General features: G+C 64.2%; 46 protein-coding genes (1 of these 46 cut by a window edge). 12 read left to right on the forward strand and 34 right to left on the reverse strand.

Going from position 1 to position 57671, the window contains the following annotated elements; translation table 11 throughout:
• Positions 1-254 carry the 3' end of a phosphate ABC transporter ATP-binding protein PstB gene (gene pstB, locus J8C05_RS02920; RefSeq protein WP_211422709.1) on the forward strand. Its footprint begins 556 nt before the window's first position, so only the last 254 of its 810 coding nucleotides appear in the window; its start codon lies beyond the left edge, outside the window; its stop codon occupies positions 252-254.
• 152 nt (positions 255-406) lie between these two features.
• On the forward strand, positions 407-3151 hold the full coding sequence (locus tag J8C05_RS02925; protein WP_211422710.1) for a M16 family metallopeptidase: 2745 nt from the start codon (positions 407-409) through the stop codon (positions 3149-3151).
• A gap of 24 nt (positions 3152-3175) precedes the next feature.
• On the opposite strand, the gene J8C05_RS02930 is transcribed toward J8C05_RS02925, so the two are convergent.
• From J8C05_RS02930 to J8C05_RS02945, 4 genes are all read right to left on the reverse strand, one after another.
• Positions 3176-4033 (reverse strand): SirB1 family protein, encoded by an 858-nt coding sequence (locus J8C05_RS02930; protein WP_211422711.1) that lies wholly within the window; start codon positions 4031-4033, stop codon positions 3176-3178.
• Positions 4030-6456: a hypothetical protein gene (locus J8C05_RS02935; protein WP_211422712.1), complete on the reverse strand. Its 2427-nt coding sequence runs from the start codon at positions 6454-6456 to the stop codon at positions 4030-4032. Before J8C05_RS02935 ends, J8C05_RS02930 begins: the two co-directional genes overlap by 4 nt.
• 108 nt (positions 6457-6564) lie before the next feature.
• Positions 6565-7212, reverse strand: a complete 648-nt coding sequence (locus tag J8C05_RS02940; protein WP_211422713.1) for a bifunctional 4-hydroxy-2-oxoglutarate aldolase/2-dehydro-3-deoxy-phosphogluconate aldolase — start codon at positions 7210-7212, stop codon at positions 6565-6567.
• A 2-nt stretch (positions 7213-7214) separates the two neighbouring features.
• Positions 7215-7835, reverse strand: a complete 621-nt coding sequence (locus J8C05_RS02945; RefSeq protein WP_211422714.1) for a cyclase family protein — start codon at positions 7833-7835, stop codon at positions 7215-7217.
• Positions 7836-8278: 443 nt separating this feature from the next.
• Here J8C05_RS02945 and J8C05_RS02950 point away from each other — a divergent pair, with 443 nt between their 5' ends.
• Both J8C05_RS02950 and J8C05_RS02955 read left to right on the forward strand, forming a co-directional pair.
• A complete protein-coding gene (locus J8C05_RS02950) occupies positions 8279-8800 on the forward strand; it encodes a peptidylprolyl isomerase (protein ID WP_211422715.1) in 522 nt (173 codons plus the stop codon).
• Positions 8801-8808: 8 nt separating this feature from the next.
• On the forward strand, positions 8809-9861 hold the full coding sequence (locus J8C05_RS02955) for a PP2C family protein-serine/threonine phosphatase (protein ID WP_211422716.1): 1053 nt from the start codon (positions 8809-8811) through the stop codon (positions 9859-9861).
• Here the strand turns inward: J8C05_RS02955 and J8C05_RS02960 are convergent.
• The 13 genes from J8C05_RS02960 to J8C05_RS03020 all read right to left on the reverse strand — a co-directional run bounded on the left by J8C05_RS02960 (position 9850) and on the right by J8C05_RS03020 (position 27795).
• A complete protein-coding gene (locus tag J8C05_RS02960; protein ID WP_211422717.1) occupies positions 9850-12489 on the reverse strand; it encodes a HEAT repeat domain-containing protein in 2640 nt (879 codons plus the stop codon). The two genes, J8C05_RS02955 and J8C05_RS02960, sit on opposite strands and share 12 nt — an antisense overlap.
• Before the next feature lie 29 nt (positions 12490-12518).
• Positions 12519-13496 (reverse strand): glycosyltransferase family 2 protein, encoded by a 978-nt coding sequence (locus J8C05_RS02965; RefSeq protein WP_211422718.1) that lies wholly within the window; start codon positions 13494-13496, stop codon positions 12519-12521.
• Positions 13493-14587: a glycosyltransferase family 4 protein gene (locus tag J8C05_RS02970; RefSeq protein ID WP_211422719.1), complete on the reverse strand. Its 1095-nt coding sequence runs from the start codon at positions 14585-14587 to the stop codon at positions 13493-13495. The genes J8C05_RS02965 and J8C05_RS02970 overlap by 4 nt, the downstream gene beginning before the upstream one ends.
• Before the next feature lie 40 nt (positions 14588-14627).
• Complete coding sequence (locus J8C05_RS02975; RefSeq protein WP_211422720.1) at positions 14628-17225, reverse strand: serine/threonine-protein kinase; 2598 nt, start codon at positions 17223-17225, stop codon at positions 14628-14630.
• Positions 17226-17481: 256 nt separating this feature from the next.
• Entirely contained in the window at positions 17482-18888 is a 1407-nt protein-coding gene (gene purF, locus J8C05_RS02980) for an amidophosphoribosyltransferase (RefSeq protein WP_211422721.1), read from the reverse strand.
• Positions 18889-18968: 80 nt separating this feature from the next.
• The gene (locus J8C05_RS02985; protein ID WP_157850588.1) at positions 18969-19139 is read right to left on the reverse strand and encodes a hypothetical protein; all 171 of its coding nucleotides are present in this window, start codon (positions 19137-19139) and stop codon (positions 18969-18971) included.
• Between the two features lie 29 nt (positions 19140-19168).
• The gene (locus tag J8C05_RS02990; protein WP_211422722.1) at positions 19169-19630 is read right to left on the reverse strand and encodes a DUF6677 family protein; all 462 of its coding nucleotides are present in this window, start codon (positions 19628-19630) and stop codon (positions 19169-19171) included.
• 17 nt (positions 19631-19647) lie between these two features.
• Positions 19648-20616 (reverse strand): DHH family phosphoesterase, encoded by a 969-nt coding sequence (locus J8C05_RS02995; protein ID WP_211422723.1) that lies wholly within the window; start codon positions 20614-20616, stop codon positions 19648-19650.
• Between the two features lie 66 nt (positions 20617-20682).
• On the reverse strand, positions 20683-21105 hold the full coding sequence (rbfA, locus tag J8C05_RS03000; protein ID WP_211422724.1) for a 30S ribosome-binding factor RbfA: 423 nt from the start codon (positions 21103-21105) through the stop codon (positions 20683-20685).
• Positions 21106-21127: 22 nt separating this feature from the next.
• Entirely contained in the window at positions 21128-23995 is a 2868-nt protein-coding gene (infB, locus tag J8C05_RS03005; RefSeq protein ID WP_211422725.1) for a translation initiation factor IF-2, read from the reverse strand.
• A 56-nt stretch (positions 23996-24051) separates the two neighbouring features.
• Positions 24052-25566: a transcription termination factor NusA gene (gene nusA, locus J8C05_RS03010; RefSeq protein WP_211422726.1), complete on the reverse strand. Its 1515-nt coding sequence runs from the start codon at positions 25564-25566 to the stop codon at positions 24052-24054.
• A gap of 27 nt (positions 25567-25593) precedes the next feature.
• Positions 25594-26127, reverse strand: coding sequence for a ribosome maturation factor RimP (locus J8C05_RS03015; protein WP_211422727.1), 534 nt, complete (start codon positions 26125-26127; stop codon positions 25594-25596).
• Positions 26128-26328: 201 nt separating this feature from the next.
• Positions 26329-27795: a M16 family metallopeptidase gene (locus J8C05_RS03020; RefSeq protein WP_211422728.1), complete on the reverse strand. Its 1467-nt coding sequence runs from the start codon at positions 27793-27795 to the stop codon at positions 26329-26331.
• An 80-nt stretch (positions 27796-27875) separates the two neighbouring features.
• Here J8C05_RS03020 and J8C05_RS03025 point away from each other — a divergent pair, with 80 nt between their 5' ends.
• The 4 genes from J8C05_RS03025 (at position 27876) to J8C05_RS03040 (ending at position 33144) form a co-directional block, all read left to right on the forward strand.
• Positions 27876-28928: a glycosyltransferase family 9 protein gene (locus tag J8C05_RS03025; protein WP_211422729.1), complete on the forward strand. Its 1053-nt coding sequence runs from the start codon at positions 27876-27878 to the stop codon at positions 28926-28928.
• A gap of 227 nt (positions 28929-29155) precedes the next feature.
• Entirely contained in the window at positions 29156-31408 is a 2253-nt protein-coding gene (locus J8C05_RS03030; RefSeq protein ID WP_211422730.1) for a SpoIID/LytB domain-containing protein, read from the forward strand.
• A gap of 31 nt (positions 31409-31439) precedes the next feature.
• Positions 31440-32171, forward strand: coding sequence for a 5-oxoproline transporter, DUF969 family subunit (locus J8C05_RS03035; RefSeq protein WP_211422731.1), 732 nt, complete (start codon positions 31440-31442; stop codon positions 32169-32171).
• On the forward strand, positions 32164-33144 hold the full coding sequence (locus J8C05_RS03040) for a 5-oxoproline transporter, DUF979 family subunit (RefSeq protein WP_211422732.1): 981 nt from the start codon (positions 32164-32166) through the stop codon (positions 33142-33144). The genes J8C05_RS03035 and J8C05_RS03040 overlap by 8 nt, the downstream gene beginning before the upstream one ends.
• Here J8C05_RS03040 and J8C05_RS03045 read toward each other — a convergent pair.
• From J8C05_RS03045 to gcvT, 5 genes are all read right to left on the reverse strand, one after another.
• Positions 33110-34090: a 5-oxoprolinase subunit C family protein gene (locus J8C05_RS03045; RefSeq protein WP_211422733.1), complete on the reverse strand. Its 981-nt coding sequence runs from the start codon at positions 34088-34090 to the stop codon at positions 33110-33112. The two genes, J8C05_RS03040 and J8C05_RS03045, sit on opposite strands and share 35 nt — an antisense overlap.
• A gap of 68 nt (positions 34091-34158) precedes the next feature.
• Complete coding sequence (gene hisC / locus J8C05_RS03050) at positions 34159-35244, reverse strand: histidinol-phosphate transaminase (RefSeq protein ID WP_211422734.1); 1086 nt, start codon at positions 35242-35244, stop codon at positions 34159-34161.
• A gap of 7 nt (positions 35245-35251) precedes the next feature.
• Entirely contained in the window at positions 35252-36595 is a 1344-nt protein-coding gene (gene gcvPA, locus J8C05_RS03055) for an aminomethyl-transferring glycine dehydrogenase subunit GcvPA (RefSeq protein WP_211422735.1), read from the reverse strand.
• A 90-nt stretch (positions 36596-36685) separates the two neighbouring features.
• Positions 36686-37072, reverse strand: coding sequence for a glycine cleavage system protein GcvH (gene gcvH, locus J8C05_RS03060; protein ID WP_058866590.1), 387 nt, complete (start codon positions 37070-37072; stop codon positions 36686-36688).
• 33 nt (positions 37073-37105) lie between these two features.
• Positions 37106-38200, reverse strand: coding sequence for a glycine cleavage system aminomethyltransferase GcvT (gcvT, locus tag J8C05_RS03065; protein ID WP_211422736.1), 1095 nt, complete (start codon positions 38198-38200; stop codon positions 37106-37108).
• A 320-nt stretch (positions 38201-38520) separates the two neighbouring features.
• On the opposite strand from gcvT, the gene J8C05_RS03070 reads away from it, so the two are divergent.
• The gene (locus J8C05_RS03070) at positions 38521-38754 is read left to right on the forward strand and encodes a hypothetical protein (RefSeq protein ID WP_211422737.1); all 234 of its coding nucleotides are present in this window, start codon (positions 38521-38523) and stop codon (positions 38752-38754) included.
• A gap of 37 nt (positions 38755-38791) precedes the next feature.
• Positions 38792-40360, forward strand: coding sequence for a glycosyltransferase family 39 protein (locus J8C05_RS03075; protein ID WP_211422738.1), 1569 nt, complete (start codon positions 38792-38794; stop codon positions 40358-40360).
• 31 nt (positions 40361-40391) lie between these two features.
• On the opposite strand, the gene ftsZ is transcribed toward J8C05_RS03075, so the two are convergent.
• From ftsZ to J8C05_RS03135, 12 genes are all read right to left on the reverse strand, one after another.
• Entirely contained in the window at positions 40392-41498 is a 1107-nt protein-coding gene (gene ftsZ / locus J8C05_RS03080; RefSeq protein ID WP_459543834.1) for a cell division protein FtsZ, read from the reverse strand.
• A 120-nt stretch (positions 41499-41618) separates the two neighbouring features.
• The gene (gene ftsA, locus J8C05_RS03085) at positions 41619-42869 is read right to left on the reverse strand and encodes a cell division protein FtsA (RefSeq protein ID WP_211422739.1); all 1251 of its coding nucleotides are present in this window, start codon (positions 42867-42869) and stop codon (positions 41619-41621) included.
• Between the two features lie 8 nt (positions 42870-42877).
• The gene (locus J8C05_RS03090) at positions 42878-43888 is read right to left on the reverse strand and encodes a cell division protein FtsQ/DivIB (protein WP_211422740.1); all 1011 of its coding nucleotides are present in this window, start codon (positions 43886-43888) and stop codon (positions 42878-42880) included.
• 42 nt (positions 43889-43930) lie between these two features.
• On the reverse strand, positions 43931-44827 hold the full coding sequence (murB, locus tag J8C05_RS03095) for a UDP-N-acetylmuramate dehydrogenase (RefSeq protein ID WP_211422741.1): 897 nt from the start codon (positions 44825-44827) through the stop codon (positions 43931-43933).
• Complete coding sequence (gene murC / locus J8C05_RS03100) at positions 44811-46178, reverse strand: UDP-N-acetylmuramate--L-alanine ligase (RefSeq protein ID WP_211422742.1); 1368 nt, start codon at positions 46176-46178, stop codon at positions 44811-44813. Before murC ends, murB begins: the two co-directional genes overlap by 17 nt.
• Positions 46179-46184: 6 nt before the next feature.
• Positions 46185-47261: an undecaprenyldiphospho-muramoylpentapeptide beta-N-acetylglucosaminyltransferase gene (murG, locus tag J8C05_RS03105; RefSeq protein ID WP_211422743.1), complete on the reverse strand. Its 1077-nt coding sequence runs from the start codon at positions 47259-47261 to the stop codon at positions 46185-46187.
• Positions 47262-47363: 102 nt separating this feature from the next.
• On the reverse strand, positions 47364-48470 hold the full coding sequence (gene ftsW, locus J8C05_RS03110; RefSeq protein ID WP_211422744.1) for a putative lipid II flippase FtsW: 1107 nt from the start codon (positions 48468-48470) through the stop codon (positions 47364-47366).
• Positions 48471-48481: 11 nt separating this feature from the next.
• Entirely contained in the window at positions 48482-49909 is a 1428-nt protein-coding gene (gene murD / locus J8C05_RS03115; protein ID WP_211422745.1) for a UDP-N-acetylmuramoyl-L-alanine--D-glutamate ligase, read from the reverse strand.
• A gap of 2 nt (positions 49910-49911) precedes the next feature.
• Entirely contained in the window at positions 49912-51024 is a 1113-nt protein-coding gene (mraY, locus tag J8C05_RS03120) for a phospho-N-acetylmuramoyl-pentapeptide-transferase (protein WP_058866580.1), read from the reverse strand.
• Between the two features lie 9 nt (positions 51025-51033).
• The gene (locus J8C05_RS03125) at positions 51034-52455 is read right to left on the reverse strand and encodes a UDP-N-acetylmuramoyl-tripeptide--D-alanyl-D-alanine ligase (protein WP_211422746.1); all 1422 of its coding nucleotides are present in this window, start codon (positions 52453-52455) and stop codon (positions 51034-51036) included.
• Between the two features lie 45 nt (positions 52456-52500).
• Complete coding sequence (locus J8C05_RS03130) at positions 52501-54003, reverse strand: UDP-N-acetylmuramoyl-L-alanyl-D-glutamate--2,6-diaminopimelate ligase (RefSeq protein ID WP_211422747.1); 1503 nt, start codon at positions 54001-54003, stop codon at positions 52501-52503.
• Positions 54004-54078: 75 nt separating this feature from the next.
• A complete protein-coding gene (locus J8C05_RS03135; RefSeq protein WP_211422748.1) occupies positions 54079-55626 on the reverse strand; it encodes a PAS domain-containing protein in 1548 nt (515 codons plus the stop codon).
• 353 nt (positions 55627-55979) lie between these two features.
• On the opposite strand from J8C05_RS03135, the gene J8C05_RS03140 reads away from it, so the two are divergent.
• Positions 55980-56453, forward strand: a complete 474-nt coding sequence (locus J8C05_RS03140; protein WP_211422749.1) for a GreA/GreB family elongation factor — start codon at positions 55980-55982, stop codon at positions 56451-56453.
• A gap of 185 nt (positions 56454-56638) precedes the next feature.
• Positions 56639-57631: a lytic transglycosylase domain-containing protein gene (locus J8C05_RS03145; protein WP_211422750.1), complete on the forward strand. Its 993-nt coding sequence runs from the start codon at positions 56639-56641 to the stop codon at positions 57629-57631.
• Positions 57632-57671 lie beyond the last annotated feature (40 nt).

Raw genomic sequence — 57671 nt, forward strand, 5'->3', positions numbered from 1 at the left:
TGTTGCTGTTCGATGAACCGACTTCCGCCCTGGACCCGCTGGCCACGGCCAGCATCGAGGAACTGCTGCGCAACCTCAAGGTGCACGTCACCACGCTTATCGTCACCCACAACCTGCAGCAGGCGGCGCGGGTGGCCGAGTTCACCGCCTTTATGTATCTGGGTGAACTGGTCGAGTTCGGACCCACCGAAGTGCTTTTCAACGCACCATCCCAAAAACAAACCGAGGATTACCTCGCCGGACGGTTCGGCTAGGCAACGGCTTTTTTCACTGTGCCGTCAGATGCCATTATCTCTGCTCCGATGTATCAGGCCGGCAGCAACTTGCCGCCCGGGCACGGAACGGACTACGGTCACAGACCCGACACCAGTCCGGGGACACGCCGGACGGGTTTGGAAGGTTGCCTATGTCGTACGTACGTTGTGTCTGGCTGTTGTTGCTCCTCGTCGGTTGGGCAATGGGTGAGCCGGTGGCCGGTCAGACCCGCCGCCGAACGTCTCCGCCGGTGACATCGCCAGCCCCGGCGCCGGCCAAGCCGTCCCCCATTCGCGGACTCGTGGAGCAGACCCAGCGCGGTGTGCTGACGCTGATTCGGTTCAGCAACGGGTTGCGTCTGGTCTGTGGTGAACGGTACAGCACGGAACTGGTGGCCGTTGCGGCGCGGCTTGGTTTTGGTGACGCTGACGAACCGGAGACTGCATCCGGTGTGGCGTGGGTTGTCGCGCATGGGCTGCTGGCAGAAGCCGATGCAGCCGAACTGGCCGCCATTGGCGCTACGGTTGAAACCGTCGTCGAGGCACACGGGGCCACCCTGACCATCACCGCGCCAGCAAAGCATCTGGCAACTGCGGCCGGCGTGCTGCTGCGCGCGCTGGCACGTCTGGAGTTTTCCGAAGGGCAGCTTCAGAAAGGGCAGGTACAGGCCGCGCGCCATCATCTGGAAAGTCGCCTGCATAGCGGCCATCTGTCCCGGTCGGCCTGGCTGGCGCTGGCTGCCGGACGCCAATCGGGTGTCCCCGACACAGAAGCCCACTTCAAAGCCATCAGCCTGGAAACGGCCCGCGCGTTTCACACGGCGCACATGTCGCCCCGCCGGACGGTGCTGGCCGTGACCGGGAACCTCAATCTGGCCGAGACGTTGCGCGTCGTCGCTGAGGTCAATGCCGGCTGGAAGCCGGAAGCGGCGGCAGCCGCCACGCCCCGGACATTGACCGGCCGGCAGTACCGCGCCGACCGCGGCCCGCAAAACCACACCTGGGTTCACCTGGGCTACGTCCTGCCGACTCTGCGGGATGAGGAGCGCGCAGCGTTGGACATCATCCGCGCGGCTCTGGCGCTTGGCGTGCGTTCCCGGCTCCAGGATGCCTTGATTGAAAACCGCCAGATTGCTTCTGAAATCCAGACGCACCTCGAAGCCATGCCGCAGGGCGCAACCTTCTGCGTGGGTCTCAACGTGCAGCCGGAGCGCCTTGACCGGGCCGAGGCGCTGACGCTTGAAGCCATCGAGCGGTTGCGCCGGGAGCGCCTCTCAAACGGCGAACTTCAGCGGGCGCGGGCGCAGCTTGAACTCGAACGCGCCCTGGACGGCGACCGCCTTGGCGACTGGGCGCAGCAGCTCGCCCGGGTTGAATCCACTTCCGGGTTGGTGGCCTGGCTGGATGACCTCGACCGCATCGGTGAACTTGACGCCGAGCAGGTGCGTGCCGTCGCCGCCAGGCATCTTGTCGCCTCCCGGCTGGTCGTCCACGAGTACGAAGCCGTCACCGCACCGCTGCGTACGTTTACGCCGGAAAAGTTTTTCGAGACCGTCGGGCTGCTCGTGCCGGGAACGCTGGCGGCGGACATCCCGGCCGGTGAGACAACCGATGCCCCGGAAACAGTGGTCGTGCCCAGCAAGGCTCCGCCAAAGGCGAAGGAAAGCGGGTTGCCTGTCATCCTGCCCGCCGAACCGGTACGTGAATATGTGACCCTGCGCGGCCCGCGTGTGCTCGTGCGTCCTGATCCATCCAACCCGCTGGTGTCCATCGGGCTGTATTTTCAGGGCGGGCGCTTCATTGAAGATGAGCGGACTGCCGGGATAACCGAACTTATGCTGCGCGTCATGCGGCGCTACACGGCAAAACAGATGCCGGACGGCATCCTGGATGAACTGGAGCGCCTTGGCGGCCGCTTGCACATCGTCAACGAGCGCGATTTCTTTGGTTTTGAGCTGTGTGTGCTGGCGCGTCATGCCGAAGCCGCCCTGCGCCGGCTGGTGGCACTTGTGGAGCGGCCGGCTTTTGAGGCGGCTGGCGTCAAGACCGAGCGGGAACGGCTGCTGGCTGAGCAGAAAGCGGCTCGTCCTCTGGAGTTGGCCGTCTGGCTGGCCAGAAAGAGTCTGCTGCCGTCGCACCCCTATGGTTTCCCGGCGCTGGGCGTCAACGGCACGGTACGCAACCTTGACGAAAGCGCCGTGCAGCGGTGGTATGCCACAACCGTACAGCGCCAGTTGCCGATTCTGGTCATCGTCGGCGGCACGCAAGGCTCAGCACTGGTGACGCGCGACATCACCGAGGGCTTTATGCGCCGCGAAACCGACACGTCCCTCAAGGCGCGTGTCGCGCAACCGGCGGCGTCTCCCATCGTCCAGGAAGTCACCACCGGAACGCGCGACATCGTAGCCTGCGCACTGGGGACACCGGGCGGACGCGAGGCTGACCACCGGTGGAATGTGTTGGCGGCCTGGCTGAACGACCGCCTGAAGTCCGACGCTTCGGACCGGGAAGTGTTCCGGGTGCAGTTCAGCCCGGCGTTGCAGCTTGGTGAACTGCTGGTCATTGGGGAAGGTGAGCCGGAAGATGCGCCCGGAGTGAAGGAGCGCATGGCGCGCGCCATGCGTGATCTTGTCAAACAGCCGCCATCGGCTGATGCCTGGCGGCGTACGGCGCAGGAAATGGCAACCCGTACAGCGGAGACGACGGATACCGTCCGGGGAAGAACCCGGGCCTATGCAACGGCCGTCTATCTGGGAAGCGCCGCTTCCGAGGTGGACACGGCTGCCGCCGGCATTCGCCAACTGCCCCTGCCGGAGGCTGAAACCTGGCTGGGCCTCACCATTGAGGCCGCCGGGCGTGGCCTCGTGCGTGGAGCGCGGCTGGCGCGCCCAAAGTAAACCGGACCGCCATCGGCTTTGCGCCTAGTTCCACCGGGCCAATTCCCGTTTGGCTTCGTTGATATGTGCTTCAAGGATGCGGTGCTGGGTTTCGGAGCTGGTGTTTTGTTTCTGCTCTTCAAGCCAAATCACGGCCTCACTCCAGCGTTCGAGCTGGAGGTACAGCAGCCCGATGTCGCGCCGGATGTAGGGGTCCTCCGGGCAGACGATGAACTGCATGCGGCGCGCACGTAAGGCCGTTGTCCAGTCCTTGGCTTCAAGGCTGATGCGGTAGATGTTGTTGAGCATCCGCAGGAACATGTCGGCCGGTTGGGCCACTTTCAGGTGTTCGGCGCACAGTTCCACCTCTGGCCCGTGCACTTGGTGAAGCAACTGCTGCAAGCCGTCATTGTCCAGCCACCGGCACTGGTGGAAGGGATCGAGATAGCCGACGCCATCGGGGCCGCTGTAGCGCACGAGAAAGTGCCCCGGAAAGTTGATGCCTTCGCACCGCAGACCAAACCGGGCAGCCAGTTCGATGAAAACGACGGAAAGGGTAATGGGAATCCCCACCCGGCGGGTCAGCACGTCTTCGAGGAAGCTGTTGCGCCGGTCATCGTAGTTTTCCGTGTTGCCACGAAAACCAAGCGCCACAAAGCCTTCGGCCACGGCTTCGATGGTAAGCGGTTCGGGCTGTCCGGTCTCCTCGGCCCACTCCCACAGCGCATCGGCCAGAGCATCGAGTTGTCCCGGAATGGCCGCGATGTCCCGCTCCGGGGCTGCCACCCACATCACACTGGCCGCAGCCCAGGCGAGTGCCGGCTGGTAGTTATTCGCGTGCCACACTATGGAGAGTTCTTCCAGCCGCTGCCTGAAGCGGCGTTCAGTAACCAGAGACATCATAGCTTGGAAGTATCTGGGGCAGATTCAGCAGGGGCAAACGAATCGCAGCCCGGACTTTCGGCATTGGCATCCCCGGCGGATACCGGCAGGCAGCGCAGCGTGCCCGTTTCATCGAGGTAAAACGTCTGGTCGCCGGTGCGGTCTGGTCCCGTTCGGACGGCTGGAAAGGCTGTCAGCGAGAAACCGGCTGGCTTGCCGTCTCCGGCCGGGCGCAGCACAATCGGGCCCAGCACATACCCACGGTAGGGCAGGCGGGTCATGAGTTCGACTTCTTCGCCAAAGTTGCGGCTGCCGTCGGCGCGTTTGGCCAGTGTCGGAAGGCTGTCGGAGTAGTTGCCCTTACCGGCACCACGCGCATATTCCATCTGGGCTTCGTAGATGGCCCGCAGCACCTCACGTACGCCCTGTTCGTTGGCCCGGCGCTCATCGGCCGCCGAACTTGCCCCCCACCCGGCGCCGGCAATGCCGACGAGATAGGGCAGGGACACATCCACCACATTGGTGATCACCCGCCCTTCACGTCCGATGTGGGTAAAGACGGGAAATGGCGTCAGTCCTTCAAGAAACACCTGGTAGCGTTTGGGGGTTTCGTTGCGCAGTTCGGTCAGGGCCTGGGCCAACAGCCCTTGGGAGACATACGCACTGCCCATGGCGTCGGCCGGACGCGCCCCGAAGCCGACGTTGAAATCTTCCCAGCGGCCCAGGGTTTGCCCGCGCCGGTAGCTGTCAATGACCCATTTCACGTCGCTGGTGCGGCCGGCAACGAGCACGTTGGCAACCACCGACACGGCAAAGGCGTTTTCTTCATCCTCATTGCTGCCCTCGAACAGCCAGATGGTTTCGCCTTCGTAAGTCTTCACACGGGGGTCAAAAATGGGCCGCGGTAGCGTTCCTTCGGGCGGTTTGGCAATGGCCTGCCAGGCCTTTCGGTCGGCAGCCTTGCGTGCTGCCGCCGAGAAAATTTTGGCAAACGCCTCCCGCAGCGCCTGGGGATTGTTGCTGACGGCAAAGGTGGCCACCCGGAAGTTGTCTGTGAACGGCAGGGTAGTGCCGGTATTGACAACCTCTCTGACTTGCAGACCGCCTACGGCCAAGGTGATTTCGCCAGTCAGGGCAGCAGCGATTTCCTGGCGGAAGTTGACGCCAAACTTGCGTTCGGCCACCTGGATGTCGGTTTCGTACCTGGCGTTGAACGTCCCGGCCATCTGGCGCAGGGTGTCATAGACGCGCGTCGGGTTGACGCTCAGGGTGGCAAAAATCTGGGTGTCGTCCGGGAGGAAATCAGCCGCGCGTCCGCTCACGCGAGGGCCATCGGCAAAGGCCGGGAAAAGACCCTCGCTGGCGCGGTCGAGTCCAACGACGATGCGCTGCGTGACCCGTCCATCTTTCACACTGTAGGCAAAGCCGGTGCCATCCACCGCACCGATGCCGGACTGTGTGACGAGTTGGCTGATTTTGGCTGCAAATTCCGCCTCCGCACGGGCCTGCTCACGGGAAACCCGGTTGCCCGACGGAGAGGGCTTCAACAGTTCAGCAAACAGGTCGCGGACATACGTGCCGATGGTGGACGTGTTGATATAGACCATCCCGTTCCGGTTGTCCGTCAGTTGTTTCTGAACGTCCTCGAAGCCTCTGGCTTTACCGAGGGGGTTGAAGGTGGGCTGGGCCATCTGGGTGAGCCAGCGCGTCATCACCGGGCGGAAACCGACGGCAACGACCTGACCGCTGTGCGCCATGACCAGCGATTCGGTGGCTTTGGCCGCGGGAAAGGTAGTGGTACGGAAGCGTCCGGCACGTCCCGGAAGTGGCTTGACCCGCCTGGTATTCGTCACAAGCGTCGGCAACCACTGCTCCCCAAGCTGCACGAAGCGCGCGGCGGCAGCATTGTCGGGCGCAATGAGCACCACGACGAATTCGACTTCGGGTGTGGGGAACAAGCCGCCAACCGTGGATTTTTTCGGGTTTGGGGAAAGTATCAGTCCAAATCCGATGCGCGTTGCCGCGAGCGTGGCTTTGTCGGGAAAGCCAAAGGCTTCCAGGGCTTCGTCATAGCGTGTCAGGTCAATCGGCAGGGGGGAGTCGGACGCCGCCAGGAATTGCTTGAGGCTCTCCACGGCGAGGACTTCGTCTATGGCATTTGGCAGGCGCTCAAACTCGGCGTAGAGCAGCGCGTTGGCGGGAAAATACTCCGCCAGCGGGCGTGGCGTCGTGGTTTCAGTTGTGGCGGTGGGACCGGCGGGTGGCGTTGTTGTTGCCGGCGCTTTCCGTGCCGGCTGCCGCCGGGTGCGTTGGGCTTCCGCCAGATTCCAGTTTGAAAGGATGAGTGTCAGAAGAAGTCCTCCAGCGAGCAGAGAACGCCAGAGAGTGCGGGCTTGCCGGAAGCGATGCGTCCACGGAAAAACGTGGCACAGTGAAAAGTTCATAAAAGACAGCTCCTCAAAAAGGGCGACACCGGGCCGGATGTGATGAATAACACATTGCCTTGATACTGTGTGGCGTGGTGCGTGGCAAGGCCGGGCGCGAAGACAGGCTCAGTGGTGGGAAGATGTGGACAGCGCCGCAAGCTGCCGGGCGCGCTGGGTGAGGGTTTCGAGGTCGGGTTGGTTGCCGGTGGAAGGTGAAAACAGGCCACTCCCGACCGTGACCACCGACGCTCCAGCCTGGAGGTATTCCGCCACACCGGTCAGGTCAATGCCTCCGGCGGCCAGCAGGTGCAGATTGGGGATGGTCCGGCGCAGTTGCCCCACATAGACGGCCCCACCGAAGGAAGCCACGGGAAACACGCGCACGAGTTGCAGCCCCCGCTCGGCCAACCGGGCCACTTCGCGCGGAGTGGCACCGCCGGGAATGACCAGCACGTGATGTTTCCGGCAAAAATCCATCACCGGCGGGTTGTCGTAGGGCAGGGTCGCAAACTGGACATTCGCCTTGATGGCGCGGTCGGCCGCCTCGATGGTCGGGACATCCCCGATACCCACCGTGACTTCATCGGCGAACTGATGCCGGATGTCGCCGATGACCCGCATCGCGCCGGGAGTGTGGTAGGGAACCTCGATGATACGGATGCCACCGGCGATGACGGCACGCGCCGATTGCACCGCCATTTCGGCCGTCGCCGCCCGCAGGCTGACCACGATGCGATGGGTGAAAAACTGCTGAAGCAGGTCATGGGCGGTCATAATCAGCCCCGCAGGATGACACGCGCCGGTGCGCCGTCGCTGTCCATGAGCTTCAAGGGAAGACAGATAAGCTCATAATCCCCGGCATCCACAGCGCGTAAGTCCAGTCCTTCCAGAATGACCACCCCGTTGGAAAGCAGCTCGATGTGGGTGGCAAAGGTCGTGCTGCCGTATTCCTCGACGGAAAGGTAGTCAATGCCGACCAGCTTGATGCCATCGGCCACCAGCTTGGCGGCGGCCTCCGGCGTGATGAACACGTAGTCCGGGTTGAAGGTTTCCTGCTGCCAGAGCTGGGAGTTGCGGGTTTTGAACAGCACCCGGATGTGCTCACCCAGGTCCAGGCGCGAAAGCGTGTCAACGTCTATTTTCCGCGCCGTGACTTCCACCACCCGCACCCGCCCGACCATGATGTTGAGCGGAATTTCGTGCAGTTTGCGTCCGGTTTCGATGAAGTGAAAGGGAGCATCCACATGGGTGCCGGTGTGCGTGCCCATGCCACAGTAACAGACGTTGGCCGGATCGCCTTTGGACATCTGCGCCCGGGGTTCAAGCACCACGGGCGGGTCGCCGGGATAGACTGGCATCCGCGGGTGAACCGGAACGGTCACGTCGTAAATCTGCATAGTCCTGGTTCCTTCCTTGACAGCAGCCGATGCTAATGGCGTTGCCCAAGGGCTGTCAAACGGCGCGGTTCCACGACCAATCCGGGAAAAAGCCACTCCACTCCGTGAAATACCATTGCAACAGCCGGTTTGCATGCCTGGGGCAGCCTGTCCGGGAGGTGATCCGGCCGGGTTTGGCGGAGGGACGGTGTTCCGGCACGTCCGGCCGCTGGTGCCCATTGCGTCGCGCCGGGTCTCTCGTCACAATCGTGCAACGCAAGGATGTTTTGAGTCAGGGCAGCGGTTGCGGACATACTCGTTGGGAAACCGGGCGGGTGTTCCAGCCCGCCCCACGCTTGTGGCCACGCTACAGGGGCCGGGTTCGGCTTCCCCGGTTGGCTCCGCGGCATGGGATTGCGCCGGCTGTTACCTCTGGCTCGTCGTTCCACTTTACGGAGGTGATTATGCGTTCAGTTCGACTGGGCTGCCTGGTGTTTGGTGTGGCCCTTGGTGTGGCCTGTGGCGGCAATCCGCCCGAGCCGCCGAAAACCGAAGACAAGGTGGCCACACCCGCCAAACCGGTCCCCAAACCCTGTGATCCCAAAGACCTTATTCCCGTCAAGCCCGAAACCGTCCCGGAATCGCTGGAAGTCCAGCACATTCTGATCGCCTACAAGGGGAGCGGCGCTGCCAAAAACCCGCAGATCAAAGTCACCCGGTCGAAAGAGGAAGCCCGCAGGCTCTGGGAAAAAGTCTTCGAGGAGGCGCGCAACTGTGCCGACTTCAACAAGCTGGTCATCCAGTACAGCGATGATCCCTTCAAGATGAACGACAGCAAATACAACGCTTTTCCCGGCTTCTACGAAATCACGCCGAAGGGCGTTTTCGATGAGAACTTCAAGAAGTGCGCCCAGGGGTTGAGTCCGGGCAACATTGACAAGGTCGAAAGCTACTACGGGTTTCACATCATCCGGCGGAAGGCGTAAGCGGCGCTATGGCCCATGAAACGACGGCCTCGGCCGCGACTTCGACAGTTCGCTTTGCCTGCATCTGTGACCGGGGGCTGCAACGCACGTCCAACCAGGACCGGGCGCTGGCCGAAGTCAGCGCCCGGCTTTTCGTCGTGTGTGATGGCGTCGGCGGGAATACCGGCGGCGAAATTGCGAGCCAGACCGCCATCGAGACCGTCCGTGACACCTTCATTGCGCCTGACGAGCGCCCGCCCCTCGTGCGCCTGGAACGCGCCATTCACTACGCCAACCGGGACATCTTCGAGATGGCACGCCATGACCTCGATCTGGCCGGGATGGCCACGACGCTGGTGGCGCTGCACCTCGATGGCGAAACCGCATGTGTGGCGCATGCCGGCGACAGCCGGCTGTATTACTTTGCCGACGGCACGTTGACCCAGGTGACGGTTGATCATACGCCACTCCACGATGCCGTCCGCCGGGGGGAGTTGTCCCCGGCGGAAGCCGAGCAGCTTCCCAAGGCAAATGAGGTGAGTCGGGCGCTGGGCGTTCTGCCCGAAGTCGAGGTCGAGACCCAGACCTTCCCGCTGGCTGTCGGGTCACGTTTCCTGCTCTGTACGGACGGTGTAACCCGCCACATCACGAACGATGAACTGGAACGGCTCATGACTGTCTTCGTGGACAATCCCGACGGGCTGTGTGACGAAATCCACCGGTACTGCTACGAGCGTGGGGCCGAAGACAACTTTACGGCGCTCGTGGTCTGCGTTGACCCACCACTGCCGGCGCCGCCCCAGATCGCCGTTTCTCCGCCATCGCTTCAGGAACGCCTCGTGCGAACCCGGGAAATGAGCATTGTCCCCAGCTTCCCGGCCGACCGGACAACCGGCGAGCATCACCCGCTGCGCGAACTCGTCGAGGCCCGCCGCGCCCGTTCCCGGCGCGAGTGGATGCTGTACACGCTGGGCGTGCTCGTGCTCATGACGCTTTCTTTTGTCGCCGGCTGGTGGTTGGGGACGCAGCAGGTCAGTCCCGAAACCGCCCCGGCGACGGCTCCGGCGCGCCTACCCCGCTGACCGGCTGCGGACGGGTGCCCACTGGCGGGCGGCCGGAAGCCATGGCTGTCCGGCGTCGCTGCTGCGGATGATGCCGGAGGCGTCAACGTAAAAGGCCCGCCGTCCCGTCAGCCCCGCAAGACGCGGCGTTGCCAGAACAAAGAAATCGGCCGGCCCGAACCCCGTTGCCTCGGTCACATACAGGGCAAAAACGTAATCCTGGTCAACGAAAGGGGCTTCCAGACCGCGTTCCTGCTGCTGAAGCTCGGCCAGGGAGGCAAAACGCCCGCCGGAAGCCATCCGAAACGCCAGTTGGGCGGCGACGAGTCGCTCCAGATAGTCCATCACCTGGGCTTCATTGCGGGTCACACGGTCATCCGCGCTGAGGCTTCCAGCCGGAAGGGTGCGTCCCGGCGACACCCAGACGGGAGCCGTTCGCGCTTCCGGCAACCGGCGCAGGGGCAGCCGCCGGGCCGCAGTGGCCGTTGGCGCGGCCTTGCCCGCCGCCGTTGCGCGTGGGGCCGGGCGGGGCGTCGCCGTTTCCGGTGAACCGGCCAATCCCGGGGCCGGGCCGGGCGGGGCGCTTTCCCTGACTGTGGTGGAAGCTATCGGGCGGGAAGGTGGGGGGGCCGAAGCCGTTGCCACCGGCTGGGGCGCTGGTGGCGGCGCGGAAGGCACTTCATTGGCGGCTACCGTCGGCAGCGGTGCTGCCGATGCCGGCCGCGGGGAGTCCGGTGGTGGCGGTGGCAGCGGCAAGGGGCTGGTCAGGGAAGGGTCCAGTTCGGGCCCCGGCGGTGGCGCAACGTCGGCAATTGCCGAAAGCGTTCGGGACGGACCGGGCAGAATCACCCGTGGCAGCCGCAGCCGGTCGAGCGCCGCAACGGCCGCCTGTCGGACTTCCAGGGCAACGTCCTCCCGGGCCAGTCCGCGCAGGGTTTCGGCCAACGCCGGAGGTGTTCCCCGTGGCTCCGTGAGCCGCGAAAGCCACTCCACGCGCACGGCCGGGTCGGGTTCGGCGGCCAGCCGTTGGGCAGTTGCCTCAGCAAAACGCGCTGGATCGGTACGCGCCAGCGCTGCCAGCGCCGCACGCCGTACTTCCGGGTCACTGTCAGCCAGAGCTTCCAAGAACGTACCGGTAGCGGCTGGTGGAACGGTCACAACCATCAGCCCCAGCAGGGCCCCACGCCGCCGCAGGGCGTCGGGCGACGCAACCAGTCCTTGAAGCCGGAGTGGGCTTTCCGGCAGGGCGTTGAAAAATCCGACAATGGCTGTGCGCCGGCTCAGTACGTCGTCAAAGGCCATCCTTCCGACGGCTTCGACGACACCCACAAAGGCTTCTTCCGAGCCAAGCCGGGCGAGGGCAAAGGCAGCCGTGCTCCACAGGGTGGCATCGTCGGACTGAAACGCCGTCAGCAGCGCCGGCAGGGCCTGGCTGCCGCCAATGCGGGGCAGAGCCACAACGGCGCTGGCCCGGACGGCCGGGTTGGCATCCCCCAGCGCCGTCTGGACGGCTGGAAGCGTACGGGCGTCGCCGATTTTGGCCAGCGATTCAACGGCGCGGCGGCGCAGAAGGGCATCGTCCGCCGCCAGCGTTTGCACCAGAGCCTCGGTGGCACGGTCATCCTTGAAGTTGCCGAGCGCCTGTACCGCCAGCGTGCGCACAAGCGCATCGCCGTCACGCAGGCTGTCCACAATGGCGTCAAGCGTACGTGAGACAGCCAGCGCGCCAAGAGCGTCCACCGCCCGGGCGCGCACCCGCGCGTCTTCGTCCCGCAGGGCATCCACGAGACCGTCGGCCGCCGTCTCGTCGCCAATTTTTCCCAAGGCGAAGGCTGCGTTCTGGCGCACGGCGGCTTCCCGGTCGCGCAGGGCTTCGAGCAGGGGCAGGACGGCCTGCCGGTCGCGGAAGCGCCCCAGTGCCTCGGCGGCGCTGGCGCGGACGGTGCGCTCCTTGTCCAGCAGCAGTTCGCTGACGGCCGGAATGGCACGCGGATCACCCAGCATGCCGAGCGCCATGGCGGCGCGGCTGCGCACATACAGGTTGCTATCGCCAAGCATACGCAGCAGCGGTTCGACGGCCTCACGGCGGCCCAGCGCCCCCAGCGCTTCGGCGGCGCTCGTCCGTACTTCCGGCTCCCCGTCGGTCAGGCACTTGAGCAGTTCCGGCAGGGCCTGGGCATCACCCAGTTTGCCCAGCGCCTGTGCGGCGGCACTGCGTACGAGGGGTTCGGCGTCCTGCAGCCGCCGGCGCAACGGGGGAAGCGCCTCCGGCCGGCCCAGCCGGGCCAGGGCAAGGGCGGCTGCTGCACGCACATCCGGGCTGACGTCATCGAGTGCCGCCACCAGCGCCGGCAGCCCCAGTTCGCTTTTGAGATTGCCCAGGGCTTCCGCTGCCGCGCTGCGCACGAGAAAGTCACGGTCCCCCCGCAGGGCTTCCACCAGTGGTGTCACCTGGCGCTCATCGCCGGAGCGTCCGAGTTCTTCAACGGCCCGGCGGCGGGCTTCGCGGTCCTGGAGATCGGTAAACGTCCGGCGTCCATCCTGCGCCGTCACCGGGCGAGTGGATGCCCAACGTTCACCCATCACCATCCCTGCCATGAGCAGAACGGCGGCTACCCACCACCGCCGGCCAGACTCGATGTGCGACATGGTTTTGGTCTCCTTGTCTGTGCAGTACGTCAGTCAGAGGTTTCGTCCAGTGTCAGTTTGCCGTAGCGCCGTGCAATGGCGCGCGCCCGCCGGGCCTGACGCCACCGTTCAACTGGCGTCGGGAGCAGCAGACGCGCCAGCATTTTCCCCCGCGCCTGCCAGTCGGGAGCACCTGACCAGCTTGCCCACGCCAGCGCGGCGGCCCGCCGGCGCGCGCCGGCCCGGGCAAAAGCTTCAGCGTACGTCCAGGTGAGTTCGGCTGTAGCACGGCGGCGTTCAGTTTCGGACAGCTCCAGCCAGTCGGCCGTGCGGGCCTGAGCCACACGGGTTTCAGCCAGCATAAACTCCACGTTCCGGCTCGTGTTGTGACCGTGGCGACGCCAGGCGGCCCGGATGTCCGTATCCAGGGCAAAGCCTCCGACCCGGCACAGCCGGAGGTAGAGTTCATAATCTTCCAGGCGGGCCTGTTCGTTCCAGCCGAATTGGGTCAGGGCGCTGGTCCGGTACAGCACCGTGGCGCTGACCGGAGCGCCGCCCCGCAGAAGCATGGCGCGGGCGTCGCCATCCATATAGCGCGCCCACCAGCGCGTGTCGTCCACGATGTCGTTATCGGCATTGACAATCAGGGCATGGCCGTAGGCCAGAACGGCCGTCGGGCGCGTTTCCAACATCGTCACGCGCGTGGCGAGAAAATCGGGCAGCCAGAGATCATCCGAGCCAAGGTAGGCAAAATACGGCGCATCGCAGTGGGCAAGGGCTTCGTTGAGGGTGGCGCACAGTCCCCGGTTGGTTTCGTGGACGATGAGTTCACATGGAAACGGGCAATCGGCCAGCGTTCGGGCGATGATGTGCGGTGAGTCATCCGGCGAGGCGTCATCAATGACCAGCAGTTTGGTCGGGGGCTGGGTCTGCCGGACAATTGAGCGCAGGGCTTGGGCCACGAAACGGGCGTGGCGATAGGAAGGAACGGCCACGAAGACCGGAGCAGCGGCCACCACACACCTCATGCAGCCAGCACCGCGTCGTAAAAATCGCGCAACCGGGCAAGATACGCCTCAAAACTATAGTGCCGGTGGGCATGGGCTTGTCCACGTGCGGCCAGCGTCCGGCGGTAGTCCGCATCGTCCAGTACGTGGTTCAGTACCCGCGCGCAATCGGCGGCGTCCCCGGCGCGAAAAAGGGCGGCGGCGGTGCCATCGGCGGTAACTTCCCGGAGCGCCGGAATGTCCGAGGCGACACACGGCAGCCCGGCGAGCATGGCTTCAACCAGCGCCAGCCCGAAGGTATCGCTGCACGATGACAGAATGAACACATCGAGTTGAGGCAGGGCCTCGGCGGCCGGACGACTGCCGCAAAAGTCCACCCGGTCAAGGATGCCGGCGCGCGCACACAATGCCCGTGCCGCCGCCTCGCGGCGCGCATCCTGCGCCGCGCCCACCAGAAGACACCGGGCCGTCGGATGACGGGCGAACACCTCCGGCAGCGCCCGGCACAGCGTGGCGTGGTCTTTGACCGGCGTGAAGTTGGCAATCATCCCCAGAGTGGGGCCCAGAGTGGGGCCGTCAGGTTGGGAAACCGTGGACTGTCTCCGGCCTGCGCCCGGGTCAGGGACGCCATTGGGCACTACGGCGACATGTCGGGCCTGCGTCAGGCGCAGCCGTCCCTGTGTCAGATGCCACCGGTGGGCCGCCTGCGACACAACCGATACGGCATCGAGGCGGGGCAGCAGGAAGTTCAGCGCCCGGAGATTTCTGGCGTCATATTCGAGGTTGTGCAGCGTCAGGACGAGCTTGACCGGCAGGCCGCGCCGCGCCCACCACGCATGGAGGGCTTCAACGGCCTGGTTGGCATGAATCAGGGTGATGCCCTCGGCCCGGATGCGTTCGCGCAGCCAGCCGGCCAGAAAGGGATCGAATGGTGCGCGCCGCCGGCGGAAAAAGGCGTGCGGCAGTGCATGAAACTCAGCGGCCGCCGTGCCGTCGCCAAAGCCGGCCAGGCAGGCGCTGATCCCAACGTCCCCGGCCCGCCGGCAGGTGGACAGCACCAGCGTTTCGACGCCACCACGGTTGAGGGAGTCGAGCAGATAGAGAACCCGCAAGTGCTTCAAGGAAAGCGGAGAGGACTGGCGCCGGATGCGCCTAGGCCATCACATTGTCGCCAGCCGATGGTGGCGGCGACGGCGGCGGACTGATGAACGGCTGCATCAGTTGCTCCCAGCTTTGCCGGATGGGTTCCATAATGGCCTGAAACGCCGGGTTTTCGCGCAGCCGCGCCCAGTCGGGATTGGAAATAAACCAGGGATAGTTTTCGTTGCCAAGCGCCACGGCCCGGCGCAGCCAGTACAGCGCATCTTCGTCATCGCCCAGCGCCGCGTAGAGCGTCGCCAGCCAGTAGGCGGCATCGCCGTCGGCATTGGCAATTTCACGCACGGCATCATTGATGAGCGCCCGCGCCCGGTCAGGCTGCCCCTCGATGACGAAGGCCAGCCCGTAGATAGGACGGAAGCCATGGAGGTCGGGATTGCGCTCGAACAGTTCCCGGAACGTGCGCGCCGATTCTGCGTGCCGCCCCTGGTAGTAGAGCACCTGTCCCAGCACCATTGTGGCAAAAGGATGGTTGGGTTCGATAAACAGCGCCCCGTCGAGATGTTCCAGAGCTTCCTCGTAGTGACCCTGGTAAAGGGCAATGCGGGCGCGGTTGTACGACACCCGCACGACATCCGTTGGGTCAAGCCGCAGACATGCTTCGTATTCGGCCAGAGCCGGCCCGTACAGCCCATCCCACCGGTGCAGGTAGGCCGCCGTGTTGTGCGCCGCCGGGTCGTTGGGCGCAATGGCCAGCATGCGCCGCACCTGCTCGCGGGCGCGTACCTTCTCGCCCTTGAGCAGGTAGTAATAGACCATGTTGATCTGCGGCTCGATGAGCGAGTCATCGAGCGCCAACGCCTGCCGGAAGCGTTCCGCTGCGCGCTCGAAATACAGCGCCCCGCCAATGCCTTTCAGCACATATTCGACATAACACAGGCCCATGCCGGAATGGGCCAGGGCGAAGTTGGGGTCGCAGGCCAGCGCATTTTCAAACATTTCGGTCGCGGCGCTGAAATCATCCTTGAGCATCGTCTGGCGGAAACGCTGCAACTGGTTGCGTCCACGCAGGTAATACTCAAAGGCTTCCGCGTTGCGGGTCGTGGGCTTGGCAATGCGCTCCTGCTCGGTCTGGCTGATGCGGACACGCAGTTCTTCACAGATTTTCTGCGCCAGGGTGTCCTGCAACGTGATGATGTCCTGGGCGTCGAGGTCAATCTTGTCGCTCCAGAGGATTTCTCCGGTGTGAACGTCAATCAACTGGGGCGTGACGCGCATGCGCTGTCCCGACTTGACGTAGGCGCTGGTCATCACGGCATCCACCTGGAGTTCGTTGCCGACGTAGATCGGGTCGAGGTCACGCCCCTGGTACTTCGCCATGTAGCTTGACGGACGCACGACGATGGACTTGAGACCGGCCAGTTCGGTGATGACGCTGTCCGCAAGGGAAAAACTGTAAAAGTCCGTCTGGGGGTCGCCGCTCAGGTTGCGGAAGGGAAGAATGGCAATCGAACGTTTGTCGGATGTACGCCACGAACTGGGCATCGAGTCCCGGAGCGCATGACCTTTGTCGGCAATGTCGTCGGTTTTTTTCTCGGTGGGCGGTGGTTCAGCGGATTGGGGTGAACCGGTGGGGCGACTGGGCAGAACGGAGGGTGGGGTGTTTGTCTGACTGATGGGGGTCCGGTCAGCCGTGCCGCGCAGCCGGCTGATGAGCCGTCCCACAACGCCGCCCGTGAGCCAGTTGCTGCGTTCGTGGCGCGGAGCCACCATGGGCAGCAGGGAGTCGTCGGTCAGCGGTTGCCCGGTCTGCATCTGGACGGCGCGCAGGAGCTGCTTGAGGTCCGCCTGGAACTCGCGCATCGTCTGGTAGCGGGCCGCCACATCCTTGGCCGTCGCCTTTTCGAGAATGCCTTGCAGCCGTTCGGGAACGGCCGGATTGATGGACGACAGCGGCGGGAGCGGCTCATGCATGATGGCGTGCATGACATCCACCGTGCTTTTGCCCTGAAATGGGAGGCGGCCGGCTGCCATTTCGTAGATGACGATGCCCAGCGAGAACACATCCGAACGGGCATCAATCGTGCCGCCACGGGCCTGCTCCGGCGACATGTAACCGGCCGTGCCAAAGGGAACACCGGCCTGGGTCAACTCCATGACGGACTCATCGCCAATGTTTTTGGCCGTGGCTTTCGCCAGGCCAAAATCGAGAATCTTGGCCTGTCCACGCTCATTGACAATGACGTTGGTGGCTTTGACATCCCGGTGAATGACGCCCCGCTCATGCGCTGCGGCCAGCGCATCGGCCAGTTGGACAGCAATGGAGAGGGTGCTTTCCATATCCAGCGCCCGCCCCCGTACCATCTGCTTGAGGCGTTTGCCTTCGAGGTACTGCATGACGATGAAATGCAGCCCACGGTCCTCGTTGATTTCATAGACCGTGCAGATGTTCGGGTGGTCAAGCGCCGAAGCGAGCTGGGCTTCGCGGAGAAACCGCTTGCGGGTTTTTTCATCCGCCACCAGCTCGGCCGGCAGAATCTTGATGGCCACGATGCGTCGCAACCGGGTGTCTTCTGCCTGGTAAACTTCACCCTGCCCGCCTTCACCGATTTTTTTGAGCAGCTTGTAGTGGAGTAGGTACGTACCAATCATACGTCCACCGTCATGTAGCAACGCGGATACTGGAGATTCGGATTGGCGCACAGCACCTGCGCACCATCAGATGTGAGGAGATATGTCACTTCCGGTTGGCTTTTGCCCGTTGGCGGAAGCGATAGTAGATAATTCACCAGGGCTTTTCCACCAGAAAACGATGCTGCCGGAAGCCGCGACAGCACGGCCGGGGCGTCGCCGCCACGGTCGGTCGTGGCAAGGGCCCACCACCATACCCAACGGCTACGCCCGGTGGCTACGCCCGGTGGCTACGCCCGACCGCCCGCAGCGGGACGGGCAGCGGATACTTGCCGGTATAGCAGGCCGTACAGAACTGGAGCCCCTCATCCGCGCCACAGGCGGCCAGCAACCCTTCGTGGCTCAGGTAGCCCAGGCTGTCGGCATTGATGTATTGCCGGATGGCTTCCGTGGACTGGTTGGCGGCAATCAGCTCCGCCGTGGAGGGTGTGTCCACACCGTAGTAGCAGGGGGAAATGGTCGGCGGACAGCTTATCCGCAGGTGGACTTCCCGCGCCCCGGTCTGGCGGAGCATCTCGACAATCTTCCGGCTGGTCGTGCCGCGCACCAGCGAGTCATCCACCAGGACGACGCGCCGCCCCTCAATCAGATCGCGCACGGGATTGAGTTTGACCTTGACGCCAAAGTTGCGGATGGACTGCGTCGGCTCGATGAAGGTGCGGCCGATGTAGTGGTTGCGTACGAGTCCGAACCGGAAGTTGATGCCCGACTGCGCCGCATAGCCAATCGCGGCGGCTACACCGGAGTCCGGGACCGGAACGACGATGTCGGCTTCGACGGGCTGTTCCCGGGCCAGTTGCTTGCCCATTTTGTGGCGGCTTTTGTTGACGCTACGCCCGTAGATGCGGCTGTCCGGGCGCGCAAAATACACGTGCTCGAAAATGCAGAAGGCCGGCGTCTGGGGCGGCAGCGGATATTCGGCCTGCACGCCTTCCCGGTTGACGGCCAGAATTTCGCCCGGCGCAATGTCGCGGATGTAGGTCGCGCCGATGAGGTCAAAGGCACAGGTTTCCGAGGCCACCACCGTCGCTCCGTCCAGCTCGCCCAGGCACAGCGGGCGGAAACCACGCGGGTCGCGCACGACAAACAGGCTGTCCGGTGTGAGGATGAGAATGGAGTACGCACCTTCGAGTTCCCGGAAAACATCGGCAATCGCCTGCTGAAGGTGCGGCTGGCGTGACCGGGCGAGTTTGTGCAGGACGACTTCGGTATCGCTGGTCGAGGAAAAAATCGCACCTTCCCGCTCCAGTTCGGCGCGCATGGCCTCTGCAAAGGGGAAGTTCCCGTTGTGACAGATCGCCAGTTCACCCCGGTGGCATTTGATGGAGAACGGCTGGGCTTCGTTGAGGCTGACTTCTCCGGCGGTCGAGTACCGGACGTGCCCGATGGCGCAGTGGCCGGGCAGCCTGTCCAGGACCGGCTCGGTGAAGATTTCATTGACTTCACCCATGCCGCGTACGGCATGCAGGCGCTGTCCGTCACTCGTCACGATGCCGACGGATTCCTGCCCGCGGTGCTGCAGGGAATAGAGACCCAGGTAGGTGAGCCGGGCCGCTTCGGGATGCCCCCAGATGCCGAACACCCCACATTCTTCACGCAGCTTGTCCTGATACCAATCGTGCACCGCCAGACTCCATCGGTTTCATTCGCGCCTGGACCAGCGTCACCGGCGACCGTTGCTCCGTCCACAGGGTCAGACGCCGCTCAGGGAATGAAGTAAAAAAGCCAACTGATGACCAGCCCGACGCCGACAAAAGCGCCGAATGTTTTGAGGCCATACAGACATCGCTCACGGGTGGTTTCGGCTTCGTTGGTGATGGCGGCCAGGACCGTGGAGGTAAGCGCCGCAAAGGCCGTCATGACGAGAAAGTGCATGGTTTCAGTTCCGCGCCGGTCAGCGACCATCAGGCTTTGCGACCTTTGGCAATGTCAAACACATCGAACATCACCAGGTAGTTGAGCAGTCCGGCGACGACAAGAAAATACGTGCCGTATTCGTAGGTTGCGGCTTTGAACTCAAAGCTGACGCCAAAGCCAAGCCCCCGCAGTATTGGCTGAAGGACACCGATACCCATCTGGCCGAGGAGGCAGACCTTCGACAGGACATCCCGCAGTCCGAGCAGTTCGTCCGGGTCAAAGGGGGAGTAGAGGTGTCCGCGCATCCACAGTCCCAGCACGACCATCGTGTAGATGCTGCCGCCGATGAGCACGGCGCGCCCGTAGCGTCCCAGCAGGCCGTGCCCCAGTCCGGGCACCAGCCAGGCCGCCAGGCAGACCACAACCTGTCGCGGCAGGGAGACCGGAGCGAGGGTGGCAACCGGCGGCTGCTTCGGATCAAGGGGTGGAGCGTCAGAGGTTGGCATCATGGTGTGGGGCAAAGACCTCAGTCGGCGGCTCGGGAGGCCGTCCCAAGCGCCGACTGCAACGAAGATAAAACGCGGTCCGCAACGCTGTCCTGGGTGCCGATGACAGTGCACCCGGAAGCATATTTGTGTCCGCCGCCGCCGAAACGTTCCGCAATTTTCGACACATCCACGTTGCCTTTGGAGCGCAGGCTGATGCGGAACTGTCCCGGATGAATTTCCTTGAAGAACACGGCGGCTTCGACATCCCGGATGGAAAGCGGGTGATTGACAATGCCTTCGAGGTCATCTTCGGTGGCATCGGCGGCTTCCATCATCTCACGGGTCATCGTCACCCAGGCCACCCGCCCGCTTTCGTCCCGTTGCAGCGTTGACAGGACACTGCCCAGCAGTTTGATTTTGCCGAACGAGTGGGACTCGTACAGCGCGCGGGCCACATGCGCCGGACGCGCCCCGCGCCGTACCAGCTCGGAGGCAATTTTGAAGGTGCGTTCGGTGGTGTTGGCGTAGTGGAACGAGCCGGTGTCCGACAGCAGTGCTGCATAGACGCACTCGGCAATCGGTTGGTTGATGTTGACGCCCAGGGCCTTGCAGAGGTTGTACATCATTTCGCCCACGGCGGCGGCCGTGGCGTCAATCCAGTTGATATGCCCGAACAGTGCGGTCGTGGTGTGGTGGTCAATGTTGACGATGAACTGTTTTTCGAGCCCCGGCAGACCCGGACGGTCCAGATCACTGCATTCGATGACAAATGCAGCGTCGTATGGTTCGTCAATCGCCGGGCGAACCTGCACTTCCCCTGCGCCGGGTAACTCCTGATAGGCCGGTGGAATCGGGTCGCGCATCACCACGACGACATCTTTGTGCAGCGCGCGTAGCCCCCAGTAAAGTGCCAGTGAGGAACCAGTGCTGTCACCGTCGGGACGGGCATGACCGGTGATCAGAAAGCGGTGCTTCGACTCGATGAGTTCGACCACCTGACTGAGCATAGGGCTTCAACTCCGTACATAGGGAATCCAACCAAGACAACCCGCGCCAGAGCGCACCCACGGCGGTCAGGGGCTGGGGGCATCGGCCGCGGGCAGGGCATCGGCGGCGTCCAGACGGGAACGCTCCTCGTCCAGAATGGCCTCAATCCGGGAAGCGGAAAGCAGGGTTTTGTCGAGTACGAAATGCAGGGTCGGCACCCGGTGCAGACCCAGGTGCTGCCCCAGGGCCTGCCGGATGAAGTCCGTGGCCTCATTCAGGGCGCGCACCGTCACCGCCAGGTTTGTCTCCCGGCCTCCGTCACTGCTGACATAGACGCGCGCGGCGGTCCCGGCGGCATTGAGGGCGACGTGGTGCACGATCACCGGGTCTACGCGCTCATCGTCCAGCTCAAAGCGCACGATCTCGTTGATCTCCAGGCGGAAAGCTTCGCACAGGCGTTCGCGGCGGTGGTTCCCCGGTCTCGCAGGCTGGCTTGCGCGGCGTCGCATCGTGGGTGGGTGACTCCTTAGATTACAGCTCCATGGCGGCGTATTTTTCGACGGTGTAACACTCGATGATGTCCCCTTCCTTGATGTCCGAAAAACGGTCGAGTCCAATGCCGCACTCGAACCCGGACTTGACCTCCGCGACATCGTCCTTGAACCGGCGCAGCGAGGCAATTTCACCCTCATAGACCACGACCGAATCCCGGACCAGACGCGCTTTGGCGGCACGTTTGACCAGCCCCTCCAGCACGAAACAGCCGGCCACGTTGCCCACTTTGGGAACTTTCACCACCTTGCGCACTTCCGCCCGCCCAAGCTCGACTTCCTTGGTAAGCGGATCGAGCATGCCGATCATGGCTTTGCGCACTTCTTCTTCGACTTTGTAGATGACGCTGTGCAGGCGGATGTCCACCCGCTCCTGCTTGGCCAGCTCGGCCACGCGCGGCGCCGGCCGGACGTTGAAGCCGATGATGATGCAGACGTGCGACATGTCGTTCGAGGCCGACGCCAGCATGACATCCGATTCCGTGATGGCGCCCACATCCGCCCGAATGACGCGGATGCTGACTTTTTCACTCGAAAGCTTCTGGAGCGTTTCGCGCAGGGCTTCAACTGACCCCTGCACGTCGGCCTTGAGGATGACAAGCAGTTCCTTGAGCTGTCCGCTCTTCATCTGCTGGTACATGTCTTCCAGCCCGCGCGCCGCACTGCTCATCAACTGCGCCATGCGCGCTTTGGACTGCCGGTAGTTGGCCAGTTCCTGGGCCCGCGCGGCATCGTCCACCACCTGGAACAGGTCGCCGGCTTTGGGGACGCCCTCCAGGCCGAGGACTTCAACCGGAACCGAAGGTCCGGCTTCCGTCACCGACCGGCCGCGATCATCAATCAGGGCGCGGACACGCCCGAAGTGCAGGCCCACGATGAACGGATCGCCCACCTTGAGCGTCCCCTGCTGAACCAGCACCGAGGCGACGGGACCGCGCCCTTTGTCGAGCCGCGCTTCGAGGACGACGCCCGAGGCCAGCCGTTTGGTGGGGGCTTTGAGGTCCAGGATGTCGCTTGTGAGCAGGATCATTTCGAGCAGGGCGTCAAGGTTGCGCCGGTGCTTGGCGGAAATCTCGACCATGACGGTGTCGCCGCCCCATTCCTCACAGATGAGACCGATGTCGGACAGTTCTTTTTTGACGCGCTCGACGTTGGCCTGGGGTTTGTCAATCTTGTTGATGGCCACGACGATGGGCACTTTGGCGGCCCGGGCATGATCAATGGCTTCGATGGTCTGGGGCATCACGCCATCGTCTGCCGCCACGACAATGACGGCCACATCCGCACCTTTGGCCCCGCGCGCCCGCATCATCGTGAAGGCTTCGTGACCGGGCGTGTCCAGAAAGACGATGCGGCGCAGTTTTTCCCGATTGTCCGGGTCGGGAACTTCGACGCTGTACGCCCCGATGTGCTGGGTAATCCCCCCGGCTTCACCCGCCGCGACCCGTGTATTGCGGATGGCATCCAGCAGGCTGGTCTTGCCGTGGTCAACGTGGCCCATAACGGCCACCACCGGCGCACGCGGCTCGATGTCATCGAGGGCGTCCGTCTCGATGGCCAACGTATCCTGCTGGTCATTGATGATTTCTTCGAGGCTGCGCACCGTAACCTCATAGCCGAACTCACGGGCGACCTCGCGCATGGCCTCTTCGGAAAGGGTCTGGTTAATGGTGGCCATGATGCCTTTGGTGAGCAGGATGGCCACAATATCTTTGGGCTTGACGTCTATTTTCTCCGCCAATTCCTTGAGGGTTGTGCCCTCAACCACCGTAACCGGTTTGAGTTCCGTAAAAACGGGCTTGAGTTTGGGGGGGGGCGCCGTAAAGCGATCGGGACGGTTCAGGCTCTTTTCAAAGTCACGTCCGCGGAGGGGCTCGGTGCGCCCTTTGGGTCCGCGCCGTCCGCGTCCACCCCGTGCGCGGTCCTGCGCAGGGGATGGTGGAACATACGTGGTGCGTGTCGTCGGTGGCGCCGTGATGTCCACCGTGGTGGGCGTGCGGTTGATGGGCGGACGCGCCACGCGACTGTCGCGGGAGTCCGGGCGCGCCTCCAGGGAACGGGGCGGTCCGCCGGTCCGCTCGGCGTGCGCCGGGTGCTCGGCCGCCGGTAGGCGTGGCGGAGGCACCTGCCGCGACGTCGGAACGGTAAAATGCCGAATCACCGGCTGGTTCGGTATGGCTGGTGGTACCGGCTTCGCTGCCGTGCTGCCGCCATTGGGCGGCTGGACCGGGGCTGACGGCGCCGCCACGGCAATGGTGGTGATGCTCGTGGTTGGCGCGGGTTTCGGCCCCGTGGCTTTCATTTCTGCCGTTTTGGTCGCTGCCGGTGGTGTCTCACCGGGGGCCATGTCACCCACCGGTTTTGGCTCCGCTGGCGGCGGGGAAAGCGTGACGACGCGCAGCGTGGACTCTGAAGCCGGGGTCTTCACCGGCGAAACAGACAGTGATTTCGCGGGTGAGGCCGCCGACGCGGCTTCGCGTGCCTGGCTCTCCATTGGCAAACCTGCTTCGGGTCCATGCTTGATGAGCCGGACGCTGGTAGCGCCGGTGGCCGGTTGGGAGAGCGTCGGGCTGGTTGGCTCGGTGGTGGGGACGGAGGGCGGTGGGACGTTGGGCAGAATGGTTCCTGACGGCAGCTTGACGAGCTTGCGGGTTGGCTGAAGGGGGGTGTCCGTGGAGGCACGGTTGGGGTTGTAGCGTTCACGTATCCGGTTGGCAACCGCCTGATCAATGCTGCTGGACGGGACATAGCCGCCACTGACGCCAATCCGCTGAAGGTCTTCGATGATCCGCTTGCTGTCCACCTTGAGTTCCTTGGCGAGCTCGTAAATCCTGATTTTCGTCGTCATGCGCGTTCCCTACCCTCCCTTTCCAACACTGGTTCCAGTCCGCCGGCCGCGGAGACTCAGGCGCCCGGCTGAGGCTCCGGCTCACCCTCTGGCGCGATGGCGTCTGTCGCCGGATGGCCCGGCGCCGCTGCGGCCGGAGCAGCGGTAGTGTCCGTTGAGGTTGGTGCGTCAGCGGTGGCCGCGGACTGGAGGGACACATCGGCCGTGCCCTCCGGCGTCGCTTCCGCCCCGGCTTCATGCTCTGGTGCTGCTTCCACTTCCGCCGTTTCAGATGTGGATTCAGATGCGGAGGTTTCGTCTGTATCAGGCGGCGGCAGGAGTTGTCTGGCCTGCTCAATCAGCGCCACAGCTTCATCGAAGCTGATGTCCAGGATACTGGCCACATCGTTGAGATTGGCATCGGCCAACTCTTCGAGGGTGGCAATCCCGGCTTTCTGCAAATACTGGGCATAGGCCGGATTGAGGGTCGTCAAATCGGTCAGCGGAACGTCCGGCCGTGAGAGCAGGGACTGGAACTGGCTGGCCACTTCGCGTTTCATTTCCGCATCGCTGCGGATGTCAATGTTCCACCCCACCAGTTTCGAGGCCAGCCGGACGTTCTGCCCCCGTTTGCCGATGGCCAGACTGAGCTGTGATTCCTCAACAATGACTTCGAGGCGCTGGTTGGTGAAATCGGTAATCTGGACGCGGCTCACCTTGGCCGGGGACAGCGCATTGGCGGCAAACACCACCGGGTCTTCCGACCACGGAATGATGTCAATCTTTTCGCCGCGCAGTTCCCGGATGACAGCCTGCACGCGCGAACCCTTCATCCCGACACAGGCACCCACCGGGTCCACGTCCGGGTCATTCGAGGCCACGCCTACCTTCGCCCGCTCGCCGGGTTCCCGCGCCGCCGCCTTGATGGTCACGGTTCCATCGTAGATTTCAGGGACTTCCATCTCGAACAGCCGCTTGAGCAGTTCGGGACTGGTGCGCGAAACGTGAACCTGCGGCCCCTTGGCATCTTTCGTCACCTGGGTGATGACGACGCGCACCCGGTCGTTCTGGCTGAAGTTTTCCGCCGGCGACTGTTCGGAGCGGGGAAGCAGGGCTTCCGTGCGCCCGATGTCGAGAATGATATTGCCCCGCTCAAAGCGTTTGACGACGCCGTGGACAATCTCCCCCACGCGCCCGATGTATTCGTTGTAGATGTTTTCGCGTTCGGCTTCCCGAACCTTCTGGACGATGATTTGTTTGGCCGTCTGCGCGGCGATGCGGCCGAGTTCCTCGAAGCGGTCCTGCCGTGGTTCGTAGAGCACGTCGCCAATTTCAGCCGTTTCGTCCGCCTGGAGGGCTTCCTCCAGCGAGACTTCCGTTTCCGGGGAGACGACGACATCGGTCACGCGCTTGGCCGCATAAAGTTCCATGCGGTGGCTTTCCTCGCTGTAAATGGCCACGAGGTTTTCATTCGACTTGAAGTGCCGCCGGGCCGCGGCCGTCACCGCATCCTGAAGGGCCTCGATGATGGTGCGCGGGTCAATGTTTTTGTCCCGGCTGATAGCCTGAATCTGCTCTGACAGTATGGACATAGCTTGCTTGCCTCCGTCTGGACACCGCTACGGTCTGGTATCCGCCGCTTCCCTTCCGCGTTCCCGTTCACGCGCCGCGCGTTTTTCTTCCGCCACGCGAAAGAGGTCTTCTGCCGTGACTTCGAGTTGGGCCTGCGCAATGTCGGAAAGCGCAATGGGTGTTTCCGCGCCCGTCTCATCGCACAGGACAATGACCGGTCCCTCTCCGGTCCGGACGGCACCAATCCGCCCGCGAAACAGCCGCCTGCCGTTGCGCGCCACCGTCGTCCGCAGCCGCACGCGATGACCGGTAAACCGTTGGTAGTCGGCCAACCGGTACAACTCCCGTTCAACACCGGGTGAGGAAACTTCCAGCGTGTAGGCCGTAGGCACCGCATCCAGGGCATCGAGATGTTCGCCGATCCGCCGACTGAGCGCCGCGCACTGGTCGAGTGTAACGCCGTTGGGGTGGTCCACCACGACGCGCAGCAGACGCCGCCGGCCGGCTCCTTTCATCTCACAAACGACAAACTCGAATCCATCCTGCGTCACGAGGCGTTCGATGGTTTCGGCAATGTCCAAGCTCTGGTTCCTCGGTGCTGAAGTCGTGAGGGCGACCGAATCCAACCGCCCCCTCACCGTCCTGTGCCGTCGGGCGTCTGGCAGGCGTTCACCGTCATGCTCCGCCTGTCTGCGCACCCAAAATAAGTCGTTCAGTATAAACAACTGCAATAAAAGGGCAAGGGCCGGTGCCCCGAATGCGGAAGGGAACGCCGTCCGGTTTCAGTCGCCCGGCGCGGGAGCGGTGAGGTGGTTACGCAGCCGGCGCGTCCGGGCTTCGTCCCCGATGATGACAAACCGCAGGTTGCCCATGTACTTCCGGGCCGCCGCCCGCACCTGCTCCGGCGTGACGGCCTGCAGCCGCTCCAGCGAGGTGAAGTTCTGGCGCCATCCGCCGCCCACCAGCTCGTACAGCGCCAGGGCCGCCACCTGCCCGCTGTTGGTTTCTTCAGCCAGATAGGTTGTGGTGAGAAATTGCGCCACCGTGGCGCGCAGTTCGGCCGGCTCAACGGGTTCGGTCTTGAGCCGTTCGATTTCCTTCAGCATCACTTCCACTGCCTGCGGGGCGGACACCGAAGAGACATAGATGCCGCCCAGGTTGGCCCCCTGGGCCGTCAGAAAGGCCGTCGGCGCATAGGAGAGGTTCCGCTTGACGCGCACTTCTTCAAAAATCCGGTCCCGCAGGACGGCTGCCGCCAGGCGCAGCGCCGGAAAGTCCGGTGCGGTGAGGGGCGGCGCCACATAGACGCCCTGCACATAGTCGGTCGGCAGGGAACGGTTGACAATCGTCACATCCGCTTCCGTCCAGGACAGGGGCGGCAGCGGCTTCGGAGGCGTTCCGGCCGGCAGCCCGGCAAACAGCCGGGTGGCCTCGGTGGCAAGGCGCTCAGGCGCAACATCGCCCACGACGACGAGCAGCATCCGTTTCGTCGTCAGAAGCCGGGCATAATGAGCGCGCACATCCGCCACACCCAGCCGCGCCAGAGCTTCCGGCGTGCCGGTCGGCGTCGCCGCGTAGGGGTGCTGGCGGTACACGGCTGTGGCCTGGGTTTTCTGCAACAGGGCATCGGGATCGTCTTCATCATCGAGCAGGGAAGCCAGCAGCCGCTCGCGCATCAGCGTGACATCCTCCGCCTCGAAACGCGGGTGGCGGACGACATCGGCAAAGAGTTTCCAGCTCTGCTCAAAGGTCTGGCGGGTGGTGGCCAGAGTGAGGGCCGAGTAATCGTACGTCACGAGGTAGCTCAGACTACAGCCCAGGCGGGCTGTCTCCCGGCGCAGAAGGGTGCGGGGAAAACGGCGGCTCGCCTCGGTGGCCGCCGCCAGCGTCAGTGCCTCGATACCGGCCTGCGCCGGCGCGACGTTGCCGGCTCCGCCGGCAAAGAACAGTCCGACCGCCACGGTCTGGCTGCCCGGACGCCGTTTGACGAGGGTTTTGACACCGGCAACGGTCTGCTCCGTGACGAAATCCTGCGGCCGGAGGCGGGGCGCGGTGTCCTGCGGCCGGGCCTGCACTGTCCAGTTGCCGGCCAATCCGCCGGCAACGACAAACGCCAGCGCCAGCACCAGTTGCCACCTGACCCGAGGCTTGTCATAAAGCCCGGTGTCGGGGTGTGTCCCGGATGTCATGTGGCGTGGCTGTGGCGTGGCGTTGTGCCACGGCTTCATCCAGCCCGATAGAATGTTCATGCCTACCTCTCGAAATCGGCTTCCCGTCAACACGGGACGGTACGGACAAAGCTACAACCCAACCGCCAGTGCCGCCAACCGTGATACCTGTACCTTTTGACCGCCCGGTGCTGTTCCGTCTGCGCTCAATCGGCGACACGGTGCTGATGACGCCGGTATTGAGTGCCCTGAAGGCGTGGCGGCCGGACCTGCCCATTGCCGTGGTGACGGAACCGCTTTCGGCGCCGCTGCTCGAACCGCATCCACTGGTGGATGAACTGCTTGTGATACCGCGCGCCCGGCGCGGCATCGCCGGCCTGGAGATGCGCCTTGGGGTCATTCGGCGGCTGCGGGCTGGGAACTTCGACATGGGTTTCAACCTGCACGGCGGCACAACCGCCGCCTGGCTGATGCGGCTGGCCGGTATCCCCCGGCGGGTTGGCTACGCGCTGCCCAACACGCGCTGGCTGCTGACGCACGTGGCGCCGGCCCCAACCGAAATCTGGCAGAAGTCCACGATTCACTGCGTCGAGCAGCAGCTCGGCCTGCTGAAGCTCGTCGGTGTGCCCGTGCCGTCGCCGCTTCCGCGGACGAAGCTCTACTGCGCGCCCCAGGCCCGCGCGGCCGTTACGGCCAGGCTGCGCCGGGCCGGTGTTTCCGGCCCCTACGCGGTCGTTCACCCGGCGGCGGCTTTCCAGAGCAAGCAGTGGGCGGCAACGCATTTCGCCGACATTGTGAACTATCTGGCACAGCGCGGGTTGCAGCCGGTCATTGTGGTTGGGCCGGGAGAGGAGCCGGTGGCCGAAGCCGTCCGCCGTGCCCTGCCGGCGGCTCACCGGGCGCTGTTTTTCACGGACCTGCCGCTTTCCGAAACCATGGCGCTCATTGCCGGCTGTGCCTTTTTCGTGGGCAACGACAGCGGCCCGGCCCACATTGCCGCCGCCTTTGAGCGCCCGCTCGTGGTCATTTTCGGTTCGTCGAATGAAACCGTCTGGTCGCCGTGGACGAACGTCCCGCACCGGGTGGTGCGCCACCGGTTGCCATGTGTCCCGTGCGCCGGGCCGGTCTGTCATGCCTTCCCGGAACCGGAATGTATCCGCCGGGTGACGGTGGCCGAGGTGACGTCCGCCATTGACGCTGTCTTTCCGGCTTAGTCTGCGCTTTGGCCGTTCTGCCGGACTGCCCTTGTCCTGCTCAGACGGGAATCAGGCTGACGACTGACCTCGCCGCGGAGAGGAACCCTTCATTCCCCATTCCTGTGGCGCACGTGCACGTGCAGCCCCGCATCAGGCCGTGCTACAACAGTCTGTCTCACCGTTTTCCAGGGTTGTTGGTTTCTATTGCTGCCGTTTTGGAAATGCTGCATGTGTTCTGTCGCCAGGTGGCATGGTTAGCGCTGGTGGCGCTTCTCGGCGCGTATCTGTCAGGACCGCTGTCCGCGCCGGGGCAGGTGACGCGCCCCCGGCGGGTTGGTATCCCGGCCGGGTCTGCTGCCAGCATTGCCGAGCCGGAAATCCGCATTGCGCTGACCACGAACGCCGACTTCGCCACCGTAACCTGTGAAGGGCCCATGGCCTGTTCTACCGGGGAGCAGACCGATGACGTACTGCCCATCACGGCCGGAAAGGCCACGGTGCAGCTTGAAGTCGGGACCCGCCCCGCGCCGGGCAGCGGGTCGGAGCGTTACCGCGTTGAAGTCGCGTCGTTCCGGTCCCGTGAAGCGGCCGCGGCAGCGGTTGTCCGGTTGCGCGAGCAGGTCGCCGGGCCGGTAACGACGCGCTATGACGCGCGTGAGCAGGCGTATGTCGTCGTTGTCGGGGATTGTGCCGCGCCGGAAGACGCCGAGGCGCTCATGGTGAGTGTGGTCAACGCCGGGTTTCGCCGTCCGGTCATCACCCGCGACGCAGCTCCGGGAGCTTCTCTTCCGCGCCTGGGCGTGACGGCCGAAGGCGGAAGCTCCCTGCTGCGCGGCGCACAACGCTGCACCTTCACGGCTCTGGAGGAAGAACGCGCGCCGCTCAAGGTTTCGGGCCAGTCCTACCGGGGACGCATCGAGGTTTTCCTCAACCGGCGCGGACGCCTGACCGTCGTCAACGTCGTGCCGCTGGAAGCCTACCTGCGCGGCGTCGTTCCCAATGAACTGTCGCCGACGGTGTTTTCCAACCTCGAAGCCCTCAAGGCCCAGGCGATTGCCGCCCGCACTTATGCCCTGAAAAATCGCGGCAAGTATGCCGCCGAAGGCTATGACCTGCTGCCGACGGCGGCTTCGCAGGTCTATCGCGGGCAGGGTTCGGAGCATCCGCTGTCGGACCGCGCGGTGCTGGAAACACGCGGCATCGTGGCCACCTACCACGGCGAACCGATAGATGCCCTCTACACTTCCACTTCCGGCGGGCGTACGGAAAGCTCCGAGTACGTCTTTGGCGCACCGCAGCCGTACCTGAAAAGCGTCTTGGTTGCTCCTCTTCCCCAGGTGCGGGCCGGGCGGTGGATCGTTTCCAGCCAGAGTGTCGAGCACTGGCAGGACCCGGAGGTGCGGCTGCTGGCACGGGATTGGGCCCTGCTGCGCGTTCTCGGTTTCACCCTGCCGGAACGGCCCGGCGCGGCATACTTCACCACTCCGGCAACTGCCCGTGAAGTCACCCTCTGGCTCAACCGGGCGGCGCGGCTGGCGACGGCCGGGCCGGGTGAGCGTCCCACGGGGACGGTGCTGCGGCTGGAGGGCTTTGTGCCGGCGTTGCTGGCGGCGCTCTATGGCGCGGAGTCGCCCGCCCGTCTGGTCACGCCGGAAGATGCCCGCTACTGGCTGGGCACGGAAGCCGAACGTTTCCCGCCAGAGGTACGGCCGGCGTTGGCCTACCTGGTACGTGAAGACATCCTGCGCCCGACGGCGCTGCTGAATGCCGGGCGGCCGCTGACCCGTGGCGTCGCCCTTGGTCTGCTGGCCCGGACACTGCTGGCGCGGGGCATCCCGGCGCTCCAGAGCGGCACGGCGCGGCCCTACGACGGCACGGCGCTGACGGTACGCCTGGGCAAGGGAAAGGATGAGCAACGCTGGACGGTCGCGCCGGACGCCTACCTGTTCCGTACCTTTGGCGGCGAATGCCTGCCGGTCGAGCGGGTCGAAATCATCGGTGGCGAGACCGTGCGCCTGTATGCCGATCAGGATGGGCGGGTGCGCTATCTCGAAGTTTCGCCGGTGCGCAACGGTGCCACCGGCGACCGGACTTCGCCGTTTTCGTGGTGGGAAGTACGGCTTTCCCCGGCTGAACTTCAGGCACAGCTTTCCAAAGCCGGCGTCAATGTGGGCGACATCCGCGAGCTGAAGCCGCTGGCGCGCGGCGATTCGGGGCGGGTGGCGCGTCTCCAGGTCGTCGGCGCAGCCGGGACCAGCACCCTGACCGGACTCAAGATACGTTCGGCGCTTGGCATCCGGGAAAATCTCTTTGTCATCCTGCACGAGCGGGATGCTGCCGGGCGGCTGACAGGCGTCCGGTTCATCGGACGCGGCTGGGGGCATGGCGTCGGGATGTGCCAGGTCGGGGCTTACGGGCTGGCGGTGGAAGGTTACACCCACGAGCAGATTCTGAAGCATTTTTACACGGGGATTGCCCTGACGCGGCTCTATCCCTGAATGTCCACTGAATGGGCGGAGAAGTGACCCAATGGAAACCTGGCTTGGCTGGCCGGTCTGGAAACTGCTCGGTGTGGGCGTGCTCGTCGTCGGTCTGGCGCGGCGGTGGCCGACAGGGCCCGTTGTGCTCAGTGCGGGAGGTCTGACGGCATGGCTGGCCGGGATGCCGCTGGTGGGCCATCAGACGCAGCCGGGCATGCTGGATACCCTGGGCAAAGCCTTTGTGGAAAACCGCGTCATCACGCTCTATCTGCTGACGCTGCCGGCGGTCGGTCTGGCCGAACGCATGGGGCTGCACACGACCATGGGGCGTCTGATGGGACGGCTGACGGGCGTTTCCCTGGCGCGGCTGCTCATCGGTTTTCAGATGGCACGGGTGGCGATGGGGGCGTTGGGGCTGCGCCTGCAGGGGCACGTCACCTTCGGGCGGCCGATTGTCGCGCCGATGGCCACGGCCGTGCTGCCCTCGCCGGCCGGTGAGGGCGCAGCCAAAGCCGCGGTCGCGGCAGCCGAAAACTACGGCAACTTTTTCGGCCAGAACCTGTTTCCGGCCTCGGCCGGCTGTCTGCTCGTGGCCGGGGTGATGAAGGGCGCCGGGTATCCGGTGGATGTCGTCCGTCTGGCACTGTACGCGATTCCCATTGTAGCGGTGTCGCTTGGCGTGGCGGCCGTGCAGTTCGTATGGCTGGAGCGGCAGCTTGGGCAACGACCTGACGAGACGGCTGACCACGCCACTGCGCCGCAGGATACCCGCCATGGCTGAGGGAACATCCGTTCTGGCCCGGCTGGTTGGTCATCCGGCCACTCTGGAAGCGGCTTTTGCGCTCATTGGCGCGCTGCTGTGGGGCTACGCCGTACAGATTGCCTGTGACTGTCGCCGCGCCCGGCGGATGCTGGCGGCAGCCTACTGGTTCACGCTGGGGTTGCTGTTTGGGTTTGGCGCGTGGCTTCCGCACTGGGTGGCCGGGTTGCTCGTCGTCGGGCTGGTGGCCGTCGAGGCGGCGGGTGGCGTGCGTACCCAGGCAACCCCGGCCCAGGCAATACCGGCGCCGTCCGGTGAAATTTCTGCTCCGGGCTGGCGCGCACTGTGGCCGGTACTGACGATTCCCACGGTCACGTTCGTGCTGGCCGGCCTGACGGCGCTGGCCGGCGGCGAAGTCGGGCGGGGCGCGGTGGTCGGGCTGGCGCTGGGGGGCCTCGTTGCCGTCGGCGTGGCGCTTGTCGTTGGACGTTTTTCGTGGCCGACGGCGCTGGCCGCCGGACGGCAGTTGACCGAGGACATCGGTCCGCTGCATCTGTTGCCCCAACTGCTGGCATCCCTTGGATTGCTCTTTACGGCGGCCGGCGTGGGAACGCTGCTGGCCGACGGGGTGCAGCGGATCGTGCCGCCGGGCAGCCTGCCAGGGGCGGCCGTCGCCTATTTTCTCGGCATGACGCTCTTTACGGCGCTGGTTGGCAATTCCTTTGCGGCGTTTTCTGTCATCACAACCGGCATCGGTGTCCCGCTGGTCGTCGCACCGTTTGGGCTGGACCCGGCACTGGTGGCCATACTGGGGCTGACGGCCGGCAGTTGCGGCACGCTCTGCACGCCCATGGCGGCCAACTTCAACCTGCTGCCGGTCGGACTCTACGGCCTGCCGGACAACTACGCCGTCATTCGCTGGCAGTGGCGCGTGGCGGCTGTGCTGTGGCCATCCCATCTCATCGTTCTGGGACTGTTCTGGCTGTGCCGGTAAGGGCGACGGCGGTTGCCAGTTGTCTGAGCCGTTGACGTTGCGTAGCTGCGGCGCGCTCGGCTTCCACAATTGTCGTTGGCTGGAAGCGAACGGATTGACCGGGCCGGCGCTGGACGAAATCCGGCAGATCGGCCGTGATGATGTGCGCCACACGCGGATAGCCGCCGATGGTCTGAGCGTCGGCGAGCAACACCACCGGACGGCCATCGGGTGGGAGCTGGATGCTCCCGCAGGCAACGGCCGAAGATACCAGTTCCACAGGGTACGCCAGACGCAGGCGGACGCCTTCCAGCCGCGTCGCCATGCGGTTGGAGTCCGCGCCAATCGTCATGGCTTCATCAAACAGCGCCGCCTGACTGTCCGGGTCAAGGGCGTGGAATTCCGCGCCGGGCAGGACGCGAAGCGGCCGGGTGTCGTCGGTGACGTACTCCGGCCGGGTCCGGTGCGCCAGCGCCAGTCCCGCCGCCGGTGTTGGAAGACCGGGAGACAGCGGAATCTCATCTCCGGCGCGCAGCGGTCGTCCAAGGAGGCCGTCCAGCCCGGCAAAGGGGTTCATGCTGGCGCTGCCCAGCCAGCGGGGCGTATGCAGGCCGCCAGCGACGGCCAGGTAGGCCCAGCGTCCACGGCGGGGTTGACGAAAGGCAAGCTGCTGTCCAGGCTGGACGGCATAACGCTGCCAGTTGGCGAGTGGTCGTCCGTCAAGGGTCGGGGCAAAGTCCGCGCCGCCAATGGCCATGACCGTCGCCTGCTCAAAACGCAGGCGCGGCCCCGGAAAGTGCATTTCCAGCAGGGCCGCTTCCAATGGGTTTCCCAGCAGGATGTTGAGCAGGGAAGCTGCCAGTCCGTCGAGTGCGCCGCTGCGCCCGATGCCCCAGCGTCGTTGCCCACTCCGCCCGGCATCCTGAACCGTGGTGTACAGCCCGGCTTCCAGAACGCGGATACCCATGGCGAAGTTGGAAGTTGGCGGAAATGCCGTGCCCAATGTGCGTCGTCAACCTGTGCCGCCGGCCCGTCTCAGGTGGCGGCTTCCGGGTGAACGGCCTGCAAAGCGGCCAGCAGCGCGTCGTTTTCTTCCGGCGTGCCGATGTTGAACCGGACGTATTCGCTGAGGAGCGGATACCGGCTGACATCCCGGATGAGCACGCCCCGGGCCAGCAGGGCTTCAAACAGGTGCCTGGGTGGAACGTGGGGCGTATGCAGCAGGTGGAAATTCGCCTGACTCGGCAGCAGCCGGAAACGGTCAAAGGACGCCATCGCCGCGCTGACACGCGCCCGTTCGTGGATGATGCGCTCAACGAGCGGCCGCAGCTCGTCAGCATACATTTCGACGGCCACCTGCGCTGCCGCCAGCGAAAAGAAGTTGACGTTGTAGGGCAGTTTGGCTTTGCCCAGTTCAGTCGCCAGTTCGGGCGCCATCAGCCCGTAGCCAATCCGCAGCCCGGCCATGGCCATGGCCTTGGAAAACGTCCGCAGCACAACCAGCCGGGGAAAATCAGACAGCAGCGGGACGAAGTTCTGCTGACAGAACTCATGGTAGGCCTCGTCCACGACGACGAAGCCATCAAAGTCCGTCAGGAAGGCGCGCAGCGCCGGCTCGTCAACGGTGACGCCGGTCGGATTGTTGGGCGAGCAGAGGATCACGGCCACGGCGCACGTCCGGTGGGCGGCTTCCAGCATGGCCGGGATGTCGTAGCTGAAGTCGGCGCGTGGCGGGACGTTGACCACCGTGCCGCCCAGAACTTCAACCATCAGACGGTAAACGGTGAACGTCGGCTCACTGAGGACGACCGGCGTTCCAGGAGCAACGAGGATCGTCAGCAGCGCCTGGATGATTTCATTGGAGCCATTGCCGACCACGACGCCATCCGCCCGCCAGCCGGCGAACCGGGCCAGTGCGGTTTGCAGTTCGGTGGGAACAAAGTCGGGATACCGCGCCCAGTCCCGCCCGGCAACCCGGCGGAGGGTTTCCGCCACGATGGCCGGGGGGATGCCAAACGGGTTTTCGTTCTGGTTGAGCTTGATGGGCACGCGGTGCGGCGTCAGGGTGTAGGCCTGAAGCCGCCGCACCGAGGGTTTGATGAGGTCGTCGAACGTCCGCATAGGCGTTTCAGCCACCGCAGACCTGCGCCAGCCGGGCGGCAAACGCATCCATGGCCGCGCGCGAGGTGTTTTCCGTGGCGCAAACGAGCAACTCGTGTGTACGCTCCGGGAAATAGCGCGACAACGGCAACCCGGCCAGGATGTCGTCTTCCAGCAGCGTTTCCACGAGTTGCGCGGCCGGCAGGGGCGTTCGGATGACGAATTCGTTGAAGACCGGCGCACGGTAGGTCAGGGTGATGCCGGGGATGGCCGTGAGAACGCCTTTCAGATAAGCGGCCTTCTGAAGGTTGCGCTGGGCCAGTTCCTGCAGACCGCGCCGGCCGACCGTTGCCAGAAAGATGCTGGCGACGAGCGCGCACAGACCTTCGTTGCTGCAAATGTTCGAGGTGGCTTTTTCGCGCCGGATGTGCTGCTCGCGGGTGGCAAGGGTGATGACAAAGCCCCGGCGCCCTTCGGCATCATAGGCCTGACCGATCAGGCGGCCCGGCATCTGGCGGGCGAAGCGTTCGTGGGTGGCGAAAAAGCCCAGGTGCGGCCCCCCAAAGGCCGGTGGCACGCCGAAAGACTGTCCTTCGCCCACGACGATGTCCGCGCCGACCGTGCCGGGCGCGACGAGCAGCCCCAACGACATGGCTTCCGCCACCGTGACAACCGTCAGCGCCTTGTGTTTCTGGGCCGCTGCTGCCAGTGGCGCGGGGTCTTCAATACAGCCGAAAAAGTTGGGCGACTGCACGGCAACACAGGCCGTAGCATCATTGACGAGCGCCTCGACGGGCAGCGTCGTTCCGGCTTCGGAGAGCGGCGCCAGGACGAGTTCGATCCCCGCCCGCCGGGCGTAGGTCTCACACACCGCCCGGTATTCCGGGTGGATGCCTTCCGACAGCACGACCCGGTAGCGGTTCGTCAGGCGCGCCGCCATCAGCAACGCTTCAGCCAGCGCCGTGGCCCCGTCGTACATCGAGGCGTTGGAGACTTCCATCCCGGTCAGTTGGCAGATGAACGTCTGGTACTCGAAGATGGCCTGGAGCGTGCCCTGGTTGATTTCCGGCTGATACGGCGTGTAGCTCGTGTAGAACTCCGACCGCGACACCAGGGTGTCAATGATGAGGGGGCGCACGTGGTCATAGACCCCGGCGCCCAGAAAGGAATGCTGTGGCAGGCGATTCTGCCCGGCCAGGGATTCCATCAGTTGCATCAGCTCCGCTTCACTGGCCATCGGCGGCAGGTTCAGCGGGCGCTGAAGGCGGAGGTCTTCGGGAATGCCCCGGAACAGTTCGGCAATGCTGGAGACGCCCATCGAGGCCAGCATGTCCGCCTGCTCATCGGGCGTCGCGTTCGGGATGTAGCGCATGATTTTGAACCGCTTTGGGGGCAGCCTTGGGATCAGCCCCGACTTGCGCCGACCGACCGGAGTGGGTTCATCCGGTCGGGTCGGCGAAGGTCATTTTTCGTTGATGAAGTCTTCGTATTCGGCGGCGCTCAGCAGGGCATCCACTTCGCCGGGGTTGGAGAGCCTGATGACGATCATCCAGCCTTCGTCGTAGGGTGAGGTGTTGACCAGTTCGGGCGCATCGGCCAGTTTGGTGTTGACTTCGATGACTTCACCGGAAACCGGGGAAAACAGCTCGCTGACAGCCTTGACCGACTCAACCGAGCCAAAGGGTTCATTGGCTTTGACCGTCGTGCCGACCTTTGGCAAATCCACATACACGACATCACCCAGCGAGTCCTGGGCGTAGAAGGTGATGCCCACGCGCCCGGTATCGCCTGTGATACGGATCCACTCGTGGTCCTTGGTGTACTGCAATTCGTCGGGATAGTTCGCCATGAAAATCCTCGCCAAAGTGTGTAGTGCGCCTCGCTATCCGGGACGCTTGTAGAAAGGGGTTGGGACGATGCGGCAGGGGACTTCGCGCCCGCGCACAATGGCAAACACTTGCGTCCCCACCGCCGTCTTGTCAATTGGAAGATACGCCAGTCCGATGTTTTTCCTGAGAAAGGGCGACGGGCTGCCCGAAGTGACGCGCCCGACTTCCTGCCCGTCGGCCACCAGCGGGTAGCCGTCGCGTACCGGCACGCGGTCTTCCACCTCGAAGCCGACCAGCTTGCGGGTCAGTCCGGCTGCCTGTTGCCGCAGCAGGGCATCGCGTCCGAGAAAGTCACCCTTGGAGAGTTTGCATATCCATCCCAGATCGGCTTCCAGCGGCGTGGTCGTGTCGTCAATTTCGTGACCGTAGAGGGCCATTCTGGCTTCGAGCCGCAGCGTGTTGCGGGCGCCAAGGCCGCAGGGCACCGGATTGCCGGCTTCGGTCAGCGCCTTCCACAGCCGCTCCGCATCGGTCGGCGCGCAGTAGATTTCGACGCCATCTTCGCCCGTGTAGCCGGTGCGCGCCACGAGCGCCGTGATGCCAGCGATGACGACATCGCGCCGGAACCGGTAGTAGCCCAGACCGGTGATGTCCTCCACCGTGAGGCTTTGCACCAGCGCCACGGCGCGGGGGCCCTGGACGGCCAGTTGGGCGTATTCGTGGCTGACATCGCGAATGTCAACCTCGAAGCCCGCTGCGTGTCCGCGCAGCCATTCCGCGTCTTTGGCTGTGTTGGCCGCATTGACGCAGAGAAAGTAGCTGTCTTCCGCCAGGCGGTGCACCAGAATGTCATCCACAAAACCGCCACGTTCGTTGAGCAGCCCGGAGTACTGGGCCTGTCCGTCCACAAGGCGCGCCGCGTCATTGCAGGTCACATACTGCACGAAGCGCAGGGCATCGCGTCCCTGGATGAGGATTTCCCCCATGTGACTGACATCGAAGATGCCCACCGCTGTACGTACGGCCAGGTGCTCGGCCACCAGCCCGCCGTATTCAACCGGCATGGTCCACCCGGCAAAGGGCACCATTTTCGCCCCCAGCGCGCGATGTATGGCATCGAGTGGTGACTGGCGGAGTTCGGCGGACATGCGTGAAAAAGCCTTGAAAACCGGAAGGATGCTGACGCTGCAAGGGCAGGGACGCTACCATCGCCATGGGGGAGGGTCAAGACGGCCCGGCCGCTGCTGATAACGCCCTGGCTGCCGGCCGGGCCCTTGCCAGTCTGACCGGTGCGGCCTACGATACCTGACGGCTGATTGAGCCAGTCGCCATCTTTTGCAGTTTATGGAGGATGACTGCCATTCGCACGCGACCTGTCCTATCGCCTCATTCCACGTCCTGACGCCCGGTAGTTTCCTCACGACCACCGTGGCGTCGGCCAACGATGTTCGCCAGGAGGAAACTCACCATGACTGACAAGCCCATTCTTGAGCCGTCTGTCGCCGATTCATCACAAGCGCCCCTTTCACCTGCCACCAGGTTGGCGCAACATCTGGTCCGGCGTGACCGATCCTCTTCTCCAACCTTCCAACCCAACATGTTCGAGGACGACCTGGTCTCGGCGCTGGCCGTGGCGAGGGAGAACGTCCGCGCCCGCCAGGTCTTCGACTGGGAGCGCGTCCGCCGGCAATGCGCCGTCTAGCTCCAGCCCGGCCTCCAGCCGGGCCAGCCATCGCCCGGTGTGGTTCATCGCACCGGGTTCGGTCCTCATCGGTGGGCTGACCCTGGCGTGGGTTTATGCCCACGGTTGGACAAATCTGTATGGCGACGGCCAGGCCCACCTGGCCATTGCCCGCAAGCTGGTGGATGTCCCGCCGGGAACGACCTGGTGGGAACGCTACATGCAACTGGGCAGCCCGTGGCTTCCGCTGCCGCATGTGCTGGCTGCACCGCTGACCCTTTCCGATACCCTCTGGCGCACCGGGCTGGCCGGCAGCCTCATTTCCTGCCTCGCCTTTGTGGCTGCGGCAACGGTGGTGTTTCAGCTTGCGGCGGCGCTGACCCGCTCGCTGCCGTCCGCGCTGGTGGCGTGGCTGGCTTTTGCGCTCAACCCTTCGCTGCTCTACATCCAGACCACACCGCTGACCGAGCCGCTGTTTCTCGCCACCTGGCTGGGCAGCGCATGGTGGATGCACGACTGGACGCAGCACGGTCGGCGTGATCGTCTTGTCCTGGCGGCGCTCTGTGCCCTGGGTGCGCTTCTGACCCGCTATGAGGGTTGGATTCTGCTTCCAGCCGGTATGCTCTGGGTGCTCTGGTCTTCCCCCCGCCGTGGATGGGCGCGTCTGGCCGATGTGGGACTGTGGACGGGTATCGTGGGCGCGGGCGTGGGGTACTGGCTCTGGCACAACTGGGCCATCTACGGGCGGCCGCTGGAGTTTCTCGAAGGAACCTACTCGGCGCGGGGCTACTTTGCGCGCCACCGGGATGAACTGAGTTACCTGAGCTTCGTGGTCGGGCAGCCGCTTTATGCCGGCCTTGTGTTGGCGGTAACCGTCGTCATCTGCGCCACGCCGGCCACGACACTGCTCGGCCTGCTGGGTCTGGCCGGACAGTCCGTGACGGCCTTTCGCGCCCGTTGGCTTGATATGCCAACGCTGGCGGTTCTGGGGTGGCTCTGGCTGCCGCCGCTCTTTACCGGCTACAGCCTGTATTCCGGCAACATCCAGATCTATCCGCTGTTTTTGAACAACCGCTATGGACTGGCGGCGCTGCCGGCGCTGGCCGTTGGTATCGGGTTGGGTGTGGCCTGCCTGCACGCCCGCTTCCCAAAGCAGCCGGTCTGGGTGGCCGTTGGTATGGGGCTGGTGTGTGTCGGGCAATCGCTGTGGTGGCTGCGGGATGGCGTCTATCAGCTCGCCGTCTTTCAGGAAGCCTACCGGGCGCAGTTTGCGCCGCTTGGGTGTGAGCGCCGGGCGCTGGCGCAGTTTCTCCAGTCTGATCCAGCCCTACAGTCTCTGAAAAGGCGACAAGCGGGCGTCTGTGTCGCCCTATTTGCTGGTGAGCTGTCTGCTGTTATCGCCCAGGGCGGATTGTCTTACGCCCACATCCTGCACGAGGGGCGTGCGGAGTGGCACAGCCTGGAAACGTCCATTCCATCCACGGTGACATGGCTGGTGGTTGGGCGCGGGGATGAGCTGGAGCGAAAGCTTCAGCAGCGTCCGGCCGGGTATGAAGAATTCACTCCGGTGTGGGTTTCGGAGCAGGGTACCTTCCGCGTCCTGTCCCGGAACCGGCCCGCGCCGTAAGCCTCAACGGCGCAGGCCGGTTTCCAGAAGGCTATTCGGATTTCCGGCGCAAAAAGGTTGGTGCGTCAAGGTCCGCTTCGGCGGCAGGCGCCACCCGTTCGGAGGCCGGCGCAATGCGCCCGAACGAAGGCACGGAAACCACGTTGCCGGCCACCACGGTAGTCGCCGGTGGCTGGTTGGCCGCCTGGGCGGCCTGGTCGAATCCGGTCGCAATGACCGTAATCTTCATCTCATCCTGCATCCGTTCGTCAATGACCGCACCGAAGATGATGTTGGCTTCCGGGTGCGCCGCTTTCTGGATGATGGAGGTCGCTTCGTTGACTTCGTGGAGGGTGAGGTTGCTGCCACCGGTGACGTTGACCAGTACCCCGTGGGCCCCTTCGATGGAGGCTTCTTCAAGCAACGGGCTGGCAATGGCGGCATTGGTGGCCTGAATGGCGCGATTTTCGCCGGAGGCCTGTCCCGTGCCCATCAGGGCAATGCCGGAGCCGCGCATGATGGTGCGCACGTCGGCAAAGTCGAGGTTGATCATGCCCGGCACCGTGATGAGGTCGGAAATGCCCTGCACGGCCTGGCGCAGCACGTCATCTGCCATGCGGAAGGAATCCGCCAGCGAGGTATTGCGATCAACGGTCGTCAACAGGCGGTCATTGGGAATGGTGATGATCGTGTCCACGCACTCGTGAAGTTCGCGGATGCCTTTTTCGGCGTTCTGCATCCGGCGGCGGCCTTCAAACCCGAAGGGCTTGGTGACGACGGCCACGGTCAGAATCTCCAGTTCGCTGGCCAGTCCGGCCACAATGGGCGCGGCGCCGGTGCCCGTGCCGCCACCCATGCCGGCCGTGATGAACACCATATCCGCGCCTTCGAGCGCATCAATGATTTTTTCCGTGTCTTCCAGGGCAGCCTCCCGGCCCACTTCCGGGTCGGCGCCTGCCCCCAGGCCGCGGGTCCGCCTGCTGCCAATCTGAATCTTGACCGGGGCTTTCGACATGCTGAGGGCTTGCAGATCGGTATTGACCACCAAAAAGGAGATGCCTTCGATACCGGACTCAATCATGCGGTTGACGGCATTGCCGCCGCCGCCGCCCACGCCAATGACCTTGATGTTTGCGCCTTTTGAGATGGTATTTTCCACGAATTCAAACCTCACTGGGGGTGGACTCGATGACCGCTTGTTCTCTGCTCCCATGGGATAAGTGCCTCCTGCCCGTAACCTGGATCGGGAACCGTCTTCCTGGTAAAGAAAATACTATATTCAGCGCGCCGAATTCGGCGAAGAAAAGAAACTTTTTATTCCTGCCAGCCAGTGGCGCCAGCTTGTTTCCCGCTGTCGCAAATGGTGGTTGGCGCGTGGACGAATGCTCGAAAGAATAAGACCGATAGCCGTTGCCCATTCAGGGTGGCTGAGTTCTTCACTGATACCGTCCAGCCCGGCTGGAGTGCCTATCCGAACCGGAAGATCAAGCATCCGCTCGGCCAGTTCGGGAATTCCGGACAAGAGACTGCCACCGCCGGTCAGAACCAATCCGCTGGACAATTTTTTCTCGAAACCCGCCTTCTGAAGGTTCTCCTGGATTTCCTTGAAAATCTCCTCTGCCCGTGGCTGAAGCATCTCGCAGAGCACCTGACGCGAGAGCATCCGTGAACGTCCGCCGGACGCAGTAACGGCAAGTTGTTCCTGTCGCTCGTTGGGGTGTAGAAGCGGAGAGAAAACGCATCCAAAAGACTGTTTGATGCGCTCGGCTTCAGGAACGGATGAACGAAGCCCAACCGCAATATCGTTGGTGAAATGCGTGCCCCCAATACCGAACATCGCCGTGTGGCGCACCGCCCCGCGTTGGAACACTGCAAGGCTGGTGATTTCACCGCCAATATCAACGATGGCCGTCCCATATTCACGTTCTTCTTCGGTAAGGGTGGCTGTCGCAGCCGCAAGGGAACCAAGGGTGAGGTCTTCGACAATGATACCCAGCCGGTTGGCGCTTGTCACGATGTTTTGCGATGCCGTGACCGGCGAAGTCACGATATGTACGGTAACTTCGAGCCGCATCCCCAACATACCGAGGGGGTCGCCGATCCCGTCCTGTTCGTCCACGACGAATTCCTGGGGCAGGACCTCGACAATCCCCCGGTCGGCCGGCAGGTTGACGGCGCTGGCCTGTTCGATGACCCGCTGGATGTCCGTGGCCGTAATCTGCCGGTTGCGGTTGGACACGGCCACCACGCCGTGTCCGTTGAGACTCCGCACATGAAGCCCCGACAGGCTGGCGCGGAGCGTGTCAATGCCAAAGCCAACCATCCTTTCGGCTTCCGTCAGGCACTGGCGGATGGTTTCCTCGGCCTGCTCGATGCTGACCACAACCCCCTTGCGGATGCCCTTCGAGGGGACATCGCCATAGCCGGCCACCGTCCAGCGCGCCCGATCCGGCACCGGTGTGGCAATAACCAGACGGGTACGGGTCGAGCCAAGGTCAAGGCTGGCCAGGTAGGGGGTGGCGCGTGCCATGTTGGGTGCTACCTCCGCGCTGCCGAACCCGTTGGGCGGGGTGTGGATTGGGGGGGGGCTTTCGGGGGGGGCGTGGACTTGTTGCCGCCAGCCGTCGCGCGCGCGGGGGGCGCGGGCAGGCGCTCGTCAAACTCCAGATTGACCTGTCTGGCGCTCACCATGTTCACTGTCTTGAGATAGGGCGCTTTCTCGAAGATGCGCGGGTCGGAGAAGCGCATGCGTTCGAGAATGGAGGTGTCGCGGCGCTGAAGCGCATCCACGATTTCACATGCATGGAGCAGCCGTTCCCGGAAGTCCTCCCGGCCCAGTCCGACGACAATGCGGCTGTTGCGAAGCTGAACGCGCACGTCCTGAAGACGGGACAGATCAATGGATTCGATACGTTCGGAAAGGCGTGGCTCAGCCGCATCAAGCGCCCAGGTGAGGTTGCGGTACAGTTGCAGGCGCTCGCGGTTTTCACGGCGTCCGGCCGCATCGCGGTCCGACGCAAAGCCAACGGCCAAGGTCGGCGGCTCGCCATCCGTGTCGGGGTCATAAACCGTAATGACCACACCTTCTTCATCGAGCCAGACAAGACCGCTCCGCTCGGCCATCTGCGCGAGAACGAACGGTTTGCGCTCTTCAATCACCACCCGCAGGGTGTCCGGCAGAATGCGTACGATCCGGGCCTGCCGCACCCGGGGCAGGCTTTCCAGGTTCTGCCGCAGCGTCGGGAGCGAGACCGTCAGCAGGGAGCCGGTGGACTGCTGGCGGACGAGGCGCTCGATGTCCTCCGCAACCGGCGGCTGACAGCCGGTGACTTCCACCTGACGCAGCAGAAACAGCGATGACCGCGTCATGGCCAGCCCAAGGCTGCTCAGCCCAACCAGCAGCACAACCCAGAGGATGCCGGTCCGCCAGGCATAAAGTTGCTCCCATACCGCTCCCTGCCGCGTGCGCGGGATACGGATGGCCGCCGCCTCGCGCGTCTGTTCACGACGGGAAGGTAGGACCTGGCGGGTTGTGCGTTTATGAGCCACCGACACGTTACGACTCCTGACGGCTTCAATCCGGGAACGTCCTTACTCCCAGACTTCGACTTCCATATCGAGTTCAATGCCACGTGCTTCGCGTACACGTGACCGAATCCGCTCAATGAGGGCAAAGACATCGGCTGCCCGTGCTGACCCGTTCGTGACAATGAAGTTGGCATGGAGGGGGGAAATGGTTGCCCCGCCAATGGTTTCACCTTTCATGCCAAGTTCGTCAATGATGCGCCCGGTGGCCAGCCCCGGCCCCGGATTTTTGAAAATGCAACCGGCGCTGTTGTCCCTGACCGGTTGCGTCGCTGCCCGGTGGCGACGGTACTCCGCAATTTCGGCCCGGCTGGCCTCCGGGTTGCCGGGCCGGAGTTGAAGTGTCGTCCCCAGAATCAGGTCCCGTTCGGTAAATGGAGAGTGACGGTAGGCAAAATCCAGCGTCTCGCGTGGCAGCGTCACGACGTGCCCATCGCGGGCGACATCCACCGAGACGATGACATCGGCAATTTCATAGCCATGCGAGCCGGCGTTCATCTTCACGGCGCCACCAACGCTGCCAGGAATCGGCGCCAGCCCTTCGATCCCGGACAATCCCCGGTCGGCACACTGGTTGACGAGCCGGGGCAGGCTGTAACCGGCCGGCGCTTTGACCTGACAGCCCTCAAACACCACGGGCGCTTTGAGTTGCCGCAGGCTGATGGCAACGCGGTCGAGCGGCCCATCCGCCACCAGGAGATTGGTGCCGTAGCCCAGCGGACTCCAGCGCAAACCGTGTTCTTCCAGCCTGGCCACCAGGGCGGCCGCTTTTTCCGGCGTGTCGGGAAAAGCCACACAGGCGATTTCCCCACCCGTGCGCAGTGAAGTCAGGTGGCGCATCGGCTGGTGAAAGCGGGCCGCGACATCGAGTTCAGCACAGATTTCCTCAACAGACCTGGGCATCCTGCAAAAACCTTTCACCAAGCTGCCAGACATTGCCTGCCCCTACGGTCAACAGCACATCGCCGGGGCGAAGTTGCGCTGTGACGGCCGGCAGAGCCGCGTCGAGCGCACCAACGGCCTGCACGGCGGGATGTCCCGCCGCATGTACCGCCGCCGCCAGCGCCGCCGATGTCACTCCGGGCAGGGGCGTTTCGCCCGCCGGGTAAATATCCACGATACAAACCACATCCGCCTCCCGCAGCACCGTTACGAACTCAGCAAACAGATGCTGTGTCCGCGTGTAGCGGTGCGGCTGAAACACCAGGATGATCCGGCGTCCGGCGCTGCGCGCTGCATCAAGTACGGCGGCAATCTCAACCGGGTGGTGGCCGTAATCGTCAATGACGAGAACATTATTCCTTTCCCCGCGAATTTGGAACCGTCTGGAAACATTTTCAAACATTTCCAGACCCGTTTGTACATCTTTGAAGTCTAAACCAAGTTCCAGTCCAGCGGCGATAGCCGCCAGCGCGTTGTAGATGCTGTGCCGGCCCGGCACGCGCAGCCGGACCGGGCCCAGACAAGCCGGCCCGCGCCAGACCGTAAAGCGCCAGCCGAAGGGCTTTTGGGGAACAATGTCTGCCGCCCGAATCTGGGCTTCCGCCGCCTGGATGCCGTACAGCGTACAGCGCCGGGTCAGCCGGGGCAGCAGCGCCTGCACGCCGGCATCGTCAGCGCAGGCAATGACCACGCCTGTTTCAGGTACGCCCTCGGCAAAGCGTACGAAGTGGTCCAGGATGGCGTCGAAATCACCGTAGAAGTCGAGATGGTCACGGTCCACATTGGTGATGATCGCCAGGGTGCGCGGCAGCTTGAGAAACGAGCCATCGCTTTCGTCGGCTTCGGCGACAAAGTGCGGCCCCGTTCCAACCCTTGCCCCACTGCCAAGGTCGGGAAAAGCCGCGCCAATGACGGCCGTCGGGTCATGTCCGGCCGCGCGCAGTACCGTGGCAACCATGGCGCTGGTCGTCGTCTTGCCGTGCGCACCGGCGACAGCCACGGCCACCCTGCCCGCCATGAGTTCAGCCAGCATCTCCGCCCGGTGCACAATGGGGATGCCCCGGGCCTGGGCTGCCAGCCGCTCCGGGTTGTCGGCTTTGACGGCGGTGGAAACGACAACCCGCCGGGCAGCGCCGAGCTGGTGCGGTGCGTGCCCGATGAAAACCTGCACCCCCAGCGCCTGCAGACGGGCGGTTACTGCCGAGGCAGCCAGGTCGGACCCGGAAACCTGCCAGCCGCGCCGGAGGGCGACTTCGGCAATCCCGCTCATGCCGCTGCCCCCAATGCCGATGAAGTGCAAGTGCTCGTCCATGACACCTCATCTTGTGCGATGCAGAATCTGGAACGCAACATCTACGGTGCGTTCGGCTGCGTGTGGTCGCGCCAGCGCCCGGCTGGCGGCTTCCATCCGGGCCAGCCGCGCCGGGTCGGACAGCAGCTCCAGAATCGTCCGGGCCAGTTTTTCGCCTGTCAGTTCGGCCTGTACGATCATCTCTCCGGCGCCGGCGCGGACAAACGCTTCGGCATTCCGGCGCTGGTGATCGTCGGCAGCCTGGGGGAAGGGAATAAAGATGGCCGCGCGCCCGGCAGCGGCCACCTCGGCGATGGTGGCGGCTCCGGCGCGGCAGACAAGCACATCGGCGGCGGCCATGGCTTCGGCCATGGCGTGGATGAAAGGCTGTACGTCGGCCTGCACACCGGCTGCCGCATAGGCGGCACGTACCATTTCGACATCGCGCTCGCCCGTCTGGTGGACAATCCGCAAACCGGGATGCGTTGCCAGCCGGGGCGCGGCTTCCGCCATGGCGCGGTTGATGGCCTGCGCCCCCTGGCTGCCGCCAAACACCAGCACGTGCCGGCGCGGAGCCTCGGCCGGGCGGGGCGGAATCTGCTCAAACTCGGCGCGTACCGGCGTCCCGGTCAGGACGGCCCTGGCCCCGAAGTACGCGGCGGTTTCCTGGTAAGACACGGCGGCGGCGGTGACGAAGCGGGCGAGTATCCGGTTGGTGAGACCGGGCAGGACATTGACTTCGACGGCCAGGGTCGGGACACCCCGCATGATCGCCGCCAGCATCGCCAGCCCGGAGGCATAGCCGCCGACTCCGATGGCAATATCCGGCTTGAAACGCCCGATGAGTTGCCAGGCTTTCCAGAAGCCGACGGGCAATACGGCCAGACTCTGGAAACGGCGCTGCCAGGAAACGTTGTTGAGTGCGCCGGAGGGGATGAACGTCAGCTCGAAACCAGCCGCCGGGACGAGTTTCTTTTCCAGCCCGCGTTCTGTCCCCACGAAATGGACTTCCGTGGTGGCATCACGTTGCCGGAACGCCTGGGCAATGGCAATGCCGGGGAAAATGTGTCCGCCGGTGCCGCCGGCCGCCATCAGGACACGCACGCTGCACGCCTCTTGTCTCTCAAAAATTCGCCCTGGCTGTGGCCGGGTACGGCTTTCGATCCGTTTGCCAACCGTGGCCGTTTGCCAACCGTGGACGCGGTTTCACGTGCGCCGCGACACACTCAGCAGCCAGCCGACCGCCAGCAGGCTCATCATCATCGAACTGCCGCCGTAGCTGATGAAGGGTAGCGGAATCCCCTTGGCCGGTACCAGACTCAACACGACGCTCAGATTGAACAGCGCCTGCCCCACGAGCAGAACGGTGATCCCGGTCGCCAGGAGCTTGCCAAAGTCGTCCGGGGCCAGAAAGGCTGCGCGCAGGCCGCGAAAGGCCAGAATGCCGAACAGCCCGACAACCATGAGACTGCCAATGAGACCGACTTCTTCAGCAATGACGGAAAAGATGAAGTCCGTATGCGCTTCCGGCAGGTAAAACAGCTTTTGCCGGCTTTGGGCAAAACCGACGCCCGACACACCGCCACTGCCGACGGCCATCAACGACTGCACAATCTGGAAACCTTCTTCCCTGGGGGCTTTCCATGGGTCAAGAAAAGCCAGCAGCCGGGCGCGGCGGTATGGCTCCTTGAGCAGGGCATAGAGTAACAGCGGTGAGCAGAGCAGCCCGGCCAGCGCCGGGTAGCGGAGCGGCACGCCGGCCACGACAAGCACTGCGGCGGCCGTCCCGCCCATCATCAGAATCGTTCCCAAGTCCCGCCCCAGAAAAACCAGCCCCATCAGCAGCCCCACGACGAGGCCGACCGGGAGCAGCACCTGTCGCGGATCACGGCGCGCCGGTGCGTCTTTCCGACTCAGGAAATAGGCCAGAAAGAGCACCATCGCGAGCTTGGCCAGCTCGGAGGGCTGAAACATCAGCCCCGGCAGACGAATGAAGCGGTGGGTGCCCCGGACCGGGGGCAGGAGCAGGACGAGCACCAGAAGAGCAACCGTGACGCCCAGCAGCCCATACACCACCCACGGCCGTTCGAGGCGTGCGTAGCCAAGCCACAGGCTGCCGAGCAGCAGCCCCGCTCCCAGCAGGGCGGCCAGTGCCTGGCGCAGGACGAAGTGAAATTGCGTCTGGTAGGTTTCATGCGCCAGGGTTGCCGAGGCGCTATAGACCATGACGAGACCGAACATCACCAGCGCAATCGTCGTGACGAACAGCCATGGGTCCACAAACGTCACCAGGTTGCGCGAAACAGGCACCACGGTGGAAATAGTCAATCTGGGCTGCATGACGCCTCACGCTGCACATCGGAAATCAACCCCTTGACTGTTGCCTTGAAAACCCGTCCCCGGTGCTCGAAGTTATCAAACATATCGAAACTGGCACAGGCCGGCGCAAGCAGAACCACGTCGCCGGGCCGGGCACGCCGGGCCAGACTGTGAACGGCCTCTTCCAGACTGGCATGGCGCGTGATGGGTTGGTGCAGCCGTCCGGCAAAGGTGGCGGCAATTTTTTCGGCGGCCGCGCCGATGAGCGCCACCGAAACCGCCCGTGGTGCCAGGGCGTCCACGAGCGGAGCAAAGTCGCTGTTTTTGTCCAGGCCGCCAAGAATGACGTGCAGCCCGGACGGAAAAGCCTCGATGGACACCTGGGCCGCTGCCACATTCGTGGCCTTGGAGTCGTTGAAGTACCGGACTCCGCCAACTTCCGCCACAAACTCCAGCCGGTGTTCCAGCCCGCGAAAGTCCCGGATGGTTGTCCGGGCGGTTTCCGGCGCGACGCCAGCGGCAAGGGCGACAGCCAGGCTGGCCAGGATGTTTTCCATATTGTGCCGGCCCGGCAGAGGCAGGTCGGCGCGGTGAAGCAGCACCCGTTCGGCCTGCCGGGTACGGCACACCAGATCGTTTCCACGCAGAAAAAGCCCTTCTTCCAGTTCCCGCTGGGCTGAAAAGAGCGTCACCGGCGCACCCTGGGTCGCAAGCTGCGCCTGGGCACGGGGGGTCGTCGGGTCGTCGGCATTGAGTACGGCCAAGGTTTCACCGTCAAACCGGCGAAACATGTTGAGTTTGGCGGCCACGTAGTTTTCAAACGTGCCGTGGCGGTCAAGATGATCGGGGGTGATGTTGAGCAGGACGCCAATGTGCGGGCGAAAGGTGACGACGGTTTCAAGCTGGAAACTGCTGCATTCGAGTACCGTCCAGCCGTCGTCGCGTGAGGTCTCCACCAGCGAGACGGCCGCCACACCGATGTTGCCGCCAACCTGGGTCGGCAGCCCGCCGTCCGCGAGCAGGTGCCCGATGAGCGTCGTCGTCGTGCTTTTGCCGTTGCTGCCCGTAATGGCGACGATGCGCCCGCGCAGGTGGCGGAAGGCCAGTTCGATTTCGCCAATGATGGGCACACCGGCTTCCCGCGCCGGCTGAAGCGCCGCCAGCGTCGGAGGGACACCAGGGCTGAGCACAATTTCATCGGCGGCACGCAGGGTTTCCGGGCGATGTGCTCCGGCTTCAATGGCAATGCCTTCCGATGGGAGTTGGATGACTTCCGGCGGCAGCTTTTCAGCCGGGCGCTGGTCGGTGAGGGTCACTTGCGCGCCGCGCGCCGCCAGAAACCGCGCCGCGCCGATGCCACTGATGCCAGCGCCGACCACGACGAGGTGACGGCCGGCATAGCTCTGGTTGTTCGTGTTGTCGAAGGCAGGCATCGTTACCGTAGCTTGAGCGTCGCCAGGGCGACGAGGGCAAAGAAAATCTGCACGATGAGAAAGCGGAAGACGATTTTGGATTCCTTCCAGCCGGTAAGTTCAAAGTGGTGGTGCAGCGGCGACATCTTGAAAATCCGCTTGCCGATGCCGGTCTGCGGGTCCTTCGTCAGCTTGTAGTAACTCACCTGCAGGATGACGGAAAGCGTTTCGATGACAAACACGCCGCCCAGAATGACCAGCAGCAGTTCCTGTTTGATGACGATGGCCACGCAGCCCATGCAGCCGCCAATGGCCAGGCTGCCGACATCACCCATAAACACTTCCGCCGGCGGCGCGTTGAACCAGAGAAACCCCAGGCTTGCGCCGGCCAGTGCCGCGCAAAACACAGTGACTTCAAGCGCCGGCGGACTGGGCGGCAGGTTGAGGTAGAGTGCCAGCTCGGTCAGACCTGTGACATAGCACAGCAGGGTGAGCGTCAGCGCGACGACGAACGTCGTGCTGATGGCGAGGCCGTCGAGGCCATCCGTCAGGTTGACGGCGTTCGAGCTGCCCGTCATCACCAGCAGCATAAACGGCAGATAGAGCCAGGCTGTCAGGTCGGGCTGGAAATCCTTGAAAAACGGCACACTGAGGTAGGTGGCATAGTTGCCGAAACCGATGAGAACGCCCCCGATGACCAGAGCCGTCGTCACCTGTCCAAGGAGTTTCCACCGCCCCTGCAGGCCGAGGTTCTGCCGCCTGGCGATTTTCAGGTAGTCGTCCAGAAAGCCAATCGCCCCGTGCGCCAGCAGGGCAAACAGGACCACCCAGACGTACAGGTTGCTCAGATCGGCCCACAGGAGCGTTCCGGCGACAATGCCCGTGATAATGAGCACGCCGCCCATGGTCGGCGTTCCTTTCTTGGCCTGGTGCGCCTTGACGCCTTCTTCCCGGATTTCCTGCCCGTATTTGAGGCGGCGCAGCCAGGCAATCATCGGCGCGCCGAGCAGAAGACAGATGAGTGTGGCCGTCATCGCGGCCAGCAGGGCGCGAAAGGAGGGATAGCCAAAAACGCGGAACGGGCCAAAGACCTGGTATTTCAGGTGCAGAACTTCATAGAGCAGGTAGTAGAGCATCGCGCGTGCCTAAGCCGGCAGGGCCTCCAGACAGGTTTCCAACCGTACCCCCCGTGAACCCTTGATGAGAATGACATCCCCGGACTGGACGCGGTTGGCCAGCCAGCGGCCGGCTTCGGACGCAGTTTCAACGAAATCCGTGATCATCCCGTGGTTTGGTTCAGCCTGAGCGGCGGCAACCAGATCGCGGGCCTGGCCGGCGACGCCGAGCAGCATGTCCACCCTGGCACGAGCGAGCGCGCGCCCGCAGGCGATGTGCATCTCCCTGGATTGCTCGCCGAGTTCGAGCATTTCGCCGGCGACAACAATCCGCCGCCTGGCGTCGGGCACCTGCTCCAGCAGCCGCACGGCTTCCTGCAGGGCGACGGGGTTGGAGTTGTAGCTGTCATCCACGACGGTAAATCCGCCGGCGTAGCGCCGGACGACGCCGCGATGGGGTCCCGGCTGCGCCAGCCGGAGCTGGGCGGCGATGGCGTCCGGGCTGACACCGAAGTGGGTCGCCACGGCCGCCGCTGCCAGCGCATTGCTGATGTGGTGTTCGCCAACCAGCGGAAGTTCGACAGCCGCCTGTCCTTTCAGCGTGGAAAGCGTAAACGTCGTGCCCAGCAGCCCACGGGAGGTGACATCGAGTGCTGTGACGTGGGAGGCTTCGTTCCGTCCGAAGTACATCACCTGCGCCCCGCTGTGTTCCTGCCGCCGCGCCAGAACGATGGCCGCCATGCGGGCTACGCGCGGATCGTCGGCATTCAGAATGGCCGTGCCCGTCGGCTTCAGCCCGTGGACGATTTCCGCCTTGGCTGCGGCAATGCCTTCCAGCCCGTCGGGAAAGTTCTCGATGTGAACCGGGGCGACATTGAGGACAACACTGACATCCGGGGGCGCAATCTCGCACAGCCGCGCGATTTCGCCTTTTTCGTTCATGCCCATTTCGAGCACGGCCACGTCGTAGTCCGCCATGCGCCGCCCGTCCGAAAGCATCTGGAAAACGGCCAGGGGCAGGCCGTATTCGTTGTTGAGGTTGCCCACCGAGGCGTAGATGCGTCCGTAAGGCGCGAGTGTCAGCGCCGTGAGGTCTTTGGCGGTCGTTTTGCCCATGCTGCCGGTGATGCCGACGATGGGGCGTCCCCACCGGTGCAGCAGCGCCCGGGCCAGTTCCTGCATGGCGCGGAGCGTGTCCGGCACGAGCAGACAGCGGGCGGCTTCGGCCGGTCCCAGTTCCGGCAGCGGGCGATGAATGACGGCTGCGCAGGCGCCACGCGCCAGGACTTCCGGCACAAACGCATGGGCGTCGAAACGTTTTCCGTGAATGGCAAAAAACAGGTCGCCGGGGTGAACGGTGCGTGAGTCAATCGAAAAGCCAACCGGCGTGATGGCGCGCAGCCCTTCAGGGCAGGCAATTCCCAGCAGGTCGGCAAGGTCGGCAAGCGTCACAGCAGGTACTCCGCAGGGATGAGGGTCTGGTTGTGGCCGCGCACTTTACTCCATTGGCGTTCCTTTGTCCGACCGAAGCCGACGGAGTGCCTGGCGGGCTTCTTCGCGGTCATCGAAGTGAATGGTCAGGTGATTGAGAATCTGGTACGTCTCGTGTCCCTTGCCGGCAATGACGACGACATCACCGGGTTGCGCCGTTTGAATGGCAAAGGCAATGGCCTGGCGTCGGTCAAGTATCCGGTGATAGGGCTTGCCGACGGCGCGCAGGCCAACTTCGGCGTCATCCAGGATGCGCTCCGGCGCTTCCCGCCGTGGATTGTCTGATGTCAGGATGGTGAGGTCGCTGCCCTGGGCCGCCGCTTCGGCCATCAGGGGGCGTTTGGTGCGGTCGCGGTCGCCGCCGCAGCCAAACACGGTGATGACCCGTCCCCGGCGGAGGCGGGCCAGTTCGCGGGCGGTGGCCGTCACGTTGGCCAGGGCATCGGGGGTGTGGGCATAGTCCACGGCTACCAGCAGATGGTCGTCACTGCCTTCGACCACTTCAAACCGCCCGGGCACGACCGTCTTAGTCACCCCGGCCAGGATGGCATCGGTCGGAACATCGAGCGCCAGCGCCGTGGCCGTGGCGGCCAGAATGTTGTAGGCGTGAGGCGTGCCCACGAGGTGCGTGGCCAGATCGAGCATTCCGCGGGGCGTGTGGAGCGACAGCGCCATGCCGCGCGTGTGAACATCAAGCCGGGCGAGGCGGACTTCAGCACCGGGGTCGTGGACGGCGTAGGTCACAATCCGGGCGCGGCCGTTGATGGCCGTGATGATGTCGGGCGTGCGGGCGTCGTCGGTGTTGAGAACGGCAATTCCGGGAACTTCTCCGTTACGCCCGTCAAAGAGCCGCAACTTGGCGTCGAAGTACCGCTCCATCGTGCCGTGGTAGTCCAGGTGATCCTGGGTCAGGTTGGTGAAAATGGCGGCGGCAAACCGCATGTCGGCGACGCGCCACCGGTCAAGCCCGATCGAGGACACCTCGATAGCGACATGGCGGCAACCGCTGTCCCAGGCGCGTCGCAGGAAGGCCTGCACTTCCGGGGCTTCCGGCGTGGTCAGACGCGAGGGGCGGCGATCATCATCCATGCGCTGTTCAATGGTGCCGAGCAGCGCGGCGTGTCCGTAGGCGGCGCGGAAGATTTCGTAGAGCAGGTAAGTGGTGGTCGTCTTGCCGTTGGTGCCGGTGACGCCGATAACGTGCATGTGATGGCTGGGATGCCCGTGGAGCAGCGCCGCCACTTGGCCAAGGGCACGCCGGGCATCGGCCACCTGAATCCAGGCGGCCGGAAAATCTGGTGGAGCCGGGCGTTCCGAGAGAATGGCCTGGGCGCCACGCGAGAGGGCTTCCGGGATGAAGTCGTGGCCGTCGGCCCGGGTGCCGGGGAGGGCGGCAAAAATACTGCCCGGCTGGCAGGCTCCAGCCAGGCAGGTGATGTCACGTACCTCAAAGCTTTCGCCGCTGACGCAACCGGCAACGGCGGCTGCCACGGCGTGCAAGGCAGGCATGGGCAATAAACTCCAGCGGCGGCAGGAGGTCTGCCGTCAGGTCAATCTTGCGTGGGGGCATGGTGTCCGGCGTGGTCACTGCGGAAGCCCCAGCCACTCGGCAAGCTGTTTGGCATGGTGCTCGATGTTGCGGAACATCTCGAACTGCTGGGGGTTCATCTGCCCGTACTCACCACGGTGTAACAGCTCGGCAAAGCCCAGAACCATCTGAAGTGAGGTACGCATGGCGGTCAACTGTTCGGGCGTGACCTGCAGGGCCGAAGCTGGGGCCGGTGGGGGCGCGAGGTCTTCCATCATCTGGGCAAATTCGGCGCGCAGGCGTGTTTCATCCCGGATGGCAAGGACGCGCCCGCCCGGCCATGGGTCTTGGGCGGGCAACTCCAGCACCACGAACGAAGCCATCATGGACTGCCCGTCGGGAAGTGTCACGTTTGTTGAAAACTGCTGGACTTCAGACGTGACGGCCAGGTGTTCCCAGAGGGGGGCGTTGTCGCCACCGAGTTGCTGGCTGATGTCAAGCAGTGACCGCCCCAGCAGGTCCTGCCGTGGCGCGCCAAGCAGGTATTCGGCCATCGGGTTTACCTGCTGGAGGATGCCTTGGGCGTCGAGCACCATCAGGGCTTCATCGAGGTTTTCAATCAGCCAGTCTGACCAGCTTGCCGGTCGGGCATCTGGCACGCTGGCTGCGGCTGGTTCTGCCATCGGTGCTGCCAGCCCGGCGGTTGAAACCGGCGTTGCTGCACTTGTGGGGGGCATTGCCAGGGTGTCAGTGGGAGGAAATCCCCAGTCGTTGACGGGGGCTAGCGGCGCTTCCATGGGCGCTCCCTGGGGAAAACCTCCGGCTGCCGAAGCAAAATCCATCGGCGGTGGTGGCACGTAGGCGTTTTCTGCAGTGCTTTCGGCCAAGAAAGCTTCCACGGGCTGGGTGGTGGCCAGCGGCGCAGCCATGGGCGGTGCCGGAGTTGGCGGCATGCCGGCGTCCATCCTGTCATCCTGGGAGGGAAAATCTGCCACAGGGGAGGGGGCGGCAGGGGGTTCCGTGGGCGTCCAGCTCAGGTCAACCCTGCCGGAGACCTCGAAGGGAGCGACGGCCGGGGCAACCGGCGGGGCAGTGAGAAGCGCATCCGTCAGAACGTTTGCCGGGGCAACGTTGGGTGCTGGCACATCCGGTGGCAGGTCCAAAACGGGCACATCCACTGCCGGAGGGACAACAGGGGCCTTTTCGTCCAGCGATACGTCGAACCAGTCGCCATCGAGGGGGGCGGCGGTATCCATGGGCGGCGTCTTCCTTGCCGTGTCTGTCGTTGCCGGGGATGAGGCCGCCGCTCCAGGGGGGAGCACTGAGGCCAGAACATCATCGTAGCCATTGGCCGTCCCTTGCGGCGGTGTTTTGGGTGGAGTTGGTGGTGAAGGCTCGCGGTGTCCGCCAGTGAATTGACCGAGCAGGGACTGGACAACACTCCCGGAGGTCCGCACCGGAGGAGGCGGATGGTCGGCCGCGGCAACCGTGGGGGAGACTTCAACCGGAATGACAGGTTCTGTTTCCGGCCGGTCTTTGGGCGCTGCCGATGCGTCGGCAGCCTTGTTGCCGCGAATCACGTTGAGGAGCTTGCTTAAGTCCATCGAGGCCTCCGTCGCTGGTGCGCCGGTGGGGTTGGAATCTTTTGAGGGAGGTGACACCCCGTGGTGTATCCCGTTGTGTGAAGACTAACTTGGTGGTGATATGGCCTGTGGTATCGTCTGGAATGGTTATTTCATTTGTTTTACAACGGCGTACCCGTCGCCCGGGCCCCACCGCCAGGCGACGATATGGACATCCGTCGGTAAGGACAGAAAAACAATAGCCAAGTCTGAAGCCGTCACGAGTATAAATGACCGGTATTCACCCTACAAGTCTTGGCCTGTGATTTGTCCAGTCACCACGTGATGCATCAAGACAAAGCTGCAATATCCATGGATTTTTCGGAGTGATGGCGATGAATGTCAGGGAAAAACTCGAAGCGGAGCTACGGCAGCTCGAACAGGAACTGAAGGTTGATCTTCCGCGCGAACTGCAACGGGCGGCGGCCTATGGCGATCTGCGCGAAAACGGGGAATATCAGGCGGCGCGCGAGCGGGTCCGGCTGGTTGGGGCGCGGGTCGCGGAGCTGCACCAGCGGCTGGCGGCACTGGCCACCATCAATCTTGATTCGTTGCCCCGGGACCGGGCGGCGTATGGTTCCACGCTGCGGGTGCTTGACCTCGATAAGGATGTCGAAGTGACCTACCGCCTGGTCATGCCGGAGGAAGCTGATGTCTCGCAGGGCCTGATTTCAACCTCCTCCCCCCTGGGGCGGGGCTTTATGGGCAAGCAGGCCGGCGATGAAGTCGAAGTGCAAACACCCCAGGGCCTGCGCCACTTCGAGATTCTGAGTCTGCGCACCATCCACGATGACGACTCCACCACTTGAGGCGGCCTGCGGCCGGGACGGTTTCCCACGTGGCGAGCAGCGAGTGGCGAGCAGCGAGTGGCGAGCAGCGAGCAGCGAGTGGCGAGTAGGTTAAGTCTGCTGTGGCTGGGACGGTTGCCCATCCTGCCGGCGGTTGACAGTCCCGGACCTGACACCTAGACTGCCCGGCATCGAAGACTTGGCTTATGACGAACCGAACGATGCAATGGGCCGTGGGGCCCGGGCAGTCGCGGCGCAACCGGCCCGCGTTGTGGCTGATGTCACCCCTGATTTTGCTGGCTGGTCTCTGCCTGACGAATGCTCCGGTGCCCGCCCAAGGAACGGCGCAGGGAACAGGGACACAACCGCGAATGCACACGAATGATGACTTTCGCGTGCCGCGTACGCTTCCGGTGTCACCGGAAGCGCCAACACCGGTTTCAACCGACGCGCCGGCCTCTCCGGCGCTGGCTTCGTCTGCCAACCTGCCGGCTGGCGAAACGGCGACACCACCGGGTGAAACGCCGGGGGAAGCCGTCTCCACCAGTGGCGCGGCCAGTGACACGGCCCGGGAAACACCGCTGTCTGAGCTCGTGGCGCGGCAGGATGCCAATGGCACGTGGATTCTGGTCAGTCGTTCCCTGCCGCCACCTGAGCCCGGAAAGCTGGTGTCGGCTGAGCCGCTGACGCCCATTTCGACTGGCAAGCCGGAACTCGATGCCGTGATTATGGAAATGGCCACCAAGTACGGCGTCGATCCACGCCTGATTGTCGAGGTCATCCGCCAGGAGTCCGGTTTCAATCCCTACGCGGTCTCGCCGGCCGGGGCCAAAGGGCTGATGCAGTTGATTGACGGGACGGCCGCCCGGATGGGAACGCGCAATGTCTTCGACGTGCGCCAGAACATCGAAGGCGGAGTCAAGTACCTCCGCCTGCTGCTGGATATGTTCAGTGGCGATGTCTCGCTGGCGCTGGCCGGGTACAATGCTGGCGAACATCGCGTGATTCGCAGCGGTTATCAGGTGCCCAACATCACCGAGACGCGCCACTATGTCAAAACCATCATGGCGCGCTATGGCAGGTCCTCCCATCGGGTTGCCAGGCCCAAGCCGAACGCCGCGCCGGTTCCCGATGAGCCACCCCCGCCGCCCTTGCGCGTCTTCGTTCAGGACGGCGTTGTTCTGCTGACCAACCGCTGATCAGGCTTACCGCTCAGGATTGCTGCGCCGGCGAATGCCC

The organism is Chloracidobacterium sp. N, from assembly GCF_018304765.1.
Taxonomy (GTDB): Bacteria; Acidobacteriota; Blastocatellia; order Chloracidobacteriales; family Chloracidobacteriaceae; genus Chloracidobacterium; species Chloracidobacterium aggregatum.

Bases quoted from the DNA above. Each gene is read 5' to 3' on its own strand.
- J8C05_RS02925 (WP_211422710.1), top strand. From the start codon at position 407: ATGTCGTACGTACGTTGTGTCTGGCTGTTGTTGCTCCTCGTCGGTTGG.
- J8C05_RS02930 (WP_211422711.1), bottom strand. From the start codon at position 4,033: ATGATGTCTCTGGTTACTGAACGCCGCTTCAGGCAGCGGCTGGAAGAA.
- J8C05_RS02935 (WP_211422712.1), bottom strand. From the start codon at position 6,456: ATGAACTTTTCACTGTGCCACGTTTTTCCGTGGACGCATCGCTTCCGG.
- J8C05_RS02940 (WP_211422713.1), bottom strand. From the start codon at position 7,212: ATGACCGCCCATGACCTGCTTCAGCAGTTTTTCACCCATCGCATCGTG.
- J8C05_RS02945 (WP_211422714.1), bottom strand. From the start codon at position 7,835: ATGCAGATTTACGACGTGACCGTTCCGGTTCACCCGCGGATGCCAGTC.
- J8C05_RS02950 (WP_211422715.1), top strand. From the start codon at position 8,279: ATGCGTTCAGTTCGACTGGGCTGCCTGGTGTTTGGTGTGGCCCTTGGT.
- J8C05_RS02955 (WP_211422716.1), top strand. From the start codon at position 8,809: ATGGCCCATGAAACGACGGCCTCGGCCGCGACTTCGACAGTTCGCTTT.
- J8C05_RS02960 (WP_211422717.1), bottom strand. From the start codon at position 12,489: ATGTCGCACATCGAGTCTGGCCGGCGGTGGTGGGTAGCCGCCGTTCTG.
- J8C05_RS02965 (WP_211422718.1), bottom strand. From the start codon at position 13,496: ATGAGGTGTGTGGTGGCCGCTGCTCCGGTCTTCGTGGCCGTTCCTTCC.
- J8C05_RS02975 (WP_211422720.1), bottom strand. From the start codon at position 17,225: ATGATTGGTACGTACCTACTCCACTACAAGCTGCTCAAAAAAATCGGT.
- J8C05_RS02985 (WP_157850588.1), bottom strand. From the start codon at position 19,139: ATGCACTTTCTCGTCATGACGGCCTTTGCGGCGCTTACCTCCACGGTC.
- J8C05_RS02990 (WP_211422722.1), bottom strand. From the start codon at position 19,630: ATGATGCCAACCTCTGACGCTCCACCCCTTGATCCGAAGCAGCCGCCG.
- J8C05_RS02995 (WP_211422723.1), bottom strand. From the start codon at position 20,616: ATGCTCAGTCAGGTGGTCGAACTCATCGAGTCGAAGCACCGCTTTCTG.
- rbfA (WP_211422724.1), bottom strand. From the start codon at position 21,105: ATGCGACGCCGCGCAAGCCAGCCTGCGAGACCGGGGAACCACCGCCGC.
- infB (WP_211422725.1), bottom strand. From the start codon at position 23,995: ATGACGACGAAAATCAGGATTTACGAGCTCGCCAAGGAACTCAAGGTG.
- nusA (WP_211422726.1), bottom strand. From the start codon at position 25,566: ATGTCCATACTGTCAGAGCAGATTCAGGCTATCAGCCGGGACAAAAAC.
- J8C05_RS03020 (WP_211422728.1), bottom strand. From the start codon at position 27,795: ATGAACATTCTATCGGGCTGGATGAAGCCGTGGCACAACGCCACGCCA.
- J8C05_RS03035 (WP_211422731.1), top strand. From the start codon at position 31,440: ATGGAAACCTGGCTTGGCTGGCCGGTCTGGAAACTGCTCGGTGTGGGC.
- J8C05_RS03040 (WP_211422732.1), top strand. From the start codon at position 32,164: ATGGCTGAGGGAACATCCGTTCTGGCCCGGCTGGTTGGTCATCCGGCC.
- J8C05_RS03045 (WP_211422733.1), bottom strand. From the start codon at position 34,090: ATGGGTATCCGCGTTCTGGAAGCCGGGCTGTACACCACGGTTCAGGAT.
- hisC (WP_211422734.1), bottom strand. From the start codon at position 35,244: ATGCGGACGTTCGACGACCTCATCAAACCCTCGGTGCGGCGGCTTCAG.
- gcvPA (WP_211422735.1), bottom strand. From the start codon at position 36,595: ATGCGCTACATCCCGAACGCGACGCCCGATGAGCAGGCGGACATGCTG.
- gcvH (WP_058866590.1), bottom strand. From the start codon at position 37,072: ATGGCGAACTATCCCGACGAATTGCAGTACACCAAGGACCACGAGTGG.
- gcvT (WP_211422736.1), bottom strand. From the start codon at position 38,200: ATGTCCGCCGAACTCCGCCAGTCACCACTCGATGCCATACATCGCGCG.
- J8C05_RS03070 (WP_211422737.1), top strand. From the start codon at position 38,521: ATGACTGACAAGCCCATTCTTGAGCCGTCTGTCGCCGATTCATCACAA.
- ftsA (WP_211422739.1), bottom strand. From the start codon at position 42,869: ATGGCACGCGCCACCCCCTACCTGGCCAGCCTTGACCTTGGCTCGACC.
- murB (WP_211422741.1), bottom strand. From the start codon at position 44,827: ATGCCCAGGTCTGTTGAGGAAATCTGTGCTGAACTCGATGTCGCGGCC.
- murC (WP_211422742.1), bottom strand. From the start codon at position 46,178: ATGGACGAGCACTTGCACTTCATCGGCATTGGGGGCAGCGGCATGAGC.
- murD (WP_211422745.1), bottom strand. From the start codon at position 49,909: ATGCCTGCCTTCGACAACACGAACAACCAGAGCTATGCCGGCCGTCAC.
- mraY (WP_058866580.1), bottom strand. From the start codon at position 51,024: ATGCTCTACTACCTGCTCTATGAAGTTCTGCACCTGAAATACCAGGTC.
- J8C05_RS03130 (WP_211422747.1), bottom strand. From the start codon at position 54,003: ATGCCTGCCTTGCACGCCGTGGCAGCCGCCGTTGCCGGTTGCGTCAGC.
- J8C05_RS03135 (WP_211422748.1), bottom strand. From the start codon at position 55,626: ATGGACTTAAGCAAGCTCCTCAACGTGATTCGCGGCAACAAGGCTGCC.
- J8C05_RS03140 (WP_211422749.1), top strand. From the start codon at position 55,980: ATGAATGTCAGGGAAAAACTCGAAGCGGAGCTACGGCAGCTCGAACAG.
- J8C05_RS03145 (WP_211422750.1), top strand. From the start codon at position 56,639: ATGACGAACCGAACGATGCAATGGGCCGTGGGGCCCGGGCAGTCGCGG.